This is a genomic window from Halobacillus sp. H74, from assembly GCF_052246715.1.
GTDB lineage: Bacteria > Bacillota > Bacilli > Bacillales > Halobacillaceae > Halobacillus > Halobacillus litoralis_A.
In genome coordinates this window covers 1-50,468 of the sequence record NZ_JBQQCI010000015.1, presented here as the reverse complement: position 1 = coordinate 50,468, position 50,468 = coordinate 1, and the positions used below count along the sequence as shown (strand labels likewise).

Genomic DNA, 50,468 nt, shown 5'->3' with positions numbered 1-50,468 from the left:
GCGCTCGACTTGCATGTATTAGGCACGCCGCCAGCGTTCGTCCTGAGCCAGGATCAAACTCTCCATAAAAGTTAGTTTGACTTGCTCATTTGCACACCGAATGTGCTTGTTTCAAATCTCTTCTTTAATAAGAAGAAACATCTTGACGTACTGGTTGGTTCGTTCAGTTTTCAAAGATCAAAATGTTGTTTGCCGCTTCAAAACAGCGACTTAATCAATATACCATGGCTAAACGTTATCGTCAACAACTTTCATGAATTATTTTGTCAGCCGTTTGCGGCTCGCCGCCTTTCTTAATGCGACAAATAATAATTTACCATGGTTGTGATAGTAAAATCAAGACTATTTTTATTAAAAAATTATTCTGACGATTATCAAAATCACATAATCATGAAACTCACACAAGCGACCTTTCATAATGTAAAAGAACCCCCGTGAAATTCGGGGGCTCACTTTATTAATCACGATGCCTCATTTGCGGGAACAGTAACACGTCACGGATCGATGGTGAATTAGTCAGCAACATCACCAGACGATCTATACCAATGCCCAGCCCCCCTGTAGGTGGCATTCCATATTCTAATGCTTCCAGGAAATCCTCATCCATCATATGAGCTTCATCGTTACCTTCTTCTCTTTCTTTCAACTGAGACTCAAAACGCTCCCTTTGGTCAATCGGATCATTAAGTTCAGAGAATGCGTTCGCATGCTCGCGCCCCACAATGAAGAGTTCAAAACGGTCTGTGAATCGCTCATCTTCAGGATTCTTCTTAGCTAACGGAGAGATCTCAATCGGATGACCATAAATAAAGGTTGGTTGTATAAGCTTTTCTTCAACCCGTTGTTCGAAAAACTCATTAACGATATGACCGAATGTCATTGTTTCTTTAATCTCGATGCTGTGTTCATCAGCCAACTCTTTAGCCTGTTGATCCGTCATCTTCTCCCAGAAATCTACTCCTGTGTACTCTTTAATAGCGTCTACCATATGCAGGCGCGTCCATTCTGGCTCTAGATCAATTTCTTGATCATTATAGTTCACTTTCGTCATCCCAAGGACTTCTTTAGCGATATGAGCCACCATGTTCTCTGTAAGGTTCATGATGTCATGGTAATCAGCATACGCTTCATAAAGCTCTATCATTGTAAATTCAGGGTTGTGGCGTGTAGAAACCCCTTCGTTACGGAAAACTCGGCCAATTTCATACACTTTCTCCAGACCACCTACAATAAGACGCTTCAAGTGAAGTTCAATCGCGATGCGCATATAAAGCTGCATGTCCAGAGCATTGTGATGTGTTATAAACGGACGGGCAGACGCCCCTCCTGGAATTCCGTGCATAAGAGGAGTCTCTACTTCCAAAAAGCCTAACCCATCTAAATAACGGCGCATAGACTGAATTATTTTACTTCGCAGGACAAATGTATCTCTGCTTTCAGGATTTGTAATCAAATCTAAATAACGTTGGCGATAACGTTGCTCTACATCTTGTAAGCCGTGGAATTTTTCAGGAAGTGGACGAAGTGATTTTGTAAGTAGTTGAAATTCATCCGCTTTTACCGATAGTTCCCCTACTTTTGTTTTGAACATCACTCCGGTAACACCGACAATATCGCCGAGGTCGGCTGAGTTAAACAACTCGTATGCTTCTTCACCGATGCGGTCTTTCCGGATGTAAAGCTGGATTTGGCCTGTAAGATCTTGAATGTGAGTGAACCCAGCTTTACCTTTGCCGCGTTTTGTCATAATGCGACCAGCGATTGTTGCTGGAAACTGCTTTTCTTCGAGTTCTTCTTTTGTATATTGATCATATTTTTCTTTAAGTTCTTCTGCATAGTCAGTACGTTCGAATTTATCACCAAAAGGGTCAACGCCTTGTTCACGATGGGCATTCATCTTATCTCGACGCACCCGCATGTGTTCATTGAGTTCTTCTGTCATTGCTATCACTCCATCCCTGAATTAATTTTAATGCTCAAACCGTCACAATAACAAAAACTGCCAGCATAGCACTGGCAGTATCTAACTATGGTTTAGTATAGAAAAGTCCTTAATTCGTGTCAACGCTCAAAAGGTGAAGGGTCTCACATTCCGTCTTTTATCTCATTGTGAAGTCTTACGGGATGTTGAGCATCGTCTTTCCAGTTTCTGCTTGATTGATACGATGAGCGGGTTGGACCTTTTCTTTCAGACCTTGCAAGTACCAGGACGCGTGTTTTCACATTTCCATGCATGATCGCCACTTTTTCATTTTTCAAATGAAGCAAGCGGTCCATGTGAAGCATATCCACATCTCAAATGCGTCCCCACTCTCTAATGCTTTCTACTTCCGTTGCTGGTAGATGCCCCAGCACTTCTGCAACTGTCTGCTTTATATGAGGAAGGACTACGTCAGCATCCAAGTCCGCCAACGGGACCATTACGAACGCCCTTTCCTGCATATGCGGATGGGGAATCGTAAGACGTTCTGCTTTCATATTTTCATGATTATAGAGCAAAATGTCAAGGTCTATCGTTCTCGGCCCCCATTTAACCACTCTTTTTCTTCCTAACTCTTGCTCAATCCCTTGGCAATAATCCAGTAAGTGAAGAGGCGGTAAATTTGTCTGTACCTTGATGGCCATATTCAAAAAATCGTTTTGTTCTTTATAACCTACAGGTGCCGTTTCATACACAGATGACTTTTTGGTCACCTGGATATCATTATGTTCATCCAACAGGGTAATAGCATCTTTCAGAAATTCTTCTCTTTTTGTTATGTTGGATCCCAGCGCAATATAAGCGGTGTTCATGAAGGCCGGCTCCTGTGAATTTCTATAGCGACGGATTTGTAATGACCCGGGATCGGAGGATCAGGCTTGTACACTTTCACTAAGCATGCATCTAACATGAGGAATTGTGCAAATAGCTCTTGTGCAATTTGCTCAGCTACTGATTCCACCAAGTGAAAGGCCTTCCCCTCCACAATCTTCTTCGCCACTTCATAAATGGCCCCATAATCAATGGATTTGGTCATATCATCCGTTTGAGCCGCTGGTTCCAAATCGAGCTCCAATTCAAGGTCAACATAAAAACGCTGTCCTAATTTATTCTCTTCCGGAAACAATCCGTGATAACCCCAGAATTCCATTTGGTTTACATAAATTTTATCCATCCGCCTCATCCTTTCCGAGCATAGCATCCATCATTTTCGTCATTCTTACGATCGGTTTCACATCATGAACTCTTACGATTTGCACCCCTTGGGCTACACCGTAACATACCGTTGCTCCTGTCCCCTCCATACGTTTATCCTTAGGCAGGTCCAGAACTGTTCCAATAAAAGACTTCCTGGATGTCCCTAACAGGATCGGATAGCCAAGTTCGTGGAAATCCTTCAGACGGCGCATAACCTCAAGATTATCTTCCTGGCTTTTAGCGAAGCCGATGCCGGGATCTAAAATGATCTTCTCATCATCCACTCCAGCATCTTTAGTAATCTGGATACTTTCCTCCAAGTCCCTTTTCATATCATCAATGAGCGAGGAATAATTTTGGTTTGTTCGATTATGAGTCAAAATGATCGGCACTTTATATCGGGCTGCCACTTTGGCCATTTGCGGTTCTTTCCGCGCCCCCCATACATCATTGATGATAGAAGCCCCGGCTGCCACTGCTTGCTCAGCAACTTCTGCTTTATAGGTATCGATGGAAATCGGAATGCCGACAACACCTTTTATTGCTTCAATAGCAGGTAAAACACGACTGAGTTCCTCATCCACGGATACCGGGGCATGACCAGGACGTGTGGATTCCCCACCAATATCAAGAATATGAGCTCCTTGCTTTTCCATTTCCACGGCTTGGTTAACTGACTTATCTATATCAAAATAAAGACCTCCGTCAGAGAACGAATCAGGGGTCACATTCAATATTCCCATCACGAGCGTCTCTTTAGTTAGGTCATATGTTTTCTTAGTTGTTTGTAGTTGAAAGCCCATCCTTGCTCCCTCGTTTCGTTAATGACTCTTTCACTATTTTACATCATTTTCAGATACTTATCATTAGCATAAGCACCTCGCAAACTCCAACAACTTTTCTAAAGCCTACAGAAGCTTATTTCATAAATTCCTGAACAAACAAAAAACTGCACCCAAAGCGGGTGCAGTTCTCACGTTCAAGCGTATTATTCTTCGTCTTCAAATTGATAAAGTGGCGTAGATAGATAACGCTCCCCATTACTAGGGATGACTGCCACAACTTTTTTACCTTTTCCTAACTTTTTCGCCACTTCCTTAGCTACGTGAATAGCAGAACCTGACGAAATTCCACCTAAAATTCCATCTTTCCTCGCTGCTTCTCTTGCCGCTGTAAAAGAATCTTCTTTAGAGACTTTGTATACTTCATCGTAAATCTCTGTGTCTAATATACCAGGTACGAAACCTGCCCCGATTCCTTGAATCTTGTGCGGACCTGGGTCTCCTCCAGATAAAACGGCGGACTCTTCTGGTTCAATCGCATAAATTTTAATATCAGGATACTTTTCCTTTAATACTTTCCCAGCGCCAGTTATCGTTCCTCCTGTGCCGATACCTGATACGAAGGCATCCAATTGATCGCCCATTTGTTCGACGATTTCCGGACCTGTCGTCTTTTCGTGTACTAAAGGGTTCGCTTCGTTATTAAACTGCTGAGGCATGAAATACCCTTGATTATCTTGTAATTCAGTCGCTTTTTTAATAGCGCCTTTCATTCCTTCACTACCAGGAGTAAGAACTAATTCTGCTCCATAAGCACGTAGAAGGTTTCGACGTTCCTGACTCATTGTATCCGGCATCACAAGGACCGCTTTATAACCTTTTGCCGCCGCAACCATCGCCAGGCCGATTCCCGTATTTCCACTCGTAGGTTCGACAATCGTATCCCCATCCTTCAGACGACCTTCTTTTTCGGCCTCTTCAATCATTGAAAGAGCAATACGATCTTTGACTGAGCTCCCCGGGTTCATATATTCCAATTTCAAATAAATTTCTGCGCTGTCATCCTCAGCACTGCCGTTCAATTTTACCAAAGGTGTTTGACCTACTAATTCAGTGATATTGTTTACGATTCTCATACATCCACTCCTAAAACCAAGTATTTTTATAGGATTTAAACCTAATGTACTTAAAATCAAAGCAATTGTCAAACATTTCAATCTTCTTAACGGAAAAAACTATTGAATAAGATTCTAATAAATGACGGAACACAAGTTCCGTCATTTATTATTAAAGTCTTAAGTTTATATTATGAGGTAGAATCTGAATCATTGGATTTTAAACCATTCAAATCAGGCACGTCAAATAGATATTCTTCATTACAAAAATGACACTTGGCTTCTGCCCCCTGATCCTCTTCAATCATTCGTTGGATTTCTTCATCCCCCAGACTTGAAATGGCCACTTCTACGCGTTCACGTGAACAACGGCACTGAAATTTCACTGGCATGGTGTCTAAGATTTGGACATTCTCTTCTCCAAGAACGGTGTGTAAAATTTCTTCTGGAGTGTTTCCATCCCTCACCAATGAGGAAATAGCAGGCATCTCAGTCAATCTTTTTTCAATTTCGCTTGTGGTTTTTTCGTCAGCCCCTGGCATCATCTGAACGATAAAACCTCCGGATGCGAGGATTGAATAATCGGTATCTACAAGGACACCCGCACCTACAGCTGATGGGACTTGTTCTGAGTTAGCAAAGTAATAAGTGAAATCTTCACTGATCTCACCTGAAACCAGTGGCACCTGTCCGGTGAAGTGATCCTTCATCCCCAAGTCTTTAACGACACTCAGGGTACCTGATGTGCCTACAGCCCGGGCTACATCCAGTTTCCCTTCAGCATTCAAATCAAAATCGACATGCGGGTTTTTAACGTACCCTCGGACTTCCCCTTTGGAGTTCGCATCTGCGATAATCGCCCCGATCGGTCCATCCCCTTCAATTTTAATCGTTATTTTATCGTCACCCTTAAGCATGGCCCCCATCATGGCACTGATCGTCAGCGTTCTTCCGAGAGCGGCTGATGTTGTGGTCCATGCATCCTGTCTGCGTCTTGCTTCCTCAACAGTTTCTGTAGACTGTACTGCATAAGCTCTGACCTGTCCATCATAGGCCAGTGCGCGAACTAAATAATCTGACATTGTTGATCATTCTCCTTTAAAAACTTTTTTCTCTTTGTTGCGCTGGTATATTTTATGAAGACCTTTAAGGGTTAAGAAAGGATCTACTTGATCAATCGTTCTCGACTGTCCGGCAATTAAATTAGCCAGCCCGCCTGTAGCAATTACGGTAGGGGATTGGTCTGAAGTTTCCTTCATTCGGCGCACCACTTCATCCACTTGGCCGACATATCCGTAAAAAACCCCTGATTGCATAGCTTCCACTGTGCTTTGGCCAATGACGTGTTCCGGGCTTTTGATTTCAATTTTCGGAAGTTTCGCGGCTTTTGCATACAGAGCTTCCATCGAAATGTTTATTCCCGGGGCAATAGCACCACCGACATATTCACCGGCCGGATTAATATAGCAGTAGGTTGTGGCTGTACCAAAATCAATAATGACTAAAGGCAATGGATACTCATCGATAGCTCCCACCGCATTGACAATCCGGTCAGCCCCGATTTCATCAGGGTGAGGATATTGCATCGGCAAGCCATGATCAACAAGACCTTCCCCAATAATCATGGGCTGCTTTTTAAAATAATAACGAGACATCCGGTCGAGTGCAAACATAATAGGCGGCACAACTGAAGAAATGATGACACCATCAATATCTTCAAATTTAAGGCCCTCATGGTCCAGCAATGATTTTATCAGCATTCCGTATTCATCTTCAGTTTTATGACGATCAGTTTTTATTCTCCATTGGTATTGCAGCGATTCGTTTTCAAATACACCTAAGACAGTATTGGTATTTCCCACATCAAGGACAAAATTCATAAATATAGCCTCCCGTGTCATTTCCTTCGGCTACCATCATATCACAAGCACCCCTCATTTCGCTCTATAGACACATAAAAAGCCACACCACCTTAAGAAAAAGGCTGGTGTGGCTTCCCTATGATTTAAGAACGACGATCTTCTGAATCTGTCGAGTCATTCTCGTCTTGTGATTCTTCACTTCGATGAGTTTCTTCTTCAGAATGCTCACCTGTTTGTTCCTGTTCTTCTTGTCGTTCATCTTCTTTGGATTGAATGTTCACACGTACATCTTCGTCTGTAGAAGATGTATTGTTCTTGATTTTCGCATTGTTTTTTCTTGCGATTTCTTCAAGTTCATCATCCGTAGGAAGACGTCCTTTATCGAACAAGGAACGGATTTGAGTCGCATCTAAAGTTTCTACATCTAACAATGTCTTCGCGGTCAATTCCAGCTTGTCTTTATTTTCAGTCAAAATCGTTTTCGCACGGTTGTAACAATGATCGATGAAGTTCTTCACTTCCTGATCGATTTCATAAGCAATCTGATCACTATAATTCTGTTCATTCTGGATGTCCCGGCCTAAGAAGACTTGACCTCCAGAGTTGGAACCGAACTGTAACGGACCTAGTTTTTCACTCATTCCATACTCTGTAACCATCTTACGAGCTATGCTGGTTGCACGTTGGAAATCGTTATGAGCACCTGTACTTACTTCACCGAACATAACCTCTTCTGCGACACGACCACCGAGAAGACCTGTGATCTTGTCGAATAGCTCAGGCTTAGTCATGAAGTAACGATCTTCTTTTGGAAGCATGACAGCATATCCGCCAGCTTGTCCTCGCGGAACAATCGTAACTTTATGAACCATATCCGCATCATCCAGAACCATACCTATCACCGTGTGGCCACTCTCGTGGTGAGCAACAATGTTACGCTCTTTCGTAGAAATGACACGGCTCTTCTTAGCTGGTCCTGCAATGACCCGATCAATGGCTTCATCCACATCATACATATCAATCATCTTCTTATCTGTACGAGCAGCTACAAGAGCAGCTTCGTTCAGTAAGTTTTCTAAATCGGCACCTGAGAAGCCAGGAGTACGAAGAGCGATCGTCTTCAGATCAACATTTTCAGAAAGCGGCTTATCCTTCGTATGAACCGTAAGTACAGCTTCACGACCTTTGACATCCGGGCGGTCTACTGTAATTTGACGGTCGAAACGGCCAGGACGCAGAAGCGCTGGGTCTAGGATATCTGGTCGGTTTGTGGCTGCAATGATGATTATTCCTTCATTGACTCCAAAACCATCCATTTCCACAAGCAGCTGGTTCAACGTTTGTTCACGCTCATCGTGTCCTCCACCAAGGCCGGCGCCACGTTGACGACCAACCGCATCTATCTCATCAATAAAGATGATGCCCGGGGCATTCTTTTTCGCGTTTTCGAATAAATCACGGACACGTGAAGCACCGACACCGACGAACATTTCAACGAAGTCAGAACCACTGATAGAGAAGAATGGTACGCCAGCTTCACCAGCAACAGCACGGGCTAATAATGTTTTACCTGTACCAGGCGGTCCAACTAACAGAACACCTTTCGGAATACGGGCCCCTACAGCAGTGAATTTACGAGGATCTTTCAAGAAGTCAACGACCTCAACAAGCTCCTGCTTCTCTTCATCTGCTCCTGCTACATCCTTAAAGCGAACTTTCTTCTTCTCTTCTGAATACATCTTCGCCTTACTCTTACCAAAGTTCATCACACGACTTCCGCCGCCTTGTGCCTGGTTAAGCAAGAAGAAGAATAAGATGAAAATAATGACGAACGGAATGATTGATGTCAGGAAAGTCACCCATGCACTGGGTTGCTCTTCCTCTTCGACACTTAGCACGCTCTGTTCTTGAGCGGTTTGTGTAATATTTGAAATGACTTGATCATTTGCAGGAATTTTCGCTATGAAGGTTTCCCCTTCTTCAGCACCTTCCTCATGACCAGTGACGCGAATCACCCCATTGACAGGCTGAATGGTCATTTCCTCAATTTCACCATTGTTTAATTTATTGTAGAACTCATTGACATTATATTCAGTTTGCGCATCACCTTGACCTCGGAATAGACCGACCACGCCGATTACTACGAGGAAGATAAGTAAGTAAAATATAGTGTTACGAAATATCCGGTTCATTGCCTACCTCCTCCCAAACGAGAAAAACTATAGTAAATACTACCATAACAAAAACGGACGACACAACTAATTACCCTTAAAACAAGTGTGTTGAAACCCATGGCTCCAAACCTTTCATTAACCACCATAAACTTCAGGCTTCAATACCCCGACATATGGCAGGTTTCGATATTTTTCCTGATAATCCAACCCATAACCGACTACAAATTCATCAGGGACTTCGAAGCCGACTGTATCCGCTTTAATATCAGCTGTACGGCCTGTCGGTTTATCTAGAAGTGTTACGATCTTGATCGACTTCGCTTTACGATACTTGAACAAGTCGACAAGGTATGCAAGCGTTCGACCACTATCAATGATATCCTCAATGATCAGAATATCTCTTCCTTCTACTTTAGTATCAAGGTCCTTAACAATTTTGACTTCTCCTGAAGATTCCATTCCTCCGTGGTAACTGGACACATCCATGAAGTCCATTTCTAAATGGGTCTCCACTCTTTTTAAGAGATCGGACATGAATGGGGTGGCACCTTTCAAGACTCCGATTGCCAATGGGAACCGCCCGTCATATTCTTCGCTCAGCAGAGCTCCCAGTTCCTTGCACTTTTCCTGGATCTCCTCTTCAGAAATCAAGACCTTTTCCATTTCATTATGCATGATTGCTCCTCCTACGTGTCTGCTTTGTTTTTATATTGTAACCGAAGCCATGGACCTGAAGACAGGTCGATAAGAACCCCGCCTTTTTTTAAACCGACCACCCATAAGATTTCTCCTGTTTGATCTGTCACAATCGGCCATGTATCACGCAATCTTGCAGGGACTTTTTGATCGATAAAAATATCTTTCACTTTTTTCGATCCTCTCATCCCTTTTAAACGCATTCGATCGCCATCTTTTCGTGTGCGAACCACTAGAGGCAGCTTTACGTGATGGGAATCACATAGGTGTACATACCGACCTGCGGATTCGCAATCTTCTGTCCACTCTGCAATTACAAACGAACCATCAGGCAGCTTTGCCTCCTCCCCTGGTTGGAAGGTGTATGAGAACGCTTCTGTTTCCTGCGCAGCGTGAAAAGATAATGTGATTTCATCATAGGCGCGTGTCACTTTTAAACCTTGTGGAAAATCCAAGGTTGCGTTCGGTTTTTCATCACTTAAAAGGTTCATGAACATTTCTTCATGCAAATAAGAAATGTCTTCGTTTTGCTTCATATACAGATAGTTCAATATTAGATGAAAGGCTGTCCTTTGTAAAGCAAGCGGGAAGGTTTTAAAAGATCGATTTGAAAATTGTACGAATTTCTCAACATTTGAAGAAAAATGAACGGTTTTAAGGACTTCTTGCGCCTGCTCTCTTATGTATACCCTTTCGTCTCTGGCCCTTTCACTCCACGCCTGCATATGTTGATGGAATTTAGGATTTTGTTCTTTCATAAAAGGCAAGACATGCCGGCGGAAAGCATTGCGAGTATAATCTGTCTCTTCATTCGTTGGATCAATTCTTGCTTCGATATGGTGAGTGGCAAGGTAGGAGGCGATCTGAGCTTTGGAAACTCCCAACAATGGACGAATGATTTCACCGTTAGCAAACGGTCGCTTAACAGGGATTCCGTGGACCGCTTCCGGGCGGGCACTTCTTACAAGCTGCATCATGATTGTTTCTGCCTGATCATCTCCATGGTGACCCATTGCGAGCTTATCAGCCTGATACGTATTCATCATCTTTTCGAAAAAAAAGTAGCGGAGGGTGCGTGCAGCTTCTTGTGTCCCTTTCCCTGATTCTTCTTTATACGAATTCACATCCACTGAAGTTCCGACAAATTCTACATCCCACTTATTACAAATGTTTTCGACAAAATCAAGGTCTTCCATTGATTCCTGCCCCCGTAATCCATGGTCAACGGAAAGCGCGATAATTTTCAGAGGCATTGTCTTTCTCAAAGAACACAAAAAATGAAGAAGGGCAATTGAGTCCGGCCCTCCAGATACAGCAACGAGTACTTTATCATTTGGTTCTAGTAGTTGGTGTTTTGAGATGAACGTATGGATAATTCGATCCATTTGACGTTCCTCCTGTCTGAATCAGTCTATCTCTACTTATCGTATCACTCTTCTAACGTTCTGCAAAAGAATACCTATCAAAACCAAAAACTAAAAATCGACAAACTGAAAACTAACCCAGCCACGATCGATAAAGCTGTCAATTCCGCACCTTCTGCTTCCACGCTGCCGCTTCTCTTCCTAATACGAGATGAGGGGAGAGGTTTCTGCCGCTTCATGAGAATATCAGACAATCCAGTTTTCATCTCTGATGCATTCTTGAACTTTCCTTTCCAGCACTGCTGGATAAAGCGCCGATAAGGTTTGAGCAGGGAGGAAGCAGCCAGTTTTGTTTCTAATTTTTTCAAAGGATGGGAACTTTTTTCGAACCTTTGCGGATAAGCCATTTCCAACATGATCATAGTTACAGCGAATAAGTCGTAAGATGGTTCCGCTTTTCTCGAACCCATCCCCCAATATCCTCGATCATAGAACTCTGTATATTCTTTAATGGCTCTGCCGACAGCCGTCACTCCCCCTACATCAATCCAACGGACACGGGAAGAGGACATCAACAAATTATCTGTCTTCAAATCCCCGAATACATACCCTTCTTTATGGAGGTTTTCTAGATCCGATAACAGCTGAACTGTACAAATTCCCACCCATTCTTGTGTTTTCCCTTTTAAAAATTGAGGGAGCGGGGTACCGTCGACATATTCCATGATATAGAATGGATAAGTTTTTCCTGTGGCATCCACCCAATCATCTACATCAACAAAATAAGGTCCAAGCTTCACCCCTTGGACCTTGCTGAATTTCTTGAGCATATTTACTTCTAACATCATTCGAGAGCTATCTTCGCCAACCTTAAGGGCATACGTGTCCCCTTGATGGGAGCGGCATTTAAAAACGGTGCCGCACGCCCCTGAGCCCAGCTTTTTGATGATGGTATATACATGCCCATTCCACTTACCCCTCACTGACATACCAGGTGAAAGGTTAAAAGCCTGTTTCTTCATAAGGATCTTCCTCATCTCGTATGCGCTCAAGCAAAGGGATTCCTGCAAAACTGTATAATGCTTCTTTCAACGCAGGACCGGTCGGGGTGTACCCGCCACTGTTCAATTTTGAGAATATACCATGGATTTCACCAAGCTCCGGAGTCCAATCCACCATTTGTCGTATCGTTTTCTTAGGATCAGGAAAAGCATACACACTAAATTGATTTGAACCTGACCTTGCATTCAAACTTAGGGAAAGATCGAATAATGCTTCCTTCACAGTAGGGAGTTTATGATGCATACTGGCGCTCGTATCGACTAGGACAAGCACTTCAAGGTCACACTGCTCCCCTAACTCATCCACAACTTCAACTACTTCCCCCCGTTGTTCAGGTGGAAGTTCTTCGATTGTTTGATTTTTCCCTAAGATCTCTTGTAATTCTTTATTAACGACACCTTGAATCGTTTGGGTCATGGCTTGTCTCGTCACCATTTGTACGGTTTGGGACAAACTTTTCTGATATACAATTTGACTGACGCCTCCACCTGCCTCGGCAATCGATTCAACTTCTTCAAGCCCTTGTGGCCTGCCATTTTGCCGATCGTCAAGAACGCCAATCACATTGACCGTTATTCCCTGGTTACGAGCAAGGGCTGCTACCACAACCGGGTCTTCTCCATGGTTCGAGCATCCATCCGTTAACAAAAGAATCTGCTTCAATCGGCCTGGTTTCATATTATTCATCCCTCCTGTTTCGTTGCTTCCATCTTCGCCGAAAAGGAGGAAATCTATACTTTATTCTAGGCCTCTTTTTTCTCTGCAGGAATCGATGTCCACTCCGGCATATACCGATCGATCCGTGCGACAATAATTGTCATATCGTCATCTATTGAACCAGACTGAGTCCTTATTACCTCTTCTAATAAAAGATCAGCCATCATTTGTGGGTCTTTAGTGGAAATTTCTCTGATTTTCCGCTTTAACCACATTTCCACATTCTCAATTTGTTTCGGTCCTTCCAAGATGCCATCACTCATCATAAGAAGGAAGTCTCCTGCCTTGAGTTGCTCACTCGTCATATCAACGTCGACTTCCGGAATGATTCCCATCGGTAAATTACCAGCTTCAACTGTGAATATCTGCTCCCCTCTTTTGATAAAGCTTGGTGTGCTTCCAACCTTAACGAACTTAGATGTAGCTTGATGGAGATCAATCACGGCTAAATCCAGTGTAGAAAAGATTTCATCATTCGTTCTTAATGAAAGAATCGAATTAATAGACTGAATCGCTACAGACTCCTGAATACCCGATTGCAGGATTTGCTTCAAAAGCCGCAATGTTTCCATACTCTCTTCATGTGCGCGTTCACCATTACCCATCCCATCACTGATGGCCAGGGCATATTTGCCCCTTCCTAATTCCATCATTGTAAAGCTGTCCCCTGAAATGAACCCGCCTCCTTTAGCCGCATGGGCGACTCCAGGCTCAATAGAATAATGTTTTGCAGAACCAAACGTCAAATAACACCTACCATGTGGATATGGAGAGATTTCTTCCATTGTAACGACGATCGTCTCTCCTAATATATCCGACAAGACTGGTGCGATGACTTTCGCTCCTTCCCCACGATAATTATCAATCTCCACGACCAATTCCAAGTCCATATTTCCTGCATCCAAAGAATAGATTTCCAGTTTTTCTATCACCATCCCCATCCGCTCTAAAGCGTGGTAGATCACTTGCTCTTTATGCTCATGGTGCTCTCGCTCCTTAACAATCTCTTCCGCAAATTTATTCATGACATCTGAAACGCCTTGAAGCTGCTCCGCTACAAATTTACGACTCTCTAAAACCTGGCGCTTCAGTTCTTTATTTGCATGATAAAAAGATAATTCATGATTCATCGTATCAATCAACTTTTGTGATTTCACACAGTGTTGATCGACGTTCTTTCTAAGCATCCTGCTCGGCTCTCCTTTCTCATCCAGTTCAGACATCAAATCTGTCATCAGATCGTGAGTGTCATCGAATTGCTTAACCCAGCACTTTTCTTTTTTGAAGCAGGACTGGCATGTTTTTTCAGTCACATGGCTTAGAAAATAATCTATCTCTTCTGCTTCTCCACTCTCCTCCTTAGGGGGTTCTAAATGGGTGAAACTTTTGGATAATGCATGAAAAACATCAGAAAATTTACCAACTCTGACTGCCGTGACATCACGTACCTTTTGTAAGTATTTTTGTTGTTCCGAATGATGTTCATCTGTACCCGGAATATACCTGGACAACTGTTTGACCCAAGAGTTAGGTGTCAGCATAAACAATGCAACCGCCCAGGCAGTAGCCCATAAAGAAGCAGGCAAGTCAGCACCATTGCTTACATAAAAGCCGATCAGCAGTGTCCCGACGATAAGCCCTGCGCTGACTCCGGCTTTTTTTCCTTCTTTTAATAAACCTCCTAACAAGCCTGAAAATGCAAGCAGGCTCATTTGATAGATATGATCCATGTTTGATAAGCTCAGCACGAGTCCTGTCACCACCCCTACTGTTGAACCGATAGCTGCTCCCGCTGTAAAGGCAAGCAAAATAACTAAATATCTAGCAAAAACGTCGACCACGGCCACACCCTGGATCTGCCAGCCGATCATGCCTGTTAATACAGATGCCAATAATATAATCAAACAAACAATTTCTTCATTTTTCAATGAAGGCTGAAATCGTTGTGGTGTTAAAAGAGGAATACTCTGCATAAAGATAAGTACAAGGATAAAACTGAGCACTCCTTCTGCAAACATCAAAGTAAGTTCGTACAGCTGCCAACGATCCAGTAAAGCCAAACTGGCCGTTCTCGGAATTAAACTGGCCAGTAGCGCTAGCGTCGGCAGCCATCTCTGGGGGTGACTTGTTTTGTGCAGCGCCAGGCTTAAGAGCAAAAAAGTCGTGGAAGCCCCCACAACGAAACCCGCATGGCCGTAGCTGTATGTAGAAGCCCCAGCTGCCATTACAATTGTTACGGGTATGACGAGAGGACGCTTCAACCACCAGATCACCGCGAGGAATGCGACTCCAAAAGGGGCCATAGATGATAAAATAATGGCTCGCCCCAACAATAAGGCCAACACCATATGGAACACCCCTTTGTTCGCCATAAAAGAAAATGCACCGAACGAAACCTTTTGTAACCCTTGAACGATTCCTGACCCTCGTACAGCTGCTTGACGACTTCCTCGTTTTGAAACTGTTCCTAACATCATCATCACTCCTTCTGTGTGAATCCTATTAAACCACATGCTGGACAAGCATTTTGTCAAAACAACAGGAGTGCAGAAACAAAAACTTCGATAGTTTTCACAGAAACAAAGGCTCTTTCTACAAATTAAACCCCGGCAACACCCTTATGTTTCCAAAAAACTCCCTCATTCCCTAGCGAAATAGACAGACTAATCTGATATTTTTATTTTTTGTTGACAGTTTTTTTGTCATGGTGTACTATATTCCTTGTGACTTTGAGAAAACATTTTCCAACATGGCGGTGTAGCTCAGCTGGCTAGAGCGTACGGTTCATACCCGTGAGGTCGGGGGTTCGATCCCCTCCGCCGCTACCATTTATTTTTTTCCTACATATAGGCCCGTTGGTCAAGTGGTTAAGACACCGCCCTTTCACGGCGGTAACACGGGTTCGAATCCCGTACGGGTCATCGGAAACATTCTTGTCCTAAAAAGTGCCGCATTCTCATAATAGAGAATGCGGCACTTTTTTATATCCATAAGCATATGAAAAAAACAGCTGCTGTACTTTTTATATAACGCGAATAGCTGCCCTTACTATGAACTATTCAATTAAGGCCCCCCACATCCGGAAGACTTAGTTTCGAGGCTTTTGTATGTGGAGATGGTAGCTGGGAATACGGATCGCTTTCCGTGGGCATGTGGTGAGCTTCCTCAGGCTTTCGCCTTCCGGGATCTCACCAATCATGTTCATCCCACAGGAGTCTCACCGTTTTCCCAACCACCATTCGATTGAAAGATACTCGAAACTACCTTCGTTTATAGGGAGCTTTTGAGGAAAATGCAATGATCACAGCAGCGCTAAAGTATAATTTATTCACCTCATTAAGGGCAGTTTCATCCTCAAGTGATTTTGAGAAACGGATATCGCAAGGGACCGATGGGGGTGGAAACATCTCCGGATGCTCTGCTTCAATTGCCCAGAACGCTTCAAGAGTGAAAAACGTGCTGAAGGACGCTTCCCTCTAAGCTTATGGCGTCGTTCATTCCATGTTGAATGGGGTGGCTTTGAAATGACGAGACTCCCGCGGGAGAAGGAACTAGGCGAGACCCCACAGGGAGTGTGAATGACCGAGTGGCCTTGCCAGTTCCCCCGCAGGAAAGCGAGTTATTTCAGAGCCATCCCTATACCTTATTAGGTAACGAACCCCCTCACCTCGGAATCGAGTCTTCAACAATCTTGCACGTTTAAGTAATAACAATAGAATTAAAAAAGAACAGATCCAAAATGGATCTGTTCTTTTATATGAAAGACGCGCACCTTTTACTCATTGTCCTAGACAGCAAGCTATCCTCTTTTAGAACCTCGACCTCCACGTTTGGATTCCGTGTGCTTTTTCAATGATGCCAGACGTTCGTCGCTATCCTTAATAAAATTGTTCATCTTTTGTTCGAATGATTCAGCCGGTTTACGAGGTTTAGACGGACGACGGCTTCGGTTGTTTTCTTTTGCTTTTTTAATGGAGAGTCCGATCTTTCCATCATCTCCGACATTGATGACTTTCACTTCCACCTGGTCTCCCTGGCTTAAGTGTTCATTAATGTCTTTAACATAGTTGTCGGCAACTTCACTAATGTGAACCAGCCCCGTCTTACCATCTGGAAGCTCGACGAACGCTCCGAAATTAGTGATTCCCGTTACCTTACCCTGCAGCTTGCTGCCTACTTCAATTGACATAAAAAAATTGCTCCTCCTTAAAATTTCGATAAAAAAAAGTATCGTTCCTATATATTATATATAAGCTTTGAAAAGAGTGTCAATATGACGGGTCCTCATTAGGCATTTTAAAGATGATTTCTCCCTCTTTGGAAAAGAAATAATTCGTCCTCGCAATTTGCAATACGTATTCCTCGTCATTCAGAAGTTCAATCTCCTGCTCTAAACCTTTTTCCTCTTCCTTCAAAGCACTCATTTGTTGTTGTAGTTGTTCGTATTGCTCATGTTTTTCAGAGTACAAAGCTTGTTGTTTCATATGATACATCACCATGGAGCCACTAACAATCGCCACTAACAGGGCAAACATAACAAGACGGCGAATTAAGCGCTTCTTTTTTCTTTGATGTCTGTCCAGATAGGCATCGTAGTGCTTCATGTATGTAGAATCCAGACGTGCTACCGACTCCGACTGTCCCTTTGCCATGTGCGTTTGGCCTCCTTTACTTTTGGATTCGTTTCATCCAGTTCTTCATAGTATTCTTTATTTTATCCAAAAAACCTGCTAAATGCCTTAAGTAAATTTTCATGTTTTTCGGCAAGAACCGCCAAATGACCAGAAAAAATACCCGGATTGGATAAAATATGACAAGAAACAATATAATGATACCCTTTAAAAGTATCTTATAAACGCCAAGAAGTAAAGAAATAATAAGTAAAATGATGGTTTTCGAGGGGAGGAAAAATAAATAATAAATCATCTTTCTCAAAAACCTCAAAATAGTCATACAAAGACGTACCCATACTTCAAGCGTTCGTAAGTAAAGGTTCTGAAACAACGCACGGTAGGCAGCAAAACCACAGGCAATCGCCACAAATACATACACTCTCAATTCCCCATAGTTAGCCAAATACAACAAATAAAAAAGAAAAGCGGCCTGAAAAAGCCAGAATCCCAATTGAAAAACTATTTCAAACCAGCTTCTCTTGTTCCTTTTGCGGAATAACCTTTCGAACGTATCCAACGCAGCACCGACGAACAAACCTCCACCGAGCATGGATAGAATGGTGATGAACTGAGTGGTCAAAGTCATTTGAAGAGCTTGCTAAATAGTCCTTTAGCTTTCTCCCCTTGATGCTCGTCCAAGTAGGTCATTTCATATATTTTCCCCTTGATTGACACGACACCTGAATCCAAATCCAGATTTTTCATCTGCAAATTATTGCCCCGGATCACAAGATAACCCATCGATGTTTGCAGCAAGAACTCCTCACTATCAAAGCTGTCCACTTCTTTTACACCTGAAATTTCTATATTTCTTCTGTTCCATATCTTAACATTATGCTCAACCGGTTGCTCACTCCGATTCCCTTGAACCTTCTCGAATCCTTCCATCACATACCAGCCTCCTTCTCTTGTACAAACTATGAAAAAAACAAGAGAATTAGAACATCGAATGCGGAAACGCCTTGGTCACCCCCGACAAGCTTAAGCGAACCTTTGAAGTGGCGGTTCTTTGCCACAGCAAAGGGCTTGCTTAAGACCTTGAGGGGGTAGGCGTTGTAGCTGGACGTGCCGAATGCGAAAGCGCCTTGATCAGCCTCGACAAACATCAGGGTAGTGAAGCCCGCTTATACAGCACAATATTTTCACCGTGTGATATAATTTCTTCCTTCACAAAAAACCACAGCCCTTTCCAAGCTGTGGTTTCCGTACTATTCAATTCTGGTTGACCGGTTCTTCTTTTTTAATTTCATAAAGCGTTGCCGCTTCATTCTTATTGACGTTTTCTTTCAAGGATTTCACTTCAATCGTCAAAACTTTTTGTCCGAATTGAATTGTCAATTCATCACCGATAGCTACATTACTTGCTGCTTTGCTTTGTTCTCCATTTATACGAATACGCCCTTGGTCAGCCACTTCTTTTGCTAAGGTACGTCTCTTGATCAACCTTGAAATCTTCAGAAATTTATCCAAACGCATCATTTATTCCGCTCCTTTATGTTTTGCTTTCGCTTGAACCCACAACTCTTCTAAAGAATCCAACTCGTAATCTTCCAAAGTCCGTTCATCTTTAGCTGCTTCCTTTTCCATCCAAGATAGCCGAGTCCTGAATTTTCTATTCGTCCGTTGAAGGGCATTTTCACTACTGATCTTATAGTGCCGTGCTAAATTAGCAATGGCAAATAACCAATCACCGAACTCTTTCTCCATTTCTTCCCGGTTTCCAGAATCACGTGCTTCTTGGAATTCCCGCCATTCTTCCTCTACTTTTCCAAGGACGGGGTCGACAGTGTTCCAATCAAACCCGACTTTAGCTGCCTTCTTCTGCAGCTCCTCCGTTTGCAGGAGTGCCGGAAAACTTTCAGGCACTGAACTAAGGATAGAGAGAGGCTGTCCACCTTTTTCTTGTTGTTTGATGGCATCCCAGTTGGTAATGACTTCATCGGCATTTTCCACATTGGTTTCTCCGAATACGTGCGGGTGACGACGGATCATTTTCTCCGTTATCGATATAATTACGTCATCGACTGTAAAATATCCTTCATCTTCCCCAATTTGACTATGCAACATTACTTGAAGCAGAACATCTCCCAATTCCTCAACCATATGATCATCGTCTCTGCGATTAACCGCATCAATGAACTCATACGCTTCTTCAATCATATATTTCCTCAGGGATTCATTGGTTTGTTTCCGATCCCACGGACAGCCTTCGGGGCTTCTTAATATCCGAATGACTTCCCTTAACCGGAAGAACTGGTGGTTGAGTTGATCTTTCTCTACTGGAGGGATATAAACACTTGTCAGGTTGTCTATTTCAACATTCCGATCCAGTTCTTCCAAAGGGACAGTCATGATTTTTTCCTGATCACTGCCTGCTGCTGTGACGATGGTCACAGGATAATCAGGGGTAAGGTCTTCAAGAAGTGTCAATTTCACTTCAGAAGCAATCATCGAATCGTAGACCTGGCATAATATCGTATGATTTAAATATTGTAACTGCTCACGGCGCATATCTGTAGCATCGATAAACTGAAACCCTTCGACAGGATCAATTTCCAGAGCTGTGAAGGTAGCATCCAAAAAGCTTTGACCACCTTGGATATCGAGCTTTATCATACCGGCCTCTCTTTGTTCGATCAACAATTGGACCGTCCGCTCTGCTAACATCGGGTGGCCAGGGACAGCATAAAGGATATCCGCTTCTTGAGCCGCACGGACCAGCTGATTGACAATTTCCATATATACATCACCAAATTGATGGTGGGCTTCATAAATTTCATCAAAGCTCTCCCATGCCACTCCTTCATTTTGTAACTCTTGAATGACAGGGTGTTTACTTGTTCGAACATAAAGAGGAGCATCTGTCCTGATCAGCTCTCGATATACACCGAGCGGTAGCTGATCCATGTCGGCCGCTCCAAGACCGAGTACTTTAATGGTATTCATTACTTCATTCCTTTCGGCAATAGTTTTATGAATTGTTCATGAAAAGGTAACGTTTCGACTTCATTATTGGAAAAACCCCCGAGACGAAGCAAGAGGATCAAATAAATCATTGCTCCCACACCGGTAAGGATTAAAAGATAAATCAATAAAGTAAGGCGATGGTCAGGGAACCAAAATAATTGCACAAAGGTGCTTAGAATTTGTAACCCGATAACCATCCCCATGGTTGAAAAGACAATCGGCACCAAAGGTAAGGATAACCATTTTCGCATAGAGATTTCTTGTCTTAAGATTACGACATTTCCAACCAAAACAAAAGTAACAGCCATTATAGAAGCCAGCGCAGATCCATATAACCCTATTGAAGGGATCAATATCAGGTTCCCTGCTGTTTTCACTACGAGTCCACCTAATACTACCAGAGCTGTTTGTTGTACATAATCGAGCCCTTGCAGAACAGATGACATCGTAATCGAAATTGAACTACCTACAATGACAAGCATCAACATTCGCAAAGGACCTGTCCCCTGTGAATCCTGAAAAAAGGCCTCATTTATCAACGGAAATAGAAAAACCAAACCAGCTGTAGCCCCAAACGCAATCATGACTGTGACCTTCACAGCACTTAAAATGGCATTTTCCACTCTCTCAAAGTCGTTGTTCAATCGTTTTCTTGTAACAGAAGGGATCAAAGCTAATGCGATGGAAGAAGCAAGTACCGTACCTAACTGGATCAAAGGCTGTCCGCGATCGAATATTCCTTTCAATAAACGAGCTGAATCGATTCCCACTTCTGTTTTCACAAGACTTGGAACCAATGTGAAAGCATCCACGAGCTGCAATGAAAGCAATAACATATAGTTCAGGCAAATAAACACCCCATAGAAGAAGATTGTTTTCATATAGGATGTAGTGCCTTTCCAACGGTCCCATGTCCATACCCGTCGACTTTTCCTTAGCCAGCCTCCTAATAATAAAGCCGCTCCGACAGCACCTGATATAGATCCCCAAGCAGCACCGATGCCTATCGAATAAGCATCTTGTCCTCTTGCAACTAGAACGGATGTGGTAATGATGACGGTGACACGAAAGATTTGTTCAACAATTTGGGATACAGCCGTAGGGGCCATATGATTCTTCCCTTGAAACACACCACGAAAAAGAGAGACGAAAGGCACCATTAAAAAAGCAAAAAAGGAAGCTCTGATAGAAGGAACCAGTTTTTCATCTCCCATGATTTCAGCGATTCCCGGCGCTTGTGTATATCCTAAAAGGAAAATCAGCCCGGATACCCCCATCAACCAGAAGAAAACCGGAAAATAAAAAGAAGGGATAGATAGAGGATTTCTGTTTTCCTCTAGTTCAGAAACCAGTTTTGAAATAGCAGCAGGAAATCCATACAAAGATAAAATTAAAGCCATGCCTAAAATCGGGTAAACTTGCTGGTAAATATAAAATCCCAGATCCCCTGTTAAATTCTGCAACGGGACCCGATACCCTGCGCTTATGATTTTGCTGAGCAAACCAGCAAACGATAATATAAGTGCTCCCTGGAGTACGGTACGATTACGAGATTTGGTCATTTTGGACCCTTTCTAATTATATGTATTCAGAGCATTCATTATATCATATATAAAGGCCAGATCCCTTACCCGCACGGACCTGACCTACGTTATTACTCCATTTGTTTAGCTAAAAAGCTTGCTGCTGTCTGCACAGCTTTTGTTGTACTTTCATCAAGCGGGGAACCTTCTTTATTGAACGCGACTACACATCCTATAGGATCTCCCTGGGCGATAATAGGATAGATAAGGTATGATATGACATCTTCTTCTTGCCCTCGGATAAACTCTACTGGATCCGGGTGCTTTTCGAAGGACATGCTTCTAGCATCCATGACCTCTTCAGCCTTCGCGCCAATGGATCGATTCATATAATCCTTCTTAGCACTGCCGGCCACCGCTATATACTCATCTCTATCGCAAATCAACACAGGAACTTCTAAAGATTCACTAAGGGCTTCTGCATATTCTTTCGCAAAATCACCCAATTCACTTATTGGTGAGTACTTTTTCAAAATTACTTCACCTTCGCGGTCTACGAAAATTTCCAGCGGATCTCCTTCTCGTATCCTCAACGTACGGCGAATTTCTTTCGGGATAACCACACGACCTAAATCATCAATACGACGAACAATACCAGTTGCTTTCATTCTCTATGCTGCCTCCTTTTACTGTGATGAATTCCTTCCATTCTCCTGATGAAGCGCAAGCAGAATAAGCGGGTGATTAAGGATAGTATGATTCAGCAGAAAAAACCTATACGTCCTTTGTATGGATTTTTTCATAAAAAATGTAAGATTTTCACGCGAGGTAGCATCATCCTGAACAAAAACTCGGGGTAAAATACGTAATGGATGTCTTTTTTGCATATTTAATAAGGTCATCACCCTCATAAAGATGATGACCTCAGGGTCTGGCTGAAGATAAAGTGGTGCTGGCCACGCCGAAAATCAACATCCGCCGGTAACCTCTTTTCAAAGTAAAACCCCATCCTTATCGGATGGGGTGTTCATTAAGCTGTAGTAGTTTCTCTCATCATTTCAGGAAGCTTACTGATAAACTCTTCCACGATCTCGTAGCGTTTCCATTCACTTTTGCGGTCCCAGGTAATCGTTGCTTTCAACTGGCTGTCTTCTGTCCCGAGTTGAACCATCCTTCCGTATTGATTGGCGAATTCAAACAGTTTGGATCCATCGATTTGCTGACTTTGGTCGGATTCCATCAACATTTCGATTTTCTTTTTCTTCTCTGTGACAGATTCGATACGGGACCTCTTTGCATGTAAACGTATAGATGAAACACGGAACAAATTTTCTACTTCTTCTGGATATTCCCCGAAACGATCGATTAATTCGTCTCTAAGGTCATGGATATCCTCCAGAGATTCGATTGCTTGAAACTGCTTATACATATCTATTTTCTGTTTCTCATCAGCAATATAGTCATCTGGAATATAAGCATCTACCATCATGTCCAGTTCAGGCTGGAAAGGCTGGATCGCTTCCGGTTCCTTGCCTTGACGTTTCGCTTCTATCGCATCTTTCAACATTTGCGAGTACATGTCGAACCCTACAGAATCGATATACCCGTGTTGCTGGGCCCCTAGTAGATTTCCGGCTCCACGAATAGATAAGTCACGCATGGCAATTTTAAATCCAGAACCAAGCTCAGTAAATTCCTTTATTGCCTGGAGTCTTTTTTCCGCTACTTCCGTTAATACTTTATCCTTTTGATATGTGAAGTAAGCATATGCCACCCGATTAGAGCGCCCTACTCTCCCTCGCAACTGGTACAACTGACTAAGGCCCATACGATCCGCATCATAAACGATTAGCGTATTCACATTCGGGATATCGACGCCTGTTTCTATGATGGTCGTACTGACTAGAACATCAAACTCCCCTTCCAGGAAGGAGAACATGACATTTTCCAGTTCTGTTTCATTCATTTGACCATGAGCAAAGGCCACGCGGGCTTCAGGCACTAAAGCAGATATCTCTTGGGACATCCGTTCAATATTCTCTACACGGTTGAACAAAAAGAACACTTGTCCGTCTCGAGCCATCTCTCTTTCCACCGCTTCTCTGAGAAAAATCGGGTTGTACTCCAATACATAGGTCTGAATGGGAAAACGGTTGGCAGGCGGCGTTTCTATAACTGACAAATCCCTTACCCCAAGCATCGACATATGCAAAGTCCGGGGAATCGGTGTGGCAGTCAATGTCAGTACATCGACATTATGCTTCAATTGTTTGATTTTTTCTTTGTGTTTCACCCCAAAGCGCTGCTCTTCATCCACAATCAATAAACCTAAGTCCTTGAACTGGACATCCTTGGAAAGAATACGGTGTGTGCCGACTACGACATCAACCAAACCTTTCCGCAAACGATCAGTCGTCTCTTTTTGCTGCTTCTTCGTCCGGAAACGGCTCATCAAGCCTATATTAATACCGAAGCCCTGGAAGCGCTCCTGAAGGGTTTCATAGTGTTGTTGAGCAAGAATGGTCGTCGGCACCAGCAAGGCTACTTGTTTACCTTCCACAATGGCTTTAAAGGCTGCTCGAATCGCAACCTCCGTTTTACCATAGCCTACATCACCACAGAGCAATCGATCCATAGGCTGGATACGTTCCATATCGGTTTTGATTTCTTCAATACAGCGGACTTGGTCTTCTGTTTCTTCGTATGGGAAAGCCGCTTCAAAATCGCGCTGCATCTCTCCATCCTCCGTGAAGGCATGCCCTCTAGAAGCTTCCCGCTCCGCATAAAGCTGGATTAAGTCGTCTGCAATATCCTCTACCGAAGATTGGACTCGGCTTTTCACTTTTTTCCATTCGCTTCCGCCAAGTTTATATACTTTCGGTTCCTTACCTTCTGAACCGACATATTTTTGAATCAGATCAATTTGGTCGATCGGCACATAAAGCTTATCGTTACCTGAGTATTGGACCATAAGAAAGTCTTTATGGTTGCCGCCCATCTTCAAGGTTTCAATTCCTAGATATTTACCGATGCCATGGCTCGCATGAACAATATAATCGCCGACTTTCAATTCCTGATAGTTCTTGATCCGCTCTGCATTCGTAAGTTTTTGCTTCCGTTTCGGTTTGGCTGTCCGTTTCTTGAACAATTCGTTTTCGGTAAGTACAGCAAGCTTATGCATCGGCCATTCAAAGCCGCTGCTAATATTCCCTGTGATAATCGTAGGTTTGACTAAAGGAAGACTAATTTCATCTTTAGCGATAACTGCTTCCATCTCATAATCCTCAAGAACGCTCTGTATCTTTTCCCTTCTGTTTCCATCAGGCGCAAGTATGATGACTGAATAATCCTGCTTTATCCAGCGGTCCATTTCATTTTTCAATAAGTTCATCTGGCCGTGGAATTGCTGCATTTGACGACTTGATATATTGACGACATTCTGAGGCTGAGTATTGGGAATATGACGCATGAACACCGACAGATATAAACGAGGATGCTCCATTTTTGCCCAGGCGTCCTGCCAATCAAAAGATATATTGAGCTGACGTACTGTTTGATTGACTTCCAGTAAGCTTTGATGCCACTCTGCCTCTTCTTGATCTAAACGGTTGGCTGTTTCCTGAATCCGGCTCATCTCATCAAGCACCATGATACCGTTCTCAGGTAAATAATCTAGTAAACTCACAGGTTCTTCATAGAAATACCCGATATATTTATACATTTCCTGGAACCGGTCCTGTTGCTTCAACCGATCCAAATCATGCTCAATTACTTGGGTCAACGTTTCCTTTGCTTCTGGCTTTGTCAACTTTTTCAGGGAATGACCGAGGGCCTCTTCCAGCCTGTGATACGCACGTGTGAAATCTTCCGCTGTTAAAAGCAGCTCTGTAGCAGGGCCGATGGTAACTGCCTCCACCTTTTCATGGGAGCGCTGCGTTTCTGAATCGAATGTGCGGATCGAATCCACTTCTGTATCAAACAATTCAATACGGTAAGGGAATTCAGCGGTAAGTGGATAGACATCCATGATTCCTCCACGCACGGAAAACTCCCCTGGTGTAGCTACCATTTCCGTCCGTTCATACCCCATACTTACAAACCGTTCCAGATAAGTATCCAAATTGATTTCTTCTCCAACACGAAAAGGGAGCTGATTATGCTCCCAGTATGCTTTCGGTGGCATCATCCGTTTCAGGGCAGCCACAGGTGCGATTAATATTCCCGATTCTTGATTCAACCATTGACTAAGTGCGTCGATTCGTTGACTTCTAAGCTCCGGACTAGCAACCGCGATCTCCGAGGCAATCAGCTCGTTGACTGGATAAAGGTGAACTTGATCACTGTCGGTCAATTCTTGCATATCTTCATACAATTGTTGGGCTTGGATCAGTTGATGTGTGACTAAAATCACTGGTCTTTTCAAAGACTCTTGCAGCAATGATAGAAGTACACTTCTTGATGCTCCCGATAAACCGGCAACCATCTGTTCTTTCATCCCTGACCGGAAACCTTCGACAACAGAATGAATATCATCCCGTGGATATAGATAATCCTTAATACCTTGCATAACGAACTCCTCCACCATCCCGACCTTCGATAATCCAAAGGCAAAGATTTAATGAATAAAAAAATCTAACTCATGATAATGTGGATGCTCATCCAGAGATTCTTTGCACGAATCGCAAATCGTCCTTATGTCCATGTTACCACTTGTTGTCATATGGACCATTTGCTGTTGGTCTTCATCATTTAAAAGGTCGAATCCCAACTGTGATACATCCACTTTCTTAGCGTCTAATTCACCGACTTGGTTTTGACAATGACGGCAGAAATAACGAATTTTCATATCCATCCTCCTAGAAAAGGTGATGGTATGTAGTTTCTCCGTCATAGTTGACTGTTATACGATGACAAATCTGGTTCACTTTACGTTGTAGTCATTCATGACCTCGTTGAATGAGTACGTTGTCCAGGCTCCACAAGCATCTGTCGCTTGTTGAATGCTTTCTCGAACAGCCTCTTTTTCTTCTGAAGTAAAGCTGCCTAATACATGGTCAATAACGGATTTCGACCCTTCAGGACGCCCCACGCCTATCCGGAGCCGTTTGAATTCTTTCGTACCTAATTGCTCAATGATACTCCTTATGCCGTTATGGCCGCCATGACCGCCTTTTTTCCGTAAACGGATCTTTCCCGGCGGCAAATCAAGATCATCATAGATGACCAGTACATCTTCCAGTTCAATATCGAAATAATCCATTAATGGACGCAATGATTCACCAGATAAGTTCATGTAAGTTTGCGGTTTCAATAATATGACCTTTTCACCGTTCACCCGCTCCATCGTGTACATCCCACTGAACTTCTTCTGGTTCAATGACCAGCCATTTTTATCAGCTAGTTCATCAATCACCATGAAACCGACATTATGCCGGGTCTGTTCATATTTTTTCCCTGGATTACCAAGACCAACAATACACTTCATACATAACTTCCTTTACTGGATTGTTCTATTTCTTTATTATATCAAAGCTATAGCAAAAATATTGTCATAACACGTTCGATTCTAATAAAGATATGGCTTATGTAGTACATGACATACTCTGGCCGGGTTTATATAATTTATATTAAGAAAAAGGGCGGGCCTTCTTGGCCACGCCCTTTCCGAATCATTCAATTCGTTTTATTACTTATCAGAATTCTCTTCAGAGTCCTCTTCCTCATCATCTGATTTTTCATTGATGACTTCAGGCTCTGCATCTGCATTATCTGTGTCTGGCTCTTCCGGCATCTCTTCCGGAGGAGTGACAGAAACGATTGTCGTATTGTCATCTTCAGTGATTTCATACTTACGTGCCTCTTTCAAGTCACTAACCATAACACTGTCACCGATATTCAGTTCAGAGATGTCGACAACGATTTCCTCTGGAATGTCTGCAGGTTTCGCACGGACAGCCACTTCATAAAGAGGTTGTTGTACGACACCGCCTTCTTTAGAGCCAGCGGCTTCTCCTTCAAGATGTACAGGAACTTCAACGTCCATCTCTTCTGACATGTCAACGATATAGAAGTCTGCATGAATCAATTCATCCTTCAAAGGATCGACTTGATATTCATGGAGCATAACATCTACTGTATCTTTTCCTTCGATATTTAGGGAGATGATTGCGTTCTTCCCTTCATCACGAACAGTTTTAAGTAGCTCTATGCTGTTAACAGCAACCGTCATCGGTTCTTTATTCTTCCCGTACACGACACTCGGGACTTCGCCCTCTAAGCGTAAATCACGCGTAACGGATTGTTTGAGATTTTGCCTTTGATTTGCTTTCAAATTAATAGCCAAATTAATCAACCTCCAGTAATTTACCAATCATTTTTATCAGTTTCCCGTTTTTCACAAGAGTTAAACCTGAAATCTGAAATTTTAGTCGAACAAAATACTAATGGATTGACGTTCATGAACGCGGATGATGGCTTCACTAATTAAACCGGCAACGGATAGTTCAGTGATTTTATCACTTGTTTTCTCTTCTCCAAGAGGAATTGTATTAGTAACGACTAATTCTTTAATCTTAGAATTATCAATCCGCTCAATGGCTGGACCAGAAAGGACCGGGTGTGTACAACAAGCGTACACATCCTTGGCTCCATTTTCAACTAAGGCGTTGGCTGCAAGAGTAATCGTTCCTGCTGTATCAATAATATCATCAATTAGAATAGCTGTCTTGCCTTCGATGTTACCAACGATATTCATCACTTCAGAGACGTTCGGACGCGGGCGACGTTTATCGATTATGGCAATCGGCGCTTTCAAGCGGTCAGCCATCTTACGCGCACGTGTTACACCACCATGGTCCGGAGAAACGATGACCACATCCTCAAAGTTCTTTTCTTCGAAGTAATCAGAAAGGATCGGAACTCCGACCAGGTGGTCGATAGGCAAGTTGAAAAAGCCTTGTATCTGCGGGGCGTGAAGGTCCAGCATAAGGACACGGGAAGCTCCAGCTGTTTCCAGCAGATCCGCCACAAGCTTAGCCGTAATGGGTTCACGAGCGCGTGCTTTACGGTCTTGTCTCGCATAGCCATAATAAGGCATGACGATATTGATCGTTCTCGCAGAAGCCCGTTTCAAAGCGTCAATCATAATCAATAATTCCATGATATGCTGATTGACTGGCTCACAAGTAGATTGGACGACATAAACATCGCAGCCACGGATACTTTCTTCGATATTAATTTGAATCTCACCGTCACTAAAGCTCGTGACTGTACATTCACCAAGGTCTACTCCGATGTTATCAGCTATTTCTTTCGCCAGTTCAGGGTTTGAGTTCAGTGAGAATACTTTCAGTTTTGAATCCTTATAGCCAGTTGCCATGGATGGAACCCTCCGTTAATCTTTTTTAATGGATTTCATTTTACTCGCATAGCCTTCTTTGTTCGTCTGTCTTGAACGAGCTATGGACAAAGCTTCTGACGGAACATCCTCGTTAATGGTAGAACCCGCAGCGACATAGGCTCCTTTTCCAACTTTCACTGGCGCAATCAAGTTCGAATTACAGCCGATGAAAGCATCATCTTCTATTGTTGTCAGGTGCTTGTTTTCTCCGTCATAATTCACTGTTATTGTACCACATCCGATGTTCACACCACTTCCGACATCTGCATCACCTATATAACTCAGGTGTGATGCTTTACTGTCTTCACCAAACGAAGCTTTCTTCACTTCGACAAAGTTACCTACTTTTACATTATTACCTAATGTGGACTGCGGACGTATGTGGGCGAAAGGTCCGATTTGTACACGTTCCCCAATACGACTATCAGCTGCGACGCTTTGTTTAATGGTTGTTCCTGCACCGATGTGGCAATTTGTGATGGTCGTGTTCGGTCCGATCAAGGCATCATTTTCTATCGAAGAAGTACCTTCAATCACACAACCTGGATAGATGACGACATCTTGACCAATCGTAACATCAGGCCCGATATAGGATTGATCAGGATCTACCAATGTAACCCCATTCTTCATATGTTGCTCGTTTATTCGTGATTTCATCAGTTTTTCAGCTTTTGATAGGGCAACACGATCATTTACACCTAGTGATTCGGAGAACTCAGGTGTTTGATAGGCACTGATGGTTTCTCCCTGGTCTTTCAGGATTTCAATAACATCAGGCAGGTAATACTCTCCTTGCACATTATCGTTTGAAACATTTTTCAATGCATTAAAGAGCGTGGCATTGTCAAAGCAATACGTACCTGTGTTGATTTCTTGAATTGCCCGCTCCTCTTCGGAAGCATCTTTCTGCTCCACAACACGCTCAACTTGCCCGTTTCCTCCACGAATGACACGGCCATATCCATGAGGGTCTTCAGCGTGAGCCGTCAAAATTGTCGCTTTCGCTTTTTCATCGTCATGATGATCCAGCAATTTTTGAAGGGTCTCCCCTGTTAAAAGAGGAGTGTCTCCACAGACGACAACTGTTGTTCCTTCTTTATCTCCAAGGATATCATCAGCCTGCAGAACGGCGTGTCCTGTTCCCAACTGCTCTTCTTGGACAACATAATGGCTATCTTTACCAAGTTGATCCTGAACTTTTTCTGCTCCAAAACCTACTACAGTAATTAACTCTTTCAGATCTAATGTATTTAATTGGTCGACAACGTGCTGAACCATCGGCTTCCCGCATACAGAATGCAAAACTTTGTATAGTTTTGATTTCATACGAGTGCCTTGGCCAGCTGCTAGCACGACAGCATATCGGTTAGTCATGAACGTACCTCCATCCTAATTATCCACCTTGAATCATATCTTAAACCAATGTCGATTTCAACAATTGAGGAAAAAGGTAAATTACGGATCATTTCCTGTATTTTAACAAAACAAAACCGCAGAGCCTTGATCATCCACGGCAAGTTTATGGTTGATTTATATACACCCGTGAATCGCAAAAAAAGAGCCTAACCTGTTAGGATTAGACTCTTGTTGTGCTTAAGTATTAGGAAGCTCCTGCTTCTTCAAATTCAACTTCCGCTTCTTCCTCTTCACCTGCCCGGTGGTAGGCTTCAAGTACAGCATCCTGGATTTTTCCGCGTGTACCGGAATTAATCGGGTGTGCAATGTCTCTGAACTCTCCATCTGGTGTGCGCTTACTCGGCATCGCTACAAACAACCCATTGTTGCCATCAATCACCCGTATGTCATGGACCACAAACTCCTGGTCTAAGGTAATAGAAGCAATTGCTCGCATTCTTCCATCAGTATTAACGCGTCGCAGTCTTACGTCAGTTACTTCCATTAAGATTCACCACCTTTATAACAAAAAGAACTTATGTACACAAATTCCACAAAACGGGAAAAATTCCTGCTAATTTTTCTAAAAATTTTTCTATTTAATAAATTCAGGTGATGTAAAGGGAGAAAAAAGCCCTCATACAAAAGGATGAGGGCTTTACACATATTATGAAAAAAATCAGATATTATCCAATAGGTTCCCTGGGCGGACTTCAATGGAAAACTTCCGGTCATCAGCGTTTACAATTTGTACAACGGAAAGATATTCTTCTACCACACGATCTTCCTCATCATCTTCTGCTTCCGCCAGTACACCGATCCCGGCAAGCTCTGCATCAAATTCCTTCAATAGGTTGCGCATCCCATCGATTGTTCCTCCCGCTTTCATGAAATCATCAATGATACATACACGCGATCCTTGTTCCAGAGATCTTTTCGTCAAGACCATGGTTTGAATCTTCCTAGTTGAGCCTGAAACATAATTAATACTGACCGTAGAACCTTCAGATATTTTAGGATCGCGACGTGCAATGACGACAGGTACATTCAAGTAGGAAGCCACGGCATAAGCGAGCGGAATCCCTTTAGTCGCTACAGTCATTACTACGTCGATTTCCTTATCGCGAAAAGCAGAAGCGAAGAGACGGCCGATGTTTCGTGTCGTTTCCGGATCGCCTAACAGATCACTCATAAACAAGTAACCACCAGGGAGAAGTCGGGCAGGGTCCTGCAATCGTTCACACAGTTCACTTACGAATGAATGACTGGACTCCTTTGAAAATTGAGGGATATATTTCACCCCTCCAGCGGCGCCAGCGATTGTTTCTAAATATCCAATACCTTCATGCTGAAACATTTTATTGATGATACCGAGATCTTCACTGATCGATGATTTAGCCGCTTCGTATTTTCCTGAGAAAAAAGGGAGGGAAATTAATTCCCGGGGACGATCAAGAATGAAATGGGTCATCGCGACAAGCCTTTCACTTCTTTTCATAAAAAGGACACCTCAAAATCCGAATATTTTAATTAAATATAACAAATTTGTACGGTTTTTTTCAAGTGTTTTCTCGATATCCAAGTATTCTCACCATATATACTTCCGTGCAAAAGCCCTTCAGGCTGTTATAAATCCTTTGTGCGCGGGCATCTTGTTCAACAAGTGAAAAAACAGTCGGCCCGCTGCCACTCATGAGAACCGCGTCGGCTCCCGCTTGCTTCATCTGGGATTTGATTTGTCCCACTTCCTCATGCAAGGCCAAAGTGACTCCTTCCAGTGTATTTCCGACGTTTGCACAAATCCCCTCATAGTCACCATTCTTCAAGGCCTCTACCATGGCTGTTGTATTCGGATGTTCCGCTCCATCCAAATCCAGATTCTGATAGACCGATTGGGTCGATACACCGATAGTTGGTTTAGACAGGACCACCCAGCAAGGCGGGGGAGCTTGCATCGACTGGATCTTTTCCCCTCTTCCAGTTGCAAGGGCCGTGCCTCCATAAACACAGAAAGACACATCTGAACCAATTTCAGCTCCAAGTCGAGCCAGTTCATCCATACCGAGCCCAAGCTCCCACATACGATTTACACCGCGCAGCACCGCTGCCGCATCACTGCTACCTCCTGCAAGCCCAGCGGCGACAGGGATGTTTTTTTCAATGAAAATCTTCACCCCTTTCTCCACACCGAAGCGGTCTTTCATAAGTTTAGCAGCTCGATAAGCCAAGTTCCGTTCATCGTTAGGTACAAACCTGCTTTCAGATTCAACACTGATTTCAGAAGGTCGAGGAGTCAATTCGATGCGATCAGCTAAATCCACTGTCGTCATAACCATTTCCACTTCATGAAAACCATCTGATCGTTTATGTAGGACATCCAAAGACAAATTTATCTTCGCAGGAGCTTTTTCAAGTATCTGCATGCAAGCACCTCTTCTCCAAGATTATCTTAGAGCATTGTACCATATTTAGAATAACAAGGAACGCCTGGGTGTGAACCAATGATCAATTCCCCGGAAAATGAACCTTTATAATTCAAAAGAACCCCTCGATGCAGGAGCATCAAGGGATTCTTTTTTAGTTCTGGTTTTTCACCATTTGTTCTTCTGCCATTTGTATTGCTCGTTTCACCATATTACCTGCATCACGTGTAGTAATGCCGCCCCAGCCATCTTTCTCGACCTTGTCGTAAAACCCAAGTTCTTTCGCGATCTCTTCTTTCAACGAATCGGACATCATACTTCTCTTACGTCCCATCGTATTCAGCTCCTTTCGCTTTCACTTAGTTACGACAAGCTTAGTATGTGACAATTCGTGGGTCAGCAACAAGGTAGTTGTATGTAAAGATGGTAAGAGTTACTTGTGTAACTCTTACGGATAAAGTCAAAAATAAAAAGCAGCAAACGGAAGGTTTACTGCTCAAGTGCCATAGTTTGTAAATCGTCGAAATTCAATTCGACTGTCTCTGTAAGAACATCTGCATAGCTGTACGATACACGTTCAAAAGCATTTTCGTCTTGGTCAAGCTCAACAATGAATACGGCCGGATATGTTTCTGCCAATATACCAGAACGCTCGATCGTTTTACGACGTCCACCGTTCGCTTTTAATGTTAAACGTTTACCAATTTGCCCTTCTAGGGATTGCTTAATTTCTACTAACGTTTTAGCCACTGCACTCCACCTCACTGTATATAAGCTTATCACACCAAATGGACAAAGTCAAATAAAATTATTAATTATACCAATAGAGCAAAAACATTGCAACAGAATGATATAAATAATATTTCTCAGTTAGGTTATCCAGTATTAGGAAAATTATGCGCGCTACATATAACACAAAGAACCTGCGCCCTGCACCTTGATAAGCATGCGCATCTTCATATTTTTTCCCGCGGTAAAGGGAGAAAGAAAATCCGGTTGATCATGACGAAGGCTTCCCCATAATTCAAGTCAAGATACCAAAGGGTTAAGTGCTTGAATGAACACACGGATCATGTTGTGCTAAAGGTTTACAATCAATTTTATTATGATAAAGAAAACCGTTGCCCATTAAGCGACAACGGTTACGTTTCCTCCTGATCCTTTGTATAGGGAATACCAATCCGCAGCAAGCCCTTTGTTTCTACACCGCCTAAACCATCTTCCCCACTGATTGTATTCCTGATGACTTCCCAAATATTGATGTGATCCATGAATGAGGTGTAGGCCACACGGGCAGCTACATACACAGGATCAATAGCATGGATATTGACTCTCGCAGGTGAGCTTGCAAAGTTAGCCCCAGCTCTAATGATCGATTCAAAGTGGGACTGACAGGCTCCTGCGAAAATAACCAGCTGATCAAAATTCGGGTAATGTTGTCGGATGTTCCTCACCGCTTCGACAAAGTAACGGGAGTGTCGATACGATTCCAGCTCCCTAGTGGTCCCTTTTGCCTTTGAATACGCGTCATGCCCAGTCAAAACGACAATTTCCGGACGCACCTTTTCAATTAGAGGCAGGACTTGGTCAGGCATTTCTTTTTCATTTAAATATTGACCATGTACTTGCAATCCCAATTGTTCATATAAAGCAATACACTTCTTCAAGAAAAGAGGATCCCCATCAATATGAAGGATTCTTGGAGGGATTTGAAAATAGTTAGCTTCTTTACCAGTGGTGTAGCCACTTCCAGCTTCCGCCTCTCTTTTCTCTTTCAAAAGTCTATAATCTTGCCGAAAAAGACGGTACGAATAAGCTTCCTGTTCATCCACTTTATTTTTTCTGCGGTGAAATTCAGCACCGGTCACTTTTTCCAAATCATCGAGAGGGGCGTCGGCTTCTAGTCGTATATGCTCTCCCATGAGCTTGACGATAGAGGCAGCCTGTGTTTTCACTCGGAAGATTATATCGTGCTGATAAGACTTTCGTGTAACGAGATCTCCACTTGATATCATCATTTCCCCACCTCATTCCAAACACTACTGTAGTGTATGTGAGAAAATGGGCATTGTGTCTGGAGTCTACAGAAAATTACTTATATAGAACATTCGCAAGTGATGCAAACTCTTCCATTGCCAATGACTCTCCGCGACGAGATGGATCAATCCCCACCTTTTCAAGACGATCACGGATTTCCTGCTTATCCATTTCTCCTTTGAAATGACGTGCCAAGTTATTCATCAGCGTTTTTCTCCGTTGACCGAACGTCGCTTTAACTACATCAAAGAAAAATTCTTCATCCTCCAGTTGAACAGGAGGCGCCTTCCTCATTTCAAGATGGAGCACCGAAGAATCCACATTCGGCTGCGGCATAAAGACCGTTTTCGGGACATTCAATACCACTTTCGCCTCAGTATAATACTGAACAGCAATGGAAAGGGATCCGTAACTTTTCGTATTAGGGCTTGCCGCCATACGATCCGCCACTTCCTTTTGAATCATGACGGTTATGCTGTCGATGGGCAAACGATCCATCAATAACTTCATCAGGATCGGTGTCGTAATATAATATGGCAAATTCGCAACGACACGTACTTGCTGCCCCTGTTCAAAATGCTCTTTAATGACACGCTCTACATCTGCTTTCAAAATATCCTGGTTGATAACGTTGACGTTATTGTGACCCTCTAACGTCTCTTCCAAAATCGGAAGAAGCCTCTGGTCGATTTCAAACGCTACAACACGATCTGCATGCTGGGCAAGCTGTTCTGTGAGCGCACCAATCCCAGGGCCAATTTCAATCGCACCCACGGTTCCATCAATTCCTGCTTCTTCAATAATATTCTTAAGAATATTGACATCGATAAGAAAATTCTGCCCTAAACTCTTTTTAAAAGAGAAACCATATGTCTGTAAAATTTCCTTTGTACGCGTTGGTGTCGCCACTGCTTTACTTTTCATCTCTTTCCTCCTGCATGATCTTCTTCATAGTTTCTTCAAGCTGATTGGAAGTGACATGGAACATATTCAAACGCCGGAGCAGTTGCTTGCCGTTCGTCTTTCCTATTCTCAGTTCAACCCCTAGTCTCCCGCGGAGGTTGGCTGAGTTCATCCCACCGATGAGCCCGAAATCCACCAAATCCTGTTTGGTTATTTCTCCTTGAGCTGCATCTACCAGCTCATATACGGAGGCTAAGGCTGTACGAATATCAGAAACACTCGCATGTTCAATACCGATTCCTTTATCCTGCTTCGAGCGTGCCTGATCTTTTGGCAGAAAAGCGTGCTTGCAAGCAGGAACATTCTGGTCAACTATATGCCTGATTCGTTCTCCTGGATAATCAGGATCTGTGAATATAATGACTCCTCTTTTTTGCTGTGCGTGCTTAATCTGTTCAAGAACCACCTGATCAATCGCTGATCCATTCGTTTCAATCGTATCCGCATCGACAGCAGACTTTATTTTAGCTGTATCATCTTTTCCTTCTACAACGATGATCTCTTTGATTTTCAAGTTCTTTATCCTCCCGTATCGCCTACCATAATCTTTCCATAGCATACCACGAGTTCATACACGGAAAAAAGCAGAGGAATGAATCCTCTGCTACCTTTGATTAATCCAATATTTTCACTTTTACATTCTTACGCCCGAAACTTTGAGCCTGGCTTTTGGATGAAACAAACAAATCTATGCGCTTTCCATTGATTGCGCCACCTGTGTCTCCTGCGACGGCATAACCATAACCCTCAACCCATACACGGCTTCCTAATGGAATGACGTTCGGATCGACAGCAACCACCTTTTGGTTAGGATTAGCTTTTAAATTGATGCCTGTAGCCGTGATGCCGGAACAGCCGCTGCAATTCGCTGTATATGCTGTTGCGTGCATATATAACGTTTTTGCACCATTTGTCTCTCCTCTGGAAACTGTGGTGGATGTCTGGCTGGCAGAACCTGATGATGAACCAGCTGAACTTGATGAGGGTGAAGAGCTTGCGGAAGCTGTGGCCGTCGGTGCTTTTTTCTCAACTTTGGTACCAAGAGCGACAACTTCTTTTTGGCTTTCCTTCTCTACCTTTTCCTCAATCAGCTCGCGGCTTGTTTCTTCCCCATTTTTAATAATCACTTCATATTCCTTCGTGACCATCCCTTTTTCACCTGTAGCTACGATTTCCTTTTCACCTTTAGGTAATGAGTCGTCTTTACGCGTTTCAACAGTGTAGTCAACCTCTTCTTCTACGATATCCGTCACTTTTTCCACTCTGGTAATCGTAAGTGGTTGATCTTTGGATAAAGGATCCTTTTTTGTAAGATTCATTTCATCCAGTTCATTTAGGGTGACTTCCTGATTTTGAAGAAATTCCTCGACAGTTGAAGCAGTGGTCCAAACTTTTTGTTCTTCTCCACCATCCTCAAAGGTGACTTGAATGGCTTGATTAACTTCAATATCCATTCCTTGTTCAATCGGAGCGTCTGCTGAGTGGGAAAGTTCATCCCGCTCTTTGAATTCAAGACCCTCCTCACTGAGGAATTCACCTACCGTTGAGGCTGTTGTGTAATATTCTTCTGTATTGGTACGATCGATGGCTAGATTGATAGACTTAGATGCTATGTAATTGACATCCATTCCATACTCAACCGGATCGGATAGTTTATGTGATAGTTCATCATGTTGTTGTACCGTGACTTCTAGTTCAGATAATAGATCTTCGATAGTATTAGCATGAGTGCGAATTAATTCTGTCTGACCATTTTGAGTCACTTTTACTGAAGCTTTCGTAGCTTCATATGAAACGGTTACTAAAAAGGCGATACATAGGACTGCGATCACAGATGCCCAAATCAGTGTATGACTTATGGCTGATTTCAACATATTCCCTATTTTCATCCTTTAGCCTCCTTTCTTAAGCACGCGTTTTATTGTAGTCATGTGACATTTTGATGTCAAACAATCCTCCTCAAATAAAAAAAGGAGCCAGTTGAATATCACTGACTCCTTCATTATGCTATTATACCTAGTTAATTAACATAACAGGCATGTTACAATTCCCATACAAATCCTTTGCTTTTGTAACATTCCTACCAAGGCCCCCTATGTTACGACTTAATACCGAAAAACTCGAGAGCATTCGACGTTGTCACTTGACTGACCTCTTCATAAGAAACACCTTTCAACTCAGCGATTTGTTCGGCAACCAGTTTGACATAAGCTGGTTCATTTCTTTTTCCACGATTCGGATGCGGGGCAAGAAAAGGACAATCCGTTTCAATGAGTAAATTTTTTAAATCCACTGCTTTAGCGACCTCTTTCGGTAATTTCGCATTCTTGAAGGTGACTGGGCCTCCTAAAGAAATCATGAAATTCATATCCAAGCACTCCTTAGCTATATCTACCGGACCGCTATAACAGTGCATGATCCCGCCAACTTCTGAAGCTTCTTCCTCTTTTAATACCTGCACGATGTCCTCTGTCGCTTCCCTGTTGTGGATGATAATCGGCATCTTTACTTTTTTCGCAAGGCGGATTTGTTTTCGAAATACTTCTTTCTGTGTCTCTTCAGGGGATTTGTCCCAGTGATAATCCAGCCCCATCTCCCCGAGCGCTACAACTTTCGGATGGGAGGATAATTCTTCTATCCATTCGAGATCTGCTTCCGTCATATCAATCGCATCTACCGGATGCCAACCAACTGCTGCGTAAATACGTTCATTGTTTTCAGCTATTTCTATCGCTTTTGGAATTGTTTTTCGGTCGAATCCTACGACTGTCATGTATTCAACGCCAGCATCCTGGGCCCGTTGAATTGTTTCTTCTAAATCTTCTTCAAACTGGTCAGCATTCAAGTGTACGTGTGTATCAAAAAGCATAATTGAAACCGCCTTTCTATTCTTCATGGATTTATTAAGCTTTCGGATCGGTCCCTTGCCATTCAGAAGAATCTCTTGTTTTAACAATAAGAAAACCTCCATTAATCACATAGCACTTGTTCCGAAATGGATGCATCCATACTTGTATAGAGATTTCTGAACGATGGAAAAGGGAAAGCGCTGTAAGAGCTTTCCCTTTTCCTATCCCTGTTATTTAACTTTCGTGCCGTTACTCAATGTCTGATCGACTGAAGCTAACGCCAACTTTCCGTCATCTTCACCAGCCAAAATCATGCCTTCAGACAATTCCCCGCGTAACTTCACTGGTTTAAGGTTAGCTACACATATGACCTTCTGACCGACAAGTTCTTCGACTGAGTAATGTTCTGCAATACCTGAGACGACTTGGCGTTGTTCAAATCCAAGATCCAGTTGAATCTTCAAAAGTTTATCCGTTTTCTTCACTTTATCCACTTTCAAGACTTCAGCTACACGGAAGTCCAGCTTCATAAAGTCGTCAATCGTCACTTCTTCTTTCTGATCTTTCTTTTGTTCTATATTTTCTTCCTTTTGCGGTGCAGGCTTTTTCATCATGTCCTTGATGATTTGAGTTTCTTCCTCTGCATCTAGCCGAGGGAAAATCGGTTGACCCTTTTCAACGTGAGTTCCTGTTGGAATCGCACCGAATTCACTTAAACTGTCCCATGCCTTATTCTGATCATCCTTGATCCCAAGCTGTTGGAAGATACGTTCAGGCGTCTGGGTCAAGAATGGTTGGAGCATAATAGCTGTCTGTCTTAAGGATTCGGCAAGGTGAGCCATCACATTTCCAAGACGCTCTTTTTGATTATCATCTTTGGCAAGTACCCATGGTTGTGTTTCATCAATGTATTTGTTTGTACGGCTGACAAACTTCCATAGATCGGCCAGAGCTACAGAAAACTCCATATTCTCAAGTGAATCTTCCACAGAGAGTCTTGTCTCTTTAGCTAATTGTTCAAGGCTCTGATCATATTCATCTTCTCCAAGCTTAAGTTCAGGTATTTCACCATCAAAGTACTTGCTGACCATAGCTACCGTACGGTTCAAGAGGTTTCCTAAATCGTTGGCAAGGTCATAGTTCGTACGCTCGACAAATGCTTCTGGTGTAAAGACACCATCTGAACCGAACGGCACTTCGCGAAGAAGGTAATAACGCAGCGCATCTAAACCATAACGATCACTTAATTGGACAGGATCGACGACGTTCCCTTTTGATTTGGACATCTTCCCGTCTTTCATTAAAATCCATCCATGTGCGAAAACTTTCTTCGGCAGTGGCAGATCCAAAGCCATCAACATGATCGGCCAGTAAATCGTATGGAACCTGACTATTTCTTTTCCGACAAGCTGAACATCTGCTGGCCAGAATTTTTGATAACGTTGATTGTCATCAGTATCGTAGCCCAATGCTGAGATATAGTTACTCAGTGCATCAATCCATACATAAATGACGTGCTTTTCATTCCCTGGAACCCCAACGCCCCAGTCGAACGTCGTACGAGATACAGCAAGGTCTTCTAAGCCAGGCTTTATGAAATTGTTGATCATTTCATTCTTACGGCTTTCCGGTTGAATGAACGTAGGATTCTTTTCATAGAATTCGAGCAGCTGGTCGACATAGTTGCTCATTTTGAAGAAATAAGACTCTTCTTTAACCTTCTCCACTTCACCGCCGCAATCCGGACAATGTCCACCCTCTAATTGCCGTTCTGTAAAGAATGATTCACATGGCGTACAATACCATCCTTCATATTGATCTAAGTAGATGTCGCCTTTCTTCATCAAGTAATCAAAGATTTTTTCGACAACTTTCTTGTGACGATCTTGTGTCGTACGGATGAAGTCATCATAGGAAATGTCTAATTTATCCCATAGCTGCTTAATACCGCTCACAATATCGTCGACATATTCTTGTGGAGGCACGCCTTTTTCTTCTGCTTTCCGCTGGATCTTCTGGCCATGTTCATCTGTTCCTGTAAGGTACATGACTTCATATCCTCTTAATCGTTTGTAGCGGGCCATTGCATCCCCTGCTACAGTCGTATAAGCATGTCCAATATGCAAATTACCGCTAGGGTAGTAAATAGGTGTCGTAATATAAAACGTCTTATTTTCCTCTGGCATACTGTTCCCTCCTCAAATCTTTAATCCATTACCAATAAGGTCATGGTATCATTCTATCGATTTATCTTCTTTATTTCCATTCCTAACATTAAAATATACCGAATTTTAAGTAAAACTGTCAAAAGAAGTGGATATTTACATTTCACATATGTAAATACTTTGGTAAAATATAATGTATAATACCCAATTGGTTAAACCAACCAAATATGGGACAGATAGAGATAGGAAGTATAGGTATAGGCCTGAAATAAATGCTCATTTCCAGCATTCCATATACCTTACCTGGTATGTCTTACTGGAAATCCTTTCCCCACTATTAGGAATTGACACGTCTGGGAATGGTTGGTACTATAATGTCGAGACATATGTCGAATCATGACGATAATACTTTTGATTGAGGGGAGACAAAAAAATGAAATCTACAGGTATCGTACGAAAAGTCGATGAGCTTGGTCGGGTAGTTATCCCGATTGAACTTCGTCGCACATTGGGAATTAATGAGAAAGACGCTTTGGAAATTTATGTCGACGATGATCGCATCGTCCTTAAAAAGTACAAGCCTAACATGACTTGTCATGTTACGGGGGAAGTTTCAGATGAGAATTTGAAACTGGCGAATGGCAACCTGGTGCTAAGTAAAGAGGGCGCCCAAATGTTACTGCACGAACTGCAAGACAACCTAAAATAAATAATTATAGAGATAAATAATTAGACGATTGACTGGTTAATAGAGAAATCAAAAAGACATATGTTCTAAACGAACCCCTTGCTGTCCACAGGCCTGACAGTAAGGGGTTTTTTATGGAAATGCTGTTCAGTTGGATTCCCCATCGACGTGATAAGCTTGATAGACATCCCGTTTCGGAAGCTTACGGTCTAAAGCCGTTTGCTTAATCGCTTGTTTGTTTTTCAACCCTTCTTTTTCCATATAGTGCACGACGTGATCGATCAATGATAAGTGTGCCCACCAGTACTCTTCCTTATGCTCCCCTTCTTCTGCACCTTCTAATAGAACACAAAACTCTCCCCGCAGTTCCCCTTCATTTGCCCATGCTGCCAATTCTTCTAAACTTCCCCGCACATACTCTTCGAAACGTTTCGATAATTCCCGGGCCAATGTCGCCTTGCGTGAACCGAAGTGTTCTTGAAGATGCGCCAGCATGTCCTTCAAGCGGTGAGGAGATTCATAAAAAACTAACGTAGCCTGAATAGACTCAAGCCGCTTTAGAACTAGAGCACGCTCTTTTTTCTTCCGTGGTAAAAAACCACAAAAGTAGAACTCCTCTGTAGACAGACCAGAACCGGCCAATGCAGGTAATGCAGCATTCGCACCAGGCAATACAACCACTGGAATATCTTCCTCGATCGATCTCTGGACAAGATCTGTACCCGGATCAGAAATACCGGGCATCCCTGCATCACTGACAATTGCTATGTCATCTCCATTGAGAAGACGATCGACTAAGTGTGGACCTTTCGTATGTTTGTTGTGTTCATGATAACTGACGAGCGGCGTGATAATCTCAAAATGGTTGCATAGTTTCTTTGTATTTCTTGTATCCTCTGCACCAATGACATCCGCATCTTTTAATGTCTTGACAGCACGGAAGGTCATATCCTCTAAATTCCCTATAGGGGTAGGAACAACATACAGAGTTCCAGTTTCTGATTGTTCCTTAAAGCTCTTTTGAATTTTCATCTTCCTTAGCCCCTCCTTTCTTGCAATTTAAAATCCACCGTTCTTTTCTTTCTCTTGTCATCTGTTTGAGTCGATACTCTTGCTGTAAAGCTTCTGACTTTGTCTCATAGGTTTGAAAAGCTTCTAAAACCAATGGACCGCGACCTCTCGTGTACTTGGCACCTTTACCATCGCGGTGTTTCTCCAAACGAGCTTCTAAGTTGTTCGTGTACCCTGTATATAAGCTGCTGTCTTTACACCGTAGCATATACACAACGTGTTTATTCATAAAGAATTTCCCTTAATTCTTTTGTATATTCATCATTTTGTGTCAGGGCATATAGAGGAGGGAGGATTTTAAGACCGGATTTACCATCACGAACTCCTTCAATCAGTAAAATATTCGCCTCTTTTCCCTCCTTCGGGTACACAAGACGCATGCGCTTAGGTTCCAGTTTATATTTTCTGAATAATTCAATGATTTCCACCATCCGCTCAGGTCTATGAACCATTGAAACCTTCCCCCCTGATTTTGTTAACTTACTGCAAGATTGAATCACTTCTTCAAGTGTACAATGAATTTCATGGCGGGCTATAGCTACATGTTCATTCAAGTTTTGTTTATCTGTCTGAGGAGTAGGGAAATATGGAGGATTGCATGTGACAAGGTCAAATTTCCGATTGCCATAATAAGCGGGCATCTCTTTCAAATCTCCTTGAATCACTTCAAGCTGCTCCCCTAAATCATTCAATTCAATGCTTCGCAAGGCCATATCATAGAGACGTTCCTGAATTTCTACTCCGGTAATCGGAACGCTCGATCTCGTTGATAGAAAAAGCGGGATTACTCCATTACCTGTACACAAGTCGAGAATCTTTCCCCGGGTTTTAGGTACATATGTAAAATCTGCTAATAAAACAGCATCCAATGAAAAAGCGAAAACACTAGAGCTTTGGATGATCCTCATATTTTCCTTAGCTAGCAAAAAATCAATTCTTTCATCACCATATAATTGAACCATCTATGTTGTTCCTTTCTATCTATTAGCTATTACTTTATTTTTCATGTGTTAACCACTGGTAAATTCAGCCTTATGTTGAATAATCAGTTTCGATACATTTGGTTGTGCGAATAGGGGATGGGAAACTACTCGCTTTCCACGGGGAAGACGGCCTCCGCACTCGTTGACACTCCCTGTGAGGCCTAGCTCCTTCTCTCGCGGGAGCCTCGTCATTCCCCTTCCAATCCACCTGTATCTTGGGTGAACGGACATTTCCATAAAAGAAAGTGTGGCATGTAACCCATCCGAATGCTTTTATATCAGGTTCTATGCGCCAATAGATACTTATATTCCCGCTCCATTAAAGTTGGACATACCATGTGATTTCGAGAAGAGTATACGGCAAAGGGGCTGGGGGAACGGCGAGACTCCTGCGGGAGGAGCGGGATAGGCGACAGCCTGAGGAGGCTCAGCACACGCCCGCGGAGAGCGAGTTGTTCCCCGCAGCCCCTAGAATCTTCACGACAGTCTCGAAATCGAGTCTTTGAAGAATCGTTCTGTCCAGAAGCTTTTTGCCAATAGCACTTAGATATAAAGAGAGCCCTTCCTCGGACGAGCAAGGAAAGGCTTGGACCTGGGATTATTTCTTTTTATTCAAGAAAGACAAGCAAAACAAACAATCTTCATCTCTAGGACTGCCAAAATGCAAATTACAAATATGAAAGCCTTCTTCATAGAGCCTGGCAAGGTTATCGTATCCTTCACCAACCACAGCACCTTTGTCCTGCTTAGAATCTGTATGTGAGGAAGTTTGCGCTTTCTCATTTTCTTTCTCTAATCGTTGTCGCAAATGATGATTTTCAAGGGATAAATGCTGGTTTTCCTCCAACAAATAAGCAAGCTGCTTCTTCAAATCGCCAAGCTGTTCATAGAGCTCTCCGATTTGACTTTCAAAATATGATACTTGTTCAAATATGGCTTTCTTCTTCACGCTTGACTCCACCCTTTTATTCTGAGGCTTCTGTTTGAAGGACTCCTTCGTCGATCAACTCTTGTAAAGAGTATTCAAGGACCCGTTCTTTATCGCGGAATTCAACCTGGACCATACGTTCCAGCATATTAAGACCGACAACCTTTCCTTTACCAAAGGAAGTCGCAATGCTTTCACCTAGGTCAGGAAGCTCTTTTTTCGCACTTTCATAATCATCATTCTCGTACTTGAGACAACACATCAGTCGACCACACAAACCAGAAATTTTCGCTGGATTCAAGGATAAGTTCTGATCTTTGGCCATTTTTATAGAAACAGGTTCGAAATCACCTAAAAAAGTTGAGCAACAAAGCATTCGGCCACATGGACCGATTCCACCCAGCATTTTCGCTTCATCCCGCACTCCGATTTGCCGAAGCTCGATCCGGGTCTTGAATACAGAAGCTAAATCTTTAACAAGGGTACGGAAATCTACTCGGCCATCTGCCGTAAAATAGAATATGACTTTATTACGATCAAACGTATATTCAACATCAACAAGATTCATGTCCAACTTATGTTCGCGAATTTTCTTTTCGCAAACCCGGTAAGCTTCCAGAGCGTTGTCTTTGTTTTCATCCACCGTTACTTTATCTTTATCATCTGCTAATCGGATGACTTTCTTAAGAGGTAAAACAACGTCTTCTTCATCTATGGATTTATTAGCAATGACAACTTTTCCGAATTCGATTCCGCGAACGGTCTCTAAGATGACATAGTCTTCTGTAGTCATTTTCAGTCCGCCTGGATCAAAATAATATATCTTACCTGCCTGTTTAAATCGGACACCTACAACTTCGATCATTCGATCATCACCTCTGTAGTTGAAGGGTAAGTTGTTCCATCACTAAATTAGGATGGGCATTTTGATTTATCTTTCGTTTCGCCTCAAGAATATTGGATAAACAGCGTGCAGCTGATTGACGTGACCATCTCATGGAGGCTTGGCTCAGCTTCTCTCTCTCTGTTGTAAATATGATGTGCTCTTCCCGGTCCAAATAATGATTAATTACATCTTGGAACCAAAGCATCAACACGTCGAGACCACGTTGCAACTGGGTGCGTTCCTTAAAATGAGGCATCCACTGATGATTGATAAACAAAAGTCCTTCATTTGGTTTATTTTGAAGCACTTCAATTAATTGTATCACTAATTTTCGCACATTCGCAAACCACTCATCTTCATTCATGGCAAGAGCGTCTGTCAAATTGTTCGTCAAAGAAGCCAGGAGTTTGGCATTTGATGCGGATACCCCTTCTTCTATTAATTTTTCTTCGACCCGTACTGGGTTCAATGGTTGAAAAGCGAGGAGCTGACAACGAGAACGGATGGTATCCAATATCGCTGGTCCACTCTCCGTCAATAGCATTGCCGTCGTCTGTTGACTTGGTTCTTCTAAAAATTTCAATAAACGATTGGAAGCATTGACGGTCATTTTTTCTGCGTCTACGATAATGTAAACTTTTTTATTGGACTCAAGCCCTGTATATGTGAATTCTTTTTGTAAATGTAGAATTTGATCTTTTTTTATGGATTGTCCATCAGGTTCAATCCAATGAAGATCCGGATGGTTACCCGAATCGATGCGATGGCAGTCACGGCAATTTTGACAAGGACTGGCCCCATCTCTATTTTTGCAAAAGATACTTTTGGCAAAAAGAATACTCATCTCTCTTTTTCCTGTGCCACGGTTCCCTTGAAATAGATAAGCATGGGAAATCCGGTCTTTCATAAAACTGTTCATCAACATTTGGGCAGCCAGTGGCTGGATTTGTTTCAGTTCTGTCCATGTCTGCATACTCATTCCGTCCTTACGTATATAAATTGATGAGCAGCCCTTTGATTTCTCCTATGAGACCGAGCAAATCCACCGATCGGCTTTCCTGGTCCATGACGGCCTCTGTCAATTCAGCCAATTTTTCATCTACGGATTCGACGATGGTCAATTTTCGTGTTTGTCCATGTTGGTTCCAACTGTGTGAGTGCTTTAGATTCATTCCATATTGTACAGATTCCTTAACAAAATCTCTGATCAACCGTTTATATTTTGCTAAATCACGAAAAGAGCGAAAACGAGCGACTCGTTCTCCTTGTGTAGTAATGCTCTTCATTAATTGGTTCAACTGCGTCTCTTGAAGTTGACGGGTCTGAGATTGAACCATGGCATCAAAGTTCGGCTTCCCTTGCATTTGCCGGGAAGCCTGTTTTTGTGCACCATCTATTTGTGTACGCATTTCCTGACTTATCTTCATAGGTGAATCCTTCCTTAATTAAAACTGAAAAAAGGAATCGACGGGCAGGATGAAGACCGTAGCGCCACCGACTTCCACTTTCACCGGTTTTGGGATGTATGAATCTGCATTTCCACCCATCGGTGATATTGGAGCTACCATTTGTTCTCTCTGACTGCAGTTCTTTTTTATAATATCAAGTGCGTCATCGACCTCACCATCGTCACATCCAATCATGAATGTGGTGTTGCCTTCCCTTAGAAAACCACCTGTGGTAGAAAGTTTTGTCGTTTTGAAATCATTTTCCGATAACGCTTCCGTCAAACGGTTGCTATCCTTATCCTGAACGACTGCAATGATCATTTTCATTCGAACATACCCTCCTATTGGGTGTTTTATCCTATTATAACAAAAGGAAGGAACCTATGATGACAAGTAAGTATGCAAAACTTGTAAAGCATCCTTCTTTACGTTTTCAAAAGACTGTCCTGCTTCTATGATACGTATTCGCTCCGAATACTGTGAAGCAAGCTTTTGATAAGCTTCATAAACCTTTTCATGAAATCCTATATGTTCCAGATCCAGGCGATTCTGCTCTCTGCCTTTGTTAGCAGTTATTCTGGCCAATCCATCTTCCGGCTTAATATTGAACAGAAGTGTAAGGTCAGGCATACAATTCTCAATAGCAAAATCGTTGATTTGATGAACTTCATCTAAACCTAATCCACGGGCCACTCCTTGATAAGCCAGACTGGAATCGATGAAACGATCACATAGCACTATTTTGCCCTCTTCTAACGCTGGAACCACTTTTTCCACCAGATGCTGCCTGCGTGCAGCTGCATAAAGTAAAGCCTCTGTACGCCCATCCATTTCCATATGAGAGGGATCTAAGATGACTTCACGGATTTTTTCAGCAATCCGGATACCTCCAGGCTCTCGTGTCTCCAGCACTGGATATCCTTCTGCTCTCAGTTCTTCCCCTAGCTCACGAAGCATGGTTGATTTACCTGCCCCTTCGCCACCCTCAAACGTTACAAACAAACCCTTCACAAACATTCTCCTTTAAACACTCGTAACCCTTGTTCAATGTTTACATTTTGAAAACGCGCCCCCTGATCTATAAGCGACAAAACATGTTCATAATGTATTTTTGAAATGCGTTCTCCTTTCATAAGCAAAGGAATTCCCGGAGGATACGGAATGATGGCCTCAGCAGCTATGCATCCCACAGCCTGTGACCATCTCATCTGTACATCGTTCATCCTTTGCATATCTGCGTAACCCATTTCTAATGTTTGAATTTCTGGAAACGATATATTAACTTCTCTTATTGTAGCATTGTTTGAAGTGTTTTTTAATCGCGAATCAACGGAATCGAGACGGCGTTCCAACTCTTTACGATCCAAACTCGGTTCCAGCCCAAGGATTAACAGTACCTGATGAGAAGTAGCCAATTCAGGGACAACTTGTACTTCCTCTAAAAAACGCGATAATTCAAACCCAGAAACTTCATCTACTTCCAGCGTCAATTTCAAAGGGTCGTCGTATTCCCCGACAGGAAGCAATCTCCATGTTGAGGTAAAAGACCCGAAAGCCTCTCTCACTTCTTCAATAAATGAAAAAAGTGTAAGTCTCTCCGCTTCCCCCCATCCTTCCATAAAAGCTCTTGCCAAGTCGAGACTTGCCATTAAAGGATAGGATGGACTGCTGGATTGGACCATCTGTAAGTAGTGACGGATCAAGTTGATATTGACCCGATCCCCTTTCACATGCAAATAGGAGGCCATTGTCATCGCCGGGGCCATTTTATGAGCAGATTGGACAACAACATCTGCGCCAGCAGCCATAGCGGAGGTGGGAAAGGACCCATCTAAATGAAAGTGGACACCATGTGCCTCATCAATTAACAAGGGCAATTTATGAGCATGAACGAGATCAGCTATTTCATTCAATTCATAGGCACGCCCAAAGTAGTCAGGATAAGTCAACAAAACTCCTTTACTGTCAGGGTGTTCCTCTAAAGCTCTTTTCACACTATCCCTAGAGACCTTGCTATATCGATTCGTCTCCTCTTCATAGAGGGGAGATAGAAATATCGGGCAGGCACCGGCCAATTCTATACCATTCATCACAGATTTGTGACAGTTTCTTTGGATGATAATCTTCTCCCCAGGTTTACATACCGATAAAACCATCGCTAAATTCCCAGCGGTTGATCCATTCACAAGGAAAAAAGTTTCATCACTTTCAAAATAGCTACTGGCCAGCTCCTGAGACTCTTTGATCACACCTTCTGGCGCATGCAAATCATCTAACCGTCCAATTTCTGTTCCATCTAATTCAAGAATGGAGTGAAAACTTGATTTTGCATTGCTCGAGAATACCTTTCCATATTTATGACCAGGGACATGGAATGAAATAGGGTCTCCCTTTATATTTTCACTGAGTGCCTCATATAAAGGCGCACGGCTGTAAGTCACTTCAAACACCTTCTTCCACCCTCAAGCGTACATAAAAAGAATGACACAAGCAACACAAGTAGCGGTCTTCACCAGATAATGGATAAGAGAGAATCAACCCTTATAGAAAAAACACTTCATCCCAGTCTGGGATGAAGTGGCATTCAATCATAGCTGCTACGCTATTTTAAGAAGGAATCATAGATTTGTGAGCTTTGGCCATCCGCTTGACGAAATATTCATACCTTGGGTCATCGGCAGGAGTACCAATCATTTCTGCCTCACAAGCTTCACAAATATAAACTCTTAACAAATAAATGCCCTCTTCCGTTTCTCTGGAACAAATGCTGCATTGATCTTTTCTACTCATTACGATCCCCTCCTTTACTATTACTTTCTAGCGAACTTTACTAGATTTACTAATAGTATCTCCCAATCTATCAACCTTATACATATAAAAAGAAAGTTTATGGAGGAAAATTCAGAGAGTAAGTCATCGACAGCTGAATATCTGCTGGATTGATGGGCATTCCACACAGAAAACCCCTTCAGGAAATTCCTGAAGGGGTTAAGAATGACGTGGCGGCGTCCTACTCTCACGGGGATCGACCCGACTACCATCGGCGCTGAAGAGCTTAACTGCTGTGTTCGGCATGGGAACAGGTGTGACCTCTTCGCCTTCACCACCACATCAATATAA

51 protein-coding genes, 2 tRNA genes and 2 rRNA genes are annotated in these 50,468 nt (G+C 42.7%); 3 read left to right on the top strand and 52 right to left on the bottom strand.

Annotation, left to right across the window (positions count from 1 at the left end; all coding sequences use genetic code 11):
* The 15 genes from ACTWPX_RS21055 to spoIIE all read right to left on the bottom strand — a co-directional run.
* A 16S ribosomal RNA gene (locus ACTWPX_RS21055) occupies positions 1–69 on the bottom strand; the annotation flags it as partial.
* A gap of 388 nt (positions 70–457) precedes the next feature.
* The gene (lysS, locus tag ACTWPX_RS21050) at positions 458–1,942 is read right to left on the bottom strand and encodes a lysine--tRNA ligase (protein WP_443121389.1); all 1,485 of its coding nucleotides are present in this window, start codon (positions 1,940–1,942) and stop codon (positions 458–460) included.
* 143 nt (positions 1,943–2,085) lie between these two features.
* Positions 2,086–2,292: a hypothetical protein gene (locus ACTWPX_RS21045; protein WP_443121388.1), complete on the bottom strand. Its 207-nt coding sequence runs from the start codon at positions 2,290–2,292 to the stop codon at positions 2,086–2,088.
* A 3-nt stretch (positions 2,293–2,295) separates the two neighbouring features.
* Positions 2,296–2,793: a 2-amino-4-hydroxy-6-hydroxymethyldihydropteridine diphosphokinase gene (gene folK, locus ACTWPX_RS21040; protein ID WP_443121387.1), complete on the bottom strand. Its 498-nt coding sequence runs from the start codon at positions 2,791–2,793 to the stop codon at positions 2,296–2,298.
* Entirely contained in the window at positions 2,790–3,155 is a 366-nt protein-coding gene (gene folB, locus ACTWPX_RS21035) for a dihydroneopterin aldolase (RefSeq protein ID WP_128524996.1), read from the bottom strand. The genes folK and folB overlap by 4 nt, the downstream gene beginning before the upstream one ends.
* Complete coding sequence (folP, locus tag ACTWPX_RS21030) at positions 3,148–3,981, bottom strand: dihydropteroate synthase (RefSeq protein WP_443121386.1); 834 nt, start codon at positions 3,979–3,981, stop codon at positions 3,148–3,150. The genes folB and folP overlap by 8 nt, the downstream gene beginning before the upstream one ends.
* A gap of 185 nt (positions 3,982–4,166) precedes the next feature.
* Positions 4,167–5,096, bottom strand: coding sequence for a cysteine synthase A (gene cysK / locus ACTWPX_RS21025; RefSeq protein WP_443121385.1), 930 nt, complete (start codon positions 5,094–5,096; stop codon positions 4,167–4,169).
* 170 nt (positions 5,097–5,266) lie between these two features.
* Entirely contained in the window at positions 5,267–6,157 is an 891-nt protein-coding gene (gene hslO, locus ACTWPX_RS21020; protein ID WP_128524999.1) for an Hsp33 family molecular chaperone HslO, read from the bottom strand.
* Between the two features lie 6 nt (positions 6,158–6,163).
* Entirely contained in the window at positions 6,164–6,955 is a 792-nt protein-coding gene (locus tag ACTWPX_RS21015; protein ID WP_443121384.1) for a type III pantothenate kinase, read from the bottom strand.
* Positions 6,956–7,080: 125 nt separating this feature from the next.
* Positions 7,081–9,129 (bottom strand): ATP-dependent zinc metalloprotease FtsH, encoded by a 2,049-nt coding sequence (gene ftsH / locus ACTWPX_RS21010; protein WP_443121383.1) that lies wholly within the window; start codon positions 9,127–9,129, stop codon positions 7,081–7,083.
* Between the two features lie 117 nt (positions 9,130–9,246).
* Entirely contained in the window at positions 9,247–9,786 is a 540-nt protein-coding gene (hpt, locus tag ACTWPX_RS21005; RefSeq protein WP_443121382.1) for a hypoxanthine phosphoribosyltransferase, read from the bottom strand.
* 11 nt (positions 9,787–9,797) lie between these two features.
* Entirely contained in the window at positions 9,798–11,192 is a 1,395-nt protein-coding gene (gene tilS, locus ACTWPX_RS21000; protein WP_443121381.1) for a tRNA lysidine(34) synthetase TilS, read from the bottom strand.
* 77 nt (positions 11,193–11,269) lie between these two features.
* Positions 11,270–12,193 carry a protein kinase domain-containing protein gene (locus tag ACTWPX_RS20995; RefSeq protein WP_443121380.1) on the bottom strand — a complete coding sequence of 308 codons (924 nt, stop codon included), beginning with the start codon at positions 12,191–12,193 and terminating at the stop codon, positions 11,270–11,272.
* Entirely contained in the window at positions 12,174–12,911 is a 738-nt protein-coding gene (locus tag ACTWPX_RS20990) for a VWA domain-containing protein (RefSeq protein WP_443121379.1), read from the bottom strand. The genes ACTWPX_RS20995 and ACTWPX_RS20990 overlap by 20 nt, the downstream gene beginning before the upstream one ends.
* 65 nt (positions 12,912–12,976) lie before the next feature.
* Positions 12,977–15,424 carry a stage II sporulation protein E gene (gene spoIIE, locus ACTWPX_RS20985; protein WP_443121378.1) on the bottom strand — a complete coding sequence of 816 codons (2,448 nt, stop codon included), beginning with the start codon at positions 15,422–15,424 and terminating at the stop codon, positions 12,977–12,979.
* 277 nt (positions 15,425–15,701) lie between these two features.
* Here spoIIE and ACTWPX_RS20980 point away from each other — a divergent pair.
* Both ACTWPX_RS20980 and ACTWPX_RS20975 read left to right on the top strand, forming a co-directional pair.
* Positions 15,702–15,778 (top strand) — tRNA-Met (locus tag ACTWPX_RS20980).
* A gap of 21 nt (positions 15,779–15,799) precedes the next feature.
* Positions 15,800–15,871 (top strand) — tRNA-Glu (locus ACTWPX_RS20975).
* 878 nt (positions 15,872–16,749) lie between these two features.
* On the opposite strand, the gene ACTWPX_RS20970 is transcribed toward ACTWPX_RS20975, so the two are convergent.
* The 25 genes from ACTWPX_RS20970 to metG form a co-directional block, all read right to left on the bottom strand.
* Complete coding sequence (locus ACTWPX_RS20970; RefSeq protein ID WP_128525007.1) at positions 16,750–17,139, bottom strand: S1 domain-containing RNA-binding protein; 390 nt, start codon at positions 17,137–17,139, stop codon at positions 16,750–16,752.
* Between the two features lie 79 nt (positions 17,140–17,218).
* Complete coding sequence (locus ACTWPX_RS20965) at positions 17,219–17,602, bottom strand: FtsB family cell division protein (RefSeq protein WP_443121377.1); 384 nt, start codon at positions 17,600–17,602, stop codon at positions 17,219–17,221.
* 16 nt (positions 17,603–17,618) lie between these two features.
* Positions 17,619–18,209 carry a spore cortex biosynthesis protein YabQ gene (yabQ, locus tag ACTWPX_RS20960; RefSeq protein WP_443121376.1) on the bottom strand — a complete coding sequence of 197 codons (591 nt, stop codon included), beginning with the start codon at positions 18,207–18,209 and terminating at the stop codon, positions 17,619–17,621.
* On the bottom strand, positions 18,206–18,511 hold the full coding sequence (gene yabP / locus ACTWPX_RS20955) for a sporulation protein YabP (protein ID WP_128526864.1): 306 nt from the start codon (positions 18,509–18,511) through the stop codon (positions 18,206–18,208). The genes yabQ and yabP overlap by 4 nt, the downstream gene beginning before the upstream one ends.
* 324 nt (positions 18,512–18,835) lie before the next feature.
* Positions 18,836–19,099: an RNA-binding S4 domain-containing protein gene (locus ACTWPX_RS20950; RefSeq protein WP_443121391.1), complete on the bottom strand. Its 264-nt coding sequence runs from the start codon at positions 19,097–19,099 to the stop codon at positions 18,836–18,838.
* 3 nt (positions 19,100–19,102) lie between these two features.
* Complete coding sequence (gene mazG / locus ACTWPX_RS20945) at positions 19,103–20,569, bottom strand: nucleoside triphosphate pyrophosphohydrolase (protein WP_443121375.1); 1,467 nt, start codon at positions 20,567–20,569, stop codon at positions 19,103–19,105.
* On the bottom strand, positions 20,569–22,152 hold the full coding sequence (locus ACTWPX_RS20940; protein ID WP_443121374.1) for a putative polysaccharide biosynthesis protein: 1,584 nt from the start codon (positions 22,150–22,152) through the stop codon (positions 20,569–20,571). The genes mazG and ACTWPX_RS20940 overlap by 1 nt, the downstream gene beginning before the upstream one ends.
* Positions 22,153–22,244: 92 nt before the next feature.
* A complete protein-coding gene (gene spoVT, locus ACTWPX_RS20935) occupies positions 22,245–22,781 on the bottom strand; it encodes a stage V sporulation protein T (RefSeq protein WP_443121373.1) in 537 nt (178 codons plus the stop codon).
* A gap of 362 nt (positions 22,782–23,143) precedes the next feature.
* Complete coding sequence (gene mfd / locus ACTWPX_RS20930; RefSeq protein WP_443121372.1) at positions 23,144–26,680, bottom strand: transcription-repair coupling factor; 3,537 nt, start codon at positions 26,678–26,680, stop codon at positions 23,144–23,146.
* Between the two features lie 48 nt (positions 26,681–26,728).
* The gene (locus tag ACTWPX_RS20925; RefSeq protein WP_128525014.1) at positions 26,729–26,959 is read right to left on the bottom strand and encodes an anti-sigma-F factor Fin family protein; all 231 of its coding nucleotides are present in this window, start codon (positions 26,957–26,959) and stop codon (positions 26,729–26,731) included.
* A gap of 75 nt (positions 26,960–27,034) precedes the next feature.
* Positions 27,035–27,598 (bottom strand): aminoacyl-tRNA hydrolase, encoded by a 564-nt coding sequence (gene pth, locus ACTWPX_RS20920; protein ID WP_443121371.1) that lies wholly within the window; start codon positions 27,596–27,598, stop codon positions 27,035–27,037.
* 201 nt (positions 27,599–27,799) lie between these two features.
* Positions 27,800–28,456: a 50S ribosomal protein L25/general stress protein Ctc gene (locus tag ACTWPX_RS20915; protein ID WP_443121370.1), complete on the bottom strand. Its 657-nt coding sequence runs from the start codon at positions 28,454–28,456 to the stop codon at positions 27,800–27,802.
* Positions 28,457–28,537: 81 nt separating this feature from the next.
* Positions 28,538–29,491 (bottom strand): ribose-phosphate diphosphokinase, encoded by a 954-nt coding sequence (locus ACTWPX_RS20910; protein ID WP_128525017.1) that lies wholly within the window; start codon positions 29,489–29,491, stop codon positions 28,538–28,540.
* Positions 29,492–29,506: 15 nt separating this feature from the next.
* Entirely contained in the window at positions 29,507–30,886 is a 1,380-nt protein-coding gene (glmU, locus tag ACTWPX_RS20905; RefSeq protein ID WP_443121369.1) for a bifunctional UDP-N-acetylglucosamine diphosphorylase/glucosamine-1-phosphate N-acetyltransferase GlmU, read from the bottom strand.
* Positions 30,887–31,112: 226 nt separating this feature from the next.
* Positions 31,113–31,412: a septation regulator SpoVG gene (gene spoVG, locus ACTWPX_RS20900; RefSeq protein ID WP_128525019.1), complete on the bottom strand. Its 300-nt coding sequence runs from the start codon at positions 31,410–31,412 to the stop codon at positions 31,113–31,115.
* A gap of 174 nt (positions 31,413–31,586) precedes the next feature.
* Positions 31,587–32,405, bottom strand: coding sequence for a pur operon repressor (gene purR / locus ACTWPX_RS20895; protein WP_128525020.1), 819 nt, complete (start codon positions 32,403–32,405; stop codon positions 31,587–31,589).
* A 61-nt stretch (positions 32,406–32,466) separates the two neighbouring features.
* A complete protein-coding gene (gene ispE, locus ACTWPX_RS20890) occupies positions 32,467–33,330 on the bottom strand; it encodes a 4-(cytidine 5'-diphospho)-2-C-methyl-D-erythritol kinase (RefSeq protein ID WP_443121368.1) in 864 nt (287 codons plus the stop codon).
* Between the two features lie 154 nt (positions 33,331–33,484).
* Complete coding sequence (locus ACTWPX_RS20885) at positions 33,485–33,664, bottom strand: small, acid-soluble spore protein, alpha/beta type (protein ID WP_443121367.1); 180 nt, start codon at positions 33,662–33,664, stop codon at positions 33,485–33,487.
* 155 nt (positions 33,665–33,819) lie between these two features.
* Positions 33,820–34,080: a biofilm formation stimulator Veg gene (gene veg / locus ACTWPX_RS20880; protein ID WP_008633471.1), complete on the bottom strand. Its 261-nt coding sequence runs from the start codon at positions 34,078–34,080 to the stop codon at positions 33,820–33,822.
* Between the two features lie 392 nt (positions 34,081–34,472).
* Positions 34,473–35,348, bottom strand: coding sequence for a sporulation peptidase YabG (yabG, locus tag ACTWPX_RS20875; protein ID WP_128525023.1), 876 nt, complete (start codon positions 35,346–35,348; stop codon positions 34,473–34,475).
* Between the two features lie 73 nt (positions 35,349–35,421).
* Complete coding sequence (gene rsmA, locus ACTWPX_RS20870; RefSeq protein ID WP_443121366.1) at positions 35,422–36,291, bottom strand: 16S rRNA (adenine(1518)-N(6)/adenine(1519)-N(6))-dimethyltransferase RsmA; 870 nt, start codon at positions 36,289–36,291, stop codon at positions 35,422–35,424.
* A complete protein-coding gene (gene rnmV / locus ACTWPX_RS20865; protein WP_443121365.1) occupies positions 36,281–36,844 on the bottom strand; it encodes a ribonuclease M5 in 564 nt (187 codons plus the stop codon). Before rnmV ends, rsmA begins: the two co-directional genes overlap by 11 nt.
* A 100-nt stretch (positions 36,845–36,944) precedes the next feature.
* Positions 36,945–38,219: a ubiquitin-like domain-containing protein gene (locus ACTWPX_RS20860; protein WP_443121364.1), complete on the bottom strand. Its 1,275-nt coding sequence runs from the start codon at positions 38,217–38,219 to the stop codon at positions 36,945–36,947.
* Between the two features lie 209 nt (positions 38,220–38,428).
* A complete protein-coding gene (locus tag ACTWPX_RS20855; RefSeq protein WP_443121390.1) occupies positions 38,429–39,199 on the bottom strand; it encodes a TatD family hydrolase in 771 nt (256 codons plus the stop codon).
* Between the two features lie 210 nt (positions 39,200–39,409).
* Positions 39,410–41,365: a methionine--tRNA ligase gene (gene metG / locus ACTWPX_RS20850; protein WP_443121363.1), complete on the bottom strand. Its 1,956-nt coding sequence runs from the start codon at positions 41,363–41,365 to the stop codon at positions 39,410–39,412.
* 412 nt (positions 41,366–41,777) lie between these two features.
* Between metG and ACTWPX_RS20845 the strand changes: the two genes are divergently transcribed.
* Positions 41,778–42,053 carry an AbrB/MazE/SpoVT family DNA-binding domain-containing protein gene (locus tag ACTWPX_RS20845; RefSeq protein ID WP_128525028.1) on the top strand — a complete coding sequence of 92 codons (276 nt, stop codon included), beginning with the start codon at positions 41,778–41,780 and terminating at the stop codon, positions 42,051–42,053.
* 126 nt (positions 42,054–42,179) lie between these two features.
* Here ACTWPX_RS20845 and rsmI read toward each other — a convergent pair whose 3' ends face one another.
* The 12 genes from rsmI to rrf form a co-directional block, all read right to left on the bottom strand.
* Entirely contained in the window at positions 42,180–43,064 is an 885-nt protein-coding gene (rsmI, locus tag ACTWPX_RS20840) for a 16S rRNA (cytidine(1402)-2'-O)-methyltransferase (protein WP_443121362.1), read from the bottom strand.
* A complete protein-coding gene (locus ACTWPX_RS20835) occupies positions 43,042–43,332 on the bottom strand; it encodes a GIY-YIG nuclease family protein (protein WP_443121361.1) in 291 nt (96 codons plus the stop codon). The genes rsmI and ACTWPX_RS20835 overlap by 23 nt, the downstream gene beginning before the upstream one ends.
* Positions 43,325–44,065, bottom strand: coding sequence for a tRNA1(Val) (adenine(37)-N6)-methyltransferase (locus ACTWPX_RS20830; protein WP_443121360.1), 741 nt, complete (start codon positions 44,063–44,065; stop codon positions 43,325–43,327). Before ACTWPX_RS20830 ends, ACTWPX_RS20835 begins: the two co-directional genes overlap by 8 nt.
* Positions 44,066–44,684: 619 nt before the next feature.
* A complete protein-coding gene (gene yabA, locus ACTWPX_RS20825; RefSeq protein WP_128525032.1) occupies positions 44,685–45,035 on the bottom strand; it encodes a DNA replication initiation control protein YabA in 351 nt (116 codons plus the stop codon).
* A 16-nt stretch (positions 45,036–45,051) separates the two neighbouring features.
* Positions 45,052–45,879 carry a PSP1 domain-containing protein gene (locus ACTWPX_RS20820; RefSeq protein ID WP_128525033.1) on the bottom strand — a complete coding sequence of 276 codons (828 nt, stop codon included), beginning with the start codon at positions 45,877–45,879 and terminating at the stop codon, positions 45,052–45,054.
* A 7-nt stretch (positions 45,880–45,886) separates the two neighbouring features.
* Positions 45,887–46,873 carry a DNA polymerase III subunit delta' gene (holB, locus tag ACTWPX_RS20815; RefSeq protein ID WP_443121359.1) on the bottom strand — a complete coding sequence of 329 codons (987 nt, stop codon included), beginning with the start codon at positions 46,871–46,873 and terminating at the stop codon, positions 45,887–45,889.
* 13 nt (positions 46,874–46,886) lie between these two features.
* Entirely contained in the window at positions 46,887–47,327 is a 441-nt protein-coding gene (locus ACTWPX_RS20810) for a YaaR family protein (protein ID WP_128525035.1), read from the bottom strand.
* A gap of 18 nt (positions 47,328–47,345) precedes the next feature.
* The gene (locus ACTWPX_RS20805; RefSeq protein WP_443121358.1) at positions 47,346–47,675 is read right to left on the bottom strand and encodes a cyclic-di-AMP receptor; all 330 of its coding nucleotides are present in this window, start codon (positions 47,673–47,675) and stop codon (positions 47,346–47,348) included.
* 54 nt (positions 47,676–47,729) lie between these two features.
* Positions 47,730–48,359, bottom strand: a complete 630-nt coding sequence (tmk, locus tag ACTWPX_RS20800) for a dTMP kinase (protein WP_443121357.1) — start codon at positions 48,357–48,359, stop codon at positions 47,730–47,732.
* Positions 48,356–49,798, bottom strand: coding sequence for an aminotransferase class I/II-fold pyridoxal phosphate-dependent enzyme (locus ACTWPX_RS20795; protein WP_443121356.1), 1,443 nt, complete (start codon positions 49,796–49,798; stop codon positions 48,356–48,358). The genes tmk and ACTWPX_RS20795 overlap by 4 nt, the downstream gene beginning before the upstream one ends.
* 157 nt (positions 49,799–49,955) lie before the next feature.
* Complete coding sequence (locus ACTWPX_RS20790; protein ID WP_128525038.1) at positions 49,956–50,138, bottom strand: sigma factor G inhibitor Gin; 183 nt, start codon at positions 50,136–50,138, stop codon at positions 49,956–49,958.
* A gap of 207 nt (positions 50,139–50,345) precedes the next feature.
* Positions 50,346–50,459 (bottom strand): 5S ribosomal RNA (gene rrf / locus ACTWPX_RS20785).
* Positions 50,460–50,468: the final 9 nt, after the last annotated feature.

Coding starts and splice junctions, on each gene's coding strand:
- lysS (WP_443121389.1), bottom strand. CDS start 1,942: ATGACAGAAGAACTCAATGAACACATGCGGGTGCGTCGAGATAAGATG.
- folK (WP_443121387.1), bottom strand. CDS start 2,793: ATGAACACCGCTTATATTGCGCTGGGATCCAACATAACAAAAAGAGAA.
- folB (WP_128524996.1), bottom strand. CDS start 3,155: ATGGATAAAATTTATGTAAACCAAATGGAATTCTGGGGTTATCACGGA.
- folP (WP_443121386.1), bottom strand. CDS start 3,981: ATGGGCTTTCAACTACAAACAACTAAGAAAACATATGACCTAACTAAA.
- cysK (WP_443121385.1), bottom strand. CDS start 5,096: ATGAGAATCGTAAACAATATCACTGAATTAGTAGGTCAAACACCTTTG.
- hslO (WP_128524999.1), bottom strand. CDS start 6,157: ATGTCAGATTATTTAGTTCGCGCACTGGCCTATGATGGACAGGTCAGA.
- ACTWPX_RS21015 (WP_443121384.1), bottom strand. CDS start 6,955: ATGAATTTTGTCCTTGATGTGGGAAATACCAATACTGTCTTAGGTGTA.
- ftsH (WP_443121383.1), bottom strand. CDS start 9,129: ATGAACCGGATATTTCGTAACACTATATTTTACTTACTTATCTTCCTC.
- hpt (WP_443121382.1), bottom strand. CDS start 9,786: ATGCATAATGAAATGGAAAAGGTCTTGATTTCTGAAGAGGAGATCCAG.
- tilS (WP_443121381.1), bottom strand. CDS start 11,192: ATGGATCGAATTATCCATACGTTCATCTCAAAACACCAACTACTAGAA.
- ACTWPX_RS20995 (WP_443121380.1), bottom strand. CDS start 12,193: ATGAAGAAACAGGCTTTTAACCTTTCACCTGGTATGTCAGTGAGGGGT.
- ACTWPX_RS20990 (WP_443121379.1), bottom strand. CDS start 12,911: ATGAAACCAGGCCGATTGAAGCAGATTCTTTTGTTAACGGATGGATGC.
- spoIIE (WP_443121378.1), bottom strand. CDS start 15,424: ATGTTAGGAACAGTTTCAAAACGAGGAAGTCGTCAAGCAGCTGTACGA.
- ACTWPX_RS20970 (WP_128525007.1), bottom strand. CDS start 17,139: ATGTCAATTGAAGTAGGCAGCAAGCTGCAGGGTAAGGTAACGGGAATC.
- ACTWPX_RS20965 (WP_443121377.1), bottom strand. CDS start 17,602: ATGGCAAAGGGACAGTCGGAGTCGGTAGCACGTCTGGATTCTACATAC.
- yabQ (WP_443121376.1), bottom strand. CDS start 18,209: ATGACTTTGACCACTCAGTTCATCACCATTCTATCCATGCTCGGTGGA.
- yabP (WP_128526864.1), bottom strand. CDS start 18,511: ATGGAAGGATTCGAGAAGGTTCAAGGGAATCGGAGTGAGCAACCGGTT.
- ACTWPX_RS20950 (WP_443121391.1), bottom strand. CDS start 19,099: ATGCGTTTGGATAAATTTCTGAAGATTTCAAGGTTGATCAAGAGACGT.
- mazG (WP_443121375.1), bottom strand. CDS start 20,569: ATGAATACCATTAAAGTACTCGGTCTTGGAGCGGCCGACATGGATCAG.
- ACTWPX_RS20940 (WP_443121374.1), bottom strand. CDS start 22,152: ATGACCAAATCTCGTAATCGTACCGTACTCCAGGGAGCACTTATATTA.
- spoVT (WP_443121373.1), bottom strand. CDS start 22,781: ATGAAAGCAACTGGTATTGTTCGTCGTATTGATGATTTAGGTCGTGTG.
- mfd (WP_443121372.1), bottom strand. CDS start 26,680: ATGCAAGGTATTAAGGATTATCTATATCCACGGGATGATATTCATTCT.
- ACTWPX_RS20925 (WP_128525014.1), bottom strand. CDS start 26,959: ATGAAAATTCGTTATTTCTGCCGTCATTGTCAAAACCAAGTCGGTGAA.
- pth (WP_443121371.1), bottom strand. CDS start 27,598: ATGAAGTGTATTGTTGGTCTTGGTAATCCAGGGAAAAAATATGAACAG.
- ACTWPX_RS20910 (WP_128525017.1), bottom strand. CDS start 29,491: ATGGCAACTGGCTATAAGGATTCAAAACTGAAAGTATTCTCACTGAAC.
- glmU (WP_443121369.1), bottom strand. CDS start 30,886: ATGACTAACCGATATGCTGTCGTGCTAGCAGCTGGCCAAGGCACTCGT.
- spoVG (WP_128525019.1), bottom strand. CDS start 31,412: ATGGAAGTAACTGACGTAAGACTGCGACGCGTTAATACTGATGGAAGA.
- purR (WP_128525020.1), bottom strand. CDS start 32,405: ATGAAAAGAAGTGAAAGGCTTGTCGCGATGACCCATTTCATTCTTGAT.
- ispE (WP_443121368.1), bottom strand. CDS start 33,330: ATGCAGATACTTGAAAAAGCTCCTGCGAAGATAAATTTGTCTTTGGAT.
- ACTWPX_RS20885 (WP_443121367.1), bottom strand. CDS start 33,664: ATGGGACGTAAGAGAAGTATGATGTCCGATTCGTTGAAAGAAGAGATC.
- yabG (WP_128525023.1), bottom strand. CDS start 35,348: ATGATGATATCAAGTGGAGATCTCGTTACACGAAAGTCTTATCAGCAC.
- rsmA (WP_443121366.1), bottom strand. CDS start 36,291: ATGAAAAGTAAAGCAGTGGCGACACCAACGCGTACAAAGGAAATTTTA.
- ACTWPX_RS20860 (WP_443121364.1), bottom strand. CDS start 38,219: ATGAAAATAGGGAATATGTTGAAATCAGCCATAAGTCATACACTGATT.
- ACTWPX_RS20855 (WP_443121390.1), bottom strand. CDS start 39,199: ATGCTTTTTGATACACACGTACACTTGAATGCTGACCAGTTTGAAGAA.
- metG (WP_443121363.1), bottom strand. CDS start 41,365: ATGCCAGAGGAAAATAAGACGTTTTATATTACGACACCTATTTACTAC.
- ACTWPX_RS20845 (WP_128525028.1), top strand. CDS start 41,778: ATGAAATCTACAGGTATCGTACGAAAAGTCGATGAGCTTGGTCGGGTA.
- rsmI (WP_443121362.1), bottom strand. CDS start 43,064: ATGAAAATTCAAAAGAGCTTTAAGGAACAATCAGAAACTGGAACTCTG.
- ACTWPX_RS20835 (WP_443121361.1), bottom strand. CDS start 43,332: ATGAATAAACACGTTGTGTATATGCTACGGTGTAAAGACAGCAGCTTA.
- ACTWPX_RS20830 (WP_443121360.1), bottom strand. CDS start 44,065: ATGGTTCAATTATATGGTGATGAAAGAATTGATTTTTTGCTAGCTAAG.
- ACTWPX_RS20820 (WP_128525033.1), bottom strand. CDS start 45,879: ATGATCGAAGTTGTAGGTGTCCGATTTAAACAGGCAGGTAAGATATAT.
- holB (WP_443121359.1), bottom strand. CDS start 46,873: ATGCAGACATGGACAGAACTGAAACAAATCCAGCCACTGGCTGCCCAA.
- ACTWPX_RS20810 (WP_128525035.1), bottom strand. CDS start 47,327: ATGAAGATAAGTCAGGAAATGCGTACACAAATAGATGGTGCACAAAAA.
- ACTWPX_RS20805 (WP_443121358.1), bottom strand. CDS start 47,675: ATGAAAATGATCATTGCAGTCGTTCAGGATAAGGATAGCAACCGTTTG.
- ACTWPX_RS20790 (WP_128525038.1), bottom strand. CDS start 50,138: ATGAGTAGAAAAGATCAATGCAGCATTTGTTCCAGAGAAACGGAAGAG.